General features: G+C 73.1%; 55 protein-coding genes (2 of these 55 only partly in view). 33 read left to right on the top strand and 22 right to left on the bottom strand.

Annotated elements, in window-relative coordinates; translation table 11 throughout:
* The 7 genes from typA to ACFYVJ_RS18465 form a co-directional block, all read left to right on the top strand.
* A protein-coding gene (gene typA / locus ACFYVJ_RS18495; RefSeq protein ID WP_388892592.1) for a translational GTPase TypA crosses the window boundary here: on the top strand, positions 1-1,281 show its 3' portion. 606 nt of this gene lie to the left of the window's left edge; the window shows 1,281 of its 1,887 coding nt (coding positions 607-1,887); its start codon lies off the left edge, out of view; it ends in the stop codon at positions 1,279-1,281.
* Positions 1,282-1,558: 277 nt separating this feature from the next.
* Positions 1,559-3,199 carry an ABC transporter substrate-binding protein gene (locus ACFYVJ_RS18490; RefSeq protein WP_388892590.1) on the top strand — a complete coding sequence of 547 codons (1,641 nt, stop codon included), beginning with the start codon at positions 1,559-1,561 and terminating at the stop codon, positions 3,197-3,199.
* A 67-nt stretch (positions 3,200-3,266) separates the two neighbouring features.
* The gene (locus ACFYVJ_RS18485) at positions 3,267-4,190 is read left to right on the top strand and encodes an ABC transporter permease (RefSeq protein ID WP_101421764.1); all 924 of its coding nucleotides are present in this window, start codon (positions 3,267-3,269) and stop codon (positions 4,188-4,190) included.
* Positions 4,183-5,145, top strand: coding sequence for an ABC transporter permease (locus ACFYVJ_RS18480; RefSeq protein WP_388892587.1), 963 nt, complete (start codon positions 4,183-4,185; stop codon positions 5,143-5,145). The genes ACFYVJ_RS18485 and ACFYVJ_RS18480 overlap by 8 nt, the downstream gene beginning before the upstream one ends.
* 7 nt (positions 5,146-5,152) lie before the next feature.
* Positions 5,153-6,160 carry an ABC transporter ATP-binding protein gene (locus ACFYVJ_RS18475; protein ID WP_388892585.1) on the top strand — a complete coding sequence of 336 codons (1,008 nt, stop codon included), beginning with the start codon at positions 5,153-5,155 and terminating at the stop codon, positions 6,158-6,160.
* A complete protein-coding gene (locus tag ACFYVJ_RS18470; protein ID WP_388892583.1) occupies positions 6,147-7,244 on the top strand; it encodes an ABC transporter ATP-binding protein in 1,098 nt (365 codons plus the stop codon). Before ACFYVJ_RS18475 ends, ACFYVJ_RS18470 begins: the two co-directional genes overlap by 14 nt.
* 126 nt (positions 7,245-7,370) lie before the next feature.
* Positions 7,371-8,240, top strand: a complete 870-nt coding sequence (locus ACFYVJ_RS18465) for an LPXTG cell wall anchor domain-containing protein (protein ID WP_388892581.1) — start codon at positions 7,371-7,373, stop codon at positions 8,238-8,240.
* Between the two features lie 79 nt (positions 8,241-8,319).
* Here ACFYVJ_RS18465 and ACFYVJ_RS18460 read toward each other — a convergent pair whose 3' ends face one another.
* From ACFYVJ_RS18460 to ACFYVJ_RS18440, 5 genes are all read right to left on the bottom strand, one after another.
* Positions 8,320-10,509, bottom strand: coding sequence for a hypothetical protein (locus tag ACFYVJ_RS18460; RefSeq protein ID WP_388892579.1), 2,190 nt, complete (start codon positions 10,507-10,509; stop codon positions 8,320-8,322).
* Positions 10,510-10,670: 161 nt separating this feature from the next.
* Positions 10,671-11,339, bottom strand: a complete 669-nt coding sequence (locus ACFYVJ_RS18455; protein WP_388892577.1) for a DUF6113 family protein — start codon at positions 11,337-11,339, stop codon at positions 10,671-10,673.
* Positions 11,336-12,232 carry an N-acetyl-1-D-myo-inositol-2-amino-2-deoxy-alpha-D-glucopyranoside deacetylase gene (gene mshB, locus ACFYVJ_RS18450; RefSeq protein ID WP_388892575.1) on the bottom strand — a complete coding sequence of 299 codons (897 nt, stop codon included), beginning with the start codon at positions 12,230-12,232 and terminating at the stop codon, positions 11,336-11,338. The genes ACFYVJ_RS18455 and mshB overlap by 4 nt, the downstream gene beginning before the upstream one ends.
* Before the next feature lie 38 nt (positions 12,233-12,270).
* Positions 12,271-12,465, bottom strand: a complete 195-nt coding sequence (locus tag ACFYVJ_RS18445; protein ID WP_101421759.1) for a hypothetical protein — start codon at positions 12,463-12,465, stop codon at positions 12,271-12,273.
* Between the two features lie 196 nt (positions 12,466-12,661).
* Entirely contained in the window at positions 12,662-13,630 is a 969-nt protein-coding gene (locus ACFYVJ_RS18440; protein WP_388892573.1) for a hypothetical protein, read from the bottom strand.
* 487 nt (positions 13,631-14,117) lie between these two features.
* Here ACFYVJ_RS18440 and ACFYVJ_RS18435 point away from each other — a divergent pair, with 487 nt between their 5' ends.
* From ACFYVJ_RS18435 to ACFYVJ_RS18415, 5 genes are all read left to right on the top strand, one after another.
* Positions 14,118-15,170 (top strand): ABC transporter permease, encoded by a 1,053-nt coding sequence (locus ACFYVJ_RS18435; protein WP_388892571.1) that lies wholly within the window; start codon positions 14,118-14,120, stop codon positions 15,168-15,170.
* A 124-nt stretch (positions 15,171-15,294) separates the two neighbouring features.
* Entirely contained in the window at positions 15,295-17,058 is a 1,764-nt protein-coding gene (locus tag ACFYVJ_RS18430) for an ABC transporter substrate-binding protein (protein WP_388892661.1), read from the top strand.
* Between the two features lie 101 nt (positions 17,059-17,159).
* Entirely contained in the window at positions 17,160-18,137 is a 978-nt protein-coding gene (locus tag ACFYVJ_RS18425) for an ABC transporter permease (protein WP_388892569.1), read from the top strand.
* Positions 18,138-18,147: 10 nt separating this feature from the next.
* On the top strand, positions 18,148-19,209 hold the full coding sequence (locus ACFYVJ_RS18420; protein WP_388892567.1) for an ABC transporter ATP-binding protein: 1,062 nt from the start codon (positions 18,148-18,150) through the stop codon (positions 19,207-19,209).
* Positions 19,210-19,223: 14 nt separating this feature from the next.
* Positions 19,224-20,360 (top strand): ABC transporter ATP-binding protein, encoded by a 1,137-nt coding sequence (locus ACFYVJ_RS18415; protein WP_388892565.1) that lies wholly within the window; start codon positions 19,224-19,226, stop codon positions 20,358-20,360.
* Positions 20,361-20,435: 75 nt separating this feature from the next.
* On the opposite strand, the gene ACFYVJ_RS18410 is transcribed toward ACFYVJ_RS18415, so the two are convergent.
* Both ACFYVJ_RS18410 and ACFYVJ_RS18405 read right to left on the bottom strand, forming a co-directional pair.
* Positions 20,436-21,305: a transglutaminase-like domain-containing protein gene (locus ACFYVJ_RS18410; RefSeq protein ID WP_388892563.1), complete on the bottom strand. Its 870-nt coding sequence runs from the start codon at positions 21,303-21,305 to the stop codon at positions 20,436-20,438.
* A gap of 441 nt (positions 21,306-21,746) precedes the next feature.
* A complete protein-coding gene (locus ACFYVJ_RS18405; protein ID WP_388892561.1) occupies positions 21,747-22,760 on the bottom strand; it encodes a GNAT family N-acetyltransferase in 1,014 nt (337 codons plus the stop codon).
* Between the two features lie 111 nt (positions 22,761-22,871).
* Here ACFYVJ_RS18405 and fdxA point away from each other — a divergent pair, with 111 nt between their 5' ends.
* The gene (gene fdxA / locus ACFYVJ_RS18400; protein ID WP_027754067.1) at positions 22,872-23,198 is read left to right on the top strand and encodes a ferredoxin; all 327 of its coding nucleotides are present in this window, start codon (positions 22,872-22,874) and stop codon (positions 23,196-23,198) included.
* Between the two features lie 102 nt (positions 23,199-23,300).
* Positions 23,301-24,407, top strand: a complete 1,107-nt coding sequence (gene dapC / locus ACFYVJ_RS18395; RefSeq protein ID WP_388892558.1) for a succinyldiaminopimelate transaminase — start codon at positions 23,301-23,303, stop codon at positions 24,405-24,407.
* 136 nt (positions 24,408-24,543) lie between these two features.
* On the opposite strand, the gene ACFYVJ_RS18390 is transcribed toward dapC, so the two are convergent.
* On the bottom strand, positions 24,544-24,912 hold the full coding sequence (locus tag ACFYVJ_RS18390; protein WP_388892556.1) for a hypothetical protein: 369 nt from the start codon (positions 24,910-24,912) through the stop codon (positions 24,544-24,546).
* A 284-nt stretch (positions 24,913-25,196) separates the two neighbouring features.
* The gene (locus ACFYVJ_RS18385; protein ID WP_388892554.1) at positions 25,197-26,156 is read right to left on the bottom strand and encodes a heavy metal transporter; all 960 of its coding nucleotides are present in this window, start codon (positions 26,154-26,156) and stop codon (positions 25,197-25,199) included.
* Between the two features lie 171 nt (positions 26,157-26,327).
* Here ACFYVJ_RS18385 and dapE point away from each other — a divergent pair, with 171 nt between their 5' ends.
* Positions 26,328-27,401 (top strand): succinyl-diaminopimelate desuccinylase, encoded by a 1,074-nt coding sequence (gene dapE, locus ACFYVJ_RS18380; protein ID WP_388892552.1) that lies wholly within the window; start codon positions 26,328-26,330, stop codon positions 27,399-27,401.
* Positions 27,402-27,564: 163 nt separating this feature from the next.
* A complete protein-coding gene (locus ACFYVJ_RS18375) occupies positions 27,565-28,305 on the top strand; it encodes a TIGR00730 family Rossman fold protein (RefSeq protein ID WP_388892550.1) in 741 nt (246 codons plus the stop codon).
* A gap of 51 nt (positions 28,306-28,356) precedes the next feature.
* On the opposite strand, the gene folP is transcribed toward ACFYVJ_RS18375, so the two are convergent.
* Positions 28,357-29,217, bottom strand: coding sequence for a dihydropteroate synthase (gene folP, locus ACFYVJ_RS18370; protein ID WP_388892548.1), 861 nt, complete (start codon positions 29,215-29,217; stop codon positions 28,357-28,359).
* Between the two features lie 239 nt (positions 29,218-29,456).
* Between folP and ACFYVJ_RS18365 the strand changes: the two genes are divergently transcribed.
* Positions 29,457-30,035 (top strand): DivIVA domain-containing protein, encoded by a 579-nt coding sequence (locus ACFYVJ_RS18365; protein WP_388892546.1) that lies wholly within the window; start codon positions 29,457-29,459, stop codon positions 30,033-30,035.
* A complete protein-coding gene (locus ACFYVJ_RS18360) occupies positions 30,032-30,613 on the top strand; it encodes a DNA-3-methyladenine glycosylase I (protein ID WP_388892544.1) in 582 nt (193 codons plus the stop codon). The genes ACFYVJ_RS18365 and ACFYVJ_RS18360 overlap by 4 nt, the downstream gene beginning before the upstream one ends.
* Before the next feature lie 45 nt (positions 30,614-30,658).
* Here ACFYVJ_RS18360 and ACFYVJ_RS18355 read toward each other — a convergent pair whose 3' ends face one another.
* Entirely contained in the window at positions 30,659-31,462 is an 804-nt protein-coding gene (locus tag ACFYVJ_RS18355; RefSeq protein ID WP_388892542.1) for an enoyl-CoA hydratase-related protein, read from the bottom strand.
* Between the two features lie 342 nt (positions 31,463-31,804).
* Between ACFYVJ_RS18355 and ACFYVJ_RS18350 the strand changes: the two genes are divergently transcribed.
* Positions 31,805-31,972 (top strand): DUF3117 domain-containing protein, encoded by a 168-nt coding sequence (locus ACFYVJ_RS18350; protein ID WP_018834979.1) that lies wholly within the window; start codon positions 31,805-31,807, stop codon positions 31,970-31,972.
* Between the two features lie 194 nt (positions 31,973-32,166).
* On the opposite strand, the gene ACFYVJ_RS18345 is transcribed toward ACFYVJ_RS18350, so the two are convergent.
* Positions 32,167-32,799, bottom strand: a complete 633-nt coding sequence (locus ACFYVJ_RS18345) for an O-methyltransferase (RefSeq protein WP_388892540.1) — start codon at positions 32,797-32,799, stop codon at positions 32,167-32,169.
* 297 nt (positions 32,800-33,096) lie between these two features.
* On the opposite strand from ACFYVJ_RS18345, the gene sigE reads away from it, so the two are divergent.
* From sigE to ACFYVJ_RS18320, 5 genes are all read left to right on the top strand, one after another.
* Positions 33,097-33,894 carry an RNA polymerase sigma factor SigE gene (gene sigE, locus ACFYVJ_RS18340; protein WP_388892538.1) on the top strand — a complete coding sequence of 266 codons (798 nt, stop codon included), beginning with the start codon at positions 33,097-33,099 and terminating at the stop codon, positions 33,892-33,894.
* Positions 33,891-34,706, top strand: coding sequence for an anti-sigma factor family protein (locus tag ACFYVJ_RS18335; protein ID WP_388892536.1), 816 nt, complete (start codon positions 33,891-33,893; stop codon positions 34,704-34,706). The genes sigE and ACFYVJ_RS18335 overlap by 4 nt, the downstream gene beginning before the upstream one ends.
* 151 nt (positions 34,707-34,857) lie before the next feature.
* Positions 34,858-37,830 (top strand): trypsin-like peptidase domain-containing protein, encoded by a 2,973-nt coding sequence (locus ACFYVJ_RS18330; RefSeq protein ID WP_388892534.1) that lies wholly within the window; start codon positions 34,858-34,860, stop codon positions 37,828-37,830.
* A 156-nt stretch (positions 37,831-37,986) separates the two neighbouring features.
* Positions 37,987-38,463 (top strand): sec-independent translocase, encoded by a 477-nt coding sequence (locus ACFYVJ_RS18325; RefSeq protein ID WP_388892659.1) that lies wholly within the window; start codon positions 37,987-37,989, stop codon positions 38,461-38,463.
* Between the two features lie 164 nt (positions 38,464-38,627).
* Positions 38,628-39,275 (top strand): hypothetical protein, encoded by a 648-nt coding sequence (locus tag ACFYVJ_RS18320; protein WP_101421737.1) that lies wholly within the window; start codon positions 38,628-38,630, stop codon positions 39,273-39,275.
* Between the two features lie 108 nt (positions 39,276-39,383).
* Here ACFYVJ_RS18320 and ACFYVJ_RS18315 read toward each other — a convergent pair whose 3' ends face one another.
* A complete protein-coding gene (locus ACFYVJ_RS18315) occupies positions 39,384-40,520 on the bottom strand; it encodes an Mrp/NBP35 family ATP-binding protein (RefSeq protein ID WP_388892532.1) in 1,137 nt (378 codons plus the stop codon).
* Between the two features lie 95 nt (positions 40,521-40,615).
* Here ACFYVJ_RS18315 and ACFYVJ_RS18310 point away from each other — a divergent pair, with 95 nt between their 5' ends.
* Positions 40,616-41,335 (top strand): hypothetical protein, encoded by a 720-nt coding sequence (locus ACFYVJ_RS18310; RefSeq protein ID WP_388892657.1) that lies wholly within the window; start codon positions 40,616-40,618, stop codon positions 41,333-41,335.
* Positions 41,336-41,490: 155 nt separating this feature from the next.
* Here ACFYVJ_RS18310 and ACFYVJ_RS18305 read toward each other — a convergent pair whose 3' ends face one another.
* The gene (locus ACFYVJ_RS18305) at positions 41,491-42,009 is read right to left on the bottom strand and encodes a hypothetical protein (RefSeq protein ID WP_388892530.1); all 519 of its coding nucleotides are present in this window, start codon (positions 42,007-42,009) and stop codon (positions 41,491-41,493) included.
* 38 nt (positions 42,010-42,047) lie between these two features.
* Positions 42,048-43,157, bottom strand: coding sequence for a magnesium and cobalt transport protein CorA (locus ACFYVJ_RS18300; RefSeq protein ID WP_388892528.1), 1,110 nt, complete (start codon positions 43,155-43,157; stop codon positions 42,048-42,050).
* A gap of 480 nt (positions 43,158-43,637) precedes the next feature.
* Here ACFYVJ_RS18300 and ACFYVJ_RS18295 point away from each other — a divergent pair, with 480 nt between their 5' ends.
* The 4 genes from ACFYVJ_RS18295 (at position 43,638) to ACFYVJ_RS18280 (ending at position 46,659) form a co-directional block, all read left to right on the top strand.
* Complete coding sequence (locus ACFYVJ_RS18295; RefSeq protein ID WP_388892526.1) at positions 43,638-44,246, top strand: suppressor of fused domain protein; 609 nt, start codon at positions 43,638-43,640, stop codon at positions 44,244-44,246.
* Positions 44,247-44,368: 122 nt separating this feature from the next.
* Positions 44,369-45,004, top strand: coding sequence for a DUF6758 family protein (locus ACFYVJ_RS18290; protein WP_101421731.1), 636 nt, complete (start codon positions 44,369-44,371; stop codon positions 45,002-45,004).
* A 112-nt stretch (positions 45,005-45,116) separates the two neighbouring features.
* Positions 45,117-45,962, top strand: coding sequence for a PHP domain-containing protein (locus ACFYVJ_RS18285; RefSeq protein WP_388892524.1), 846 nt, complete (start codon positions 45,117-45,119; stop codon positions 45,960-45,962).
* A gap of 91 nt (positions 45,963-46,053) precedes the next feature.
* Entirely contained in the window at positions 46,054-46,659 is a 606-nt protein-coding gene (locus ACFYVJ_RS18280) for a MarC family protein (protein WP_388892522.1), read from the top strand.
* Positions 46,660-46,674: 15 nt separating this feature from the next.
* Here the strand turns inward: ACFYVJ_RS18280 and soxR are convergent, their stop codons facing one another.
* From soxR to ACFYVJ_RS18265, 3 genes are all read right to left on the bottom strand, one after another.
* Positions 46,675-47,130, bottom strand: a complete 456-nt coding sequence (soxR, locus tag ACFYVJ_RS18275; protein ID WP_101421728.1) for a redox-sensitive transcriptional activator SoxR — start codon at positions 47,128-47,130, stop codon at positions 46,675-46,677.
* Positions 47,131-47,169: 39 nt separating this feature from the next.
* Positions 47,170-48,027 carry an alpha/beta fold hydrolase gene (locus ACFYVJ_RS18270; RefSeq protein WP_388892520.1) on the bottom strand — a complete coding sequence of 286 codons (858 nt, stop codon included), beginning with the start codon at positions 48,025-48,027 and terminating at the stop codon, positions 47,170-47,172.
* 343 nt (positions 48,028-48,370) lie between these two features.
* Positions 48,371-49,840 (bottom strand): DEAD/DEAH box helicase, encoded by a 1,470-nt coding sequence (locus tag ACFYVJ_RS18265; RefSeq protein ID WP_388892518.1) that lies wholly within the window; start codon positions 49,838-49,840, stop codon positions 48,371-48,373.
* 473 nt (positions 49,841-50,313) lie between these two features.
* Between ACFYVJ_RS18265 and ACFYVJ_RS18260 the strand changes: the two genes are divergently transcribed.
* Positions 50,314-51,096: a ferritin-like fold-containing protein gene (locus tag ACFYVJ_RS18260; protein ID WP_388892516.1), complete on the top strand. Its 783-nt coding sequence runs from the start codon at positions 50,314-50,316 to the stop codon at positions 51,094-51,096.
* 90 nt (positions 51,097-51,186) lie between these two features.
* Here the strand turns inward: ACFYVJ_RS18260 and ACFYVJ_RS18255 are convergent, their stop codons facing one another.
* The 4 genes from ACFYVJ_RS18255 to ACFYVJ_RS18240 all read right to left on the bottom strand — a co-directional run bounded on the left by ACFYVJ_RS18255 (position 51,187) and on the right by ACFYVJ_RS18240 (position 53,038).
* Complete coding sequence (locus tag ACFYVJ_RS18255) at positions 51,187-51,477, bottom strand: hypothetical protein (RefSeq protein WP_388892514.1); 291 nt, start codon at positions 51,475-51,477, stop codon at positions 51,187-51,189.
* A gap of 143 nt (positions 51,478-51,620) precedes the next feature.
* Complete coding sequence (locus tag ACFYVJ_RS18250) at positions 51,621-51,848, bottom strand: DUF3107 domain-containing protein (RefSeq protein ID WP_018834999.1); 228 nt, start codon at positions 51,846-51,848, stop codon at positions 51,621-51,623.
* 134 nt (positions 51,849-51,982) lie between these two features.
* On the bottom strand, positions 51,983-52,624 hold the full coding sequence (locus ACFYVJ_RS18245; RefSeq protein ID WP_388892511.1) for a TetR/AcrR family transcriptional regulator: 642 nt from the start codon (positions 52,622-52,624) through the stop codon (positions 51,983-51,985).
* Positions 52,625-52,786: 162 nt separating this feature from the next.
* Complete coding sequence (locus ACFYVJ_RS18240) at positions 52,787-53,038, bottom strand: hypothetical protein (RefSeq protein ID WP_388892509.1); 252 nt, start codon at positions 53,036-53,038, stop codon at positions 52,787-52,789.
* 170 nt (positions 53,039-53,208) lie between these two features.
* On the opposite strand from ACFYVJ_RS18240, the gene ACFYVJ_RS18235 reads away from it, so the two are divergent.
* The 3 genes from ACFYVJ_RS18235 to ACFYVJ_RS18225 form a co-directional block, all read left to right on the top strand.
* Entirely contained in the window at positions 53,209-54,216 is a 1,008-nt protein-coding gene (locus ACFYVJ_RS18235) for an alpha/beta fold hydrolase (RefSeq protein ID WP_388892507.1), read from the top strand.
* A gap of 377 nt (positions 54,217-54,593) precedes the next feature.
* Positions 54,594-56,057: a DUF3152 domain-containing protein gene (locus ACFYVJ_RS18230; RefSeq protein WP_388892655.1), complete on the top strand. Its 1,464-nt coding sequence runs from the start codon at positions 54,594-54,596 to the stop codon at positions 56,055-56,057.
* A 131-nt stretch (positions 56,058-56,188) separates the two neighbouring features.
* Positions 56,189-56,253 carry the 5' end (the start) of a DUF3492 domain-containing protein gene (locus tag ACFYVJ_RS18225; protein ID WP_388892505.1) on the top strand. 1,648 nt of this gene lie beyond the right edge of the window, so the window shows 65 of its 1,713 coding nt (coding positions 1-65); it begins with the start codon at positions 56,189-56,191; its stop codon lies off the right edge, out of view.

Here is a 56,253-nt window from a genome sequence, read left to right as displayed (position 1 = left end):
TCCACCATCCTGGACTACGTCCCGGCCCCGTCGTACGACGAGGGCGCGCCGCTCCAGGCGCACGTGACCAACCTCGACGCCGACAACTTCCTCGGCCGCATCGCGCTGCTGCGCGTGGAGCAGGGCGAGCTGAAGAAGGGGCAGACCGTCGCGTGGATCAAGCGCGACGGCACCGTGCAGAACGTGCGGATCACCGAGCTGATGATGACCGACGCCCTCACCCGCCGTCCCGCGCAGGCCGCCGGGCCCGGCGACATCTGCGCGGTCGCCGGCATCACCGAGATCATGATCGGCGAGACCCTCGCGGACCCGGAGAACCCGGTCGCGCTGCCGCTGATCACCGTCGACGAGCCGGCGATCTCCATGACCATCGGGACGAACAACTCCCCGCTCGTCGGCAAAGGAATCGGCGGCGGGAAGAGCAAGGGGCACAAGGTCACCGCCCGGCTGGTCAAGGACCGCCTCGACCGCGAGCTCGTCGGCAACGTGTCGCTGCGCGTGCTGACCACCGAGCGCCCCGACGCCTGGGAGGTGCAGGGCCGCGGTGAGCTGGCGCTGGCGATCCTGGTGGAGACGATGCGCCGGGAGGGCTTCGAGCTGACCGTCGGCAAGCCCGAGGTGGTCACCAAGGAGATCGACGGCAAGGTCCACGAGCCCGTCGAGCGGATGACGATCGACGCGCCCGAGGAGCACCTCGGCGCGATCACGCAGCTCCTCGCCGCCCGCAAGGGCCGGATGGAGACGATGACGAACCACGGGTCCGGCTGGGTCCGGATGGAGTTCGTCGTGCCCTCGCGCGGGCTGATCGGCTTCCGTACGGAGTTCCTGACGCAGACCCGCGGCACGGGCATCGCGCACTCGATCTTCGAGGGGCACGAGCCGTGGTTCGGCGAGCTGCGGACGCGCAGCAGCGGGTCGCTGGTCGCGGACCGGACGGGCGCGGTGACCGCGTTCGCGATGACGAACCTCCAGGAGCGCGGGACGCTCTTCGTCGAGCCGGGCACCGAGGTGTACGAGGGCATGATCGTCGGGGAGAACTCCCGCTCCGACGACATGGACGTCAACATCACCAAGGAGAAGAAGCTCAGCAACGTCCGGTCGTCCACGGCGGACATCGCCGAGTCGATCGTGCCGCCGCGGAAGCTGTCGCTCGAGCAGTCGCTGGAGTTCTGCCGCGACGGCGAGTGCGTCGAGGTCACGCCGGACACGGTGCGGATCCGCAAGGTGGTGCTCGACGGGCGCGAGCGCGCGCGGGCGGCCTCGCGGGCGAAGCACGCGTAACGCCGCCGGGCAGGCGGAGCCGGTACGCGCGGGGCGTACCGGCGGCACCTGACCCGCGGCAGGAACGCGCCGCACGCCACGCCCACGCCGCGCCCACGCCGCACCGCACGACGCGCGGCGCATACACCCCGAATCCCCTCACCCCCGGACCGGCGCGCCGTGCGCGCTCCATCCGGGGGGTTGTCCTCCCCCGATGGCGTGCCACCGGGAGCGCGGGCGTCCCTTATGGGGTCTTATGTCACTTAAGTGATACTAGGGACCCTTGGGAGGCACCCTCATGCGCCGAGCCACCCGCGCCTCATGGACCGCCTGCGTCGTGTGCGCCGCACTCGCCGCGACCGGCTGCGGCAGTGACAGCGGTGACGGCAGTTCGTCAGGCGGCGGCGGAGGCACCTTCACCGCGCAGTGGGGCGACCCGCAGAACCCGCTGGAGCCGGCGAACACCAACGAGGTCCAGGGCGGCAAGGTCCTCAAGCTGATCACCCGCGGGCTCGTCATCTACGACCCGAAGACCGCCGAGCCGAAGAACATGCTCGCGCAGTCCATCAAGAGCGACGACCAGAAGAACTGGACCGTCAAGCTCAAGAAGGGCTTCCGGTTCAGCAACGGCGAGCCGGTCACGGCCGCGTCCTTCGTGGACGCCTGGAACTACGCGGCCAACATCAAGAACCGCCAGGTCAACGCCACCTTCTTCCGGTACATCGACGGCTACGACAAGGTCCACCCGACCGCAGAGGGCTCCCAGCCGAGCGCCGCGAAGCTCTCCGGGCTGAAGGTCGTCAACGACCGGACGTTCACCGTCAAGCTGAAGCAGGAGTTCTCCATCTGGCCGGAGACCCTCGGCTACCCGGCCTTCGCGCCGCTGCCGAAGGCGTTCTTCGACAACCACGACGCGTGGCTCGACAAGCCCATCGGCAACGGCCCGTACAAGATCGAGTCGTTCTCCCGTGGCACCTCGATGAAGCTCGTCAAGGACGGCAAGTACAAGGGCGACGACGCGGCCAAGAACGACGGCGTCGAGCTGAAGGTCTACACCGACCAGAACACGGCCTTCACCGACCTCCAGGCCGGCAACCTCGACATCTCCGACGAGCTGCCCGCCGGCCAGCTCGCCAACGCCAAGAACGACCTCGGCGACCGCTTCATCAACCAGAAGGCCGGCATCATCCAGACCCTCGCCTTCCCGCTCTACGACGACGCCTGGGGCGGCGCCGACAACGTCGACCTGCGCCGCGGGATCTCCAAGGCGATCGACCGCGACCAGATCACCAAGCAGATCTACGACGACACCCGCATCCCCGCCAAGGACTGGACCTCCCCCGTCATCGGCGCGAAGGGCGGCTTCGACGACACGATCTGCGGCGACCTGTGCACGTTCGACCCCAAGCGGGCCAAGAAGCTCATCGACGACGCCGGCGGCCTCCCCGGCGGGAAGGTGACGATCTCCTCCAACGTCGACACCGGCTCCCACCGGGAGTGGATGGACGCGGTCTGCAACAGCATCAACAAGGCGCTCGGCAAGGAGAACGCCTGCGTCGTCAACCCCATCGGCACCTTCGCGGACTTCCGCACCCAGGTCGTGGACCGCAGCTTCAAGGGCCCGTTCCGCGCCGGCTGGCAGATGGACTACCCGCTGATCGAGAACTTCCTGTCGCCGACGTACGTCACCGGCGCCTCCTCCAACGACGCCGAGTACAGCAACAAGAAGTTCGACCGCCTCATCAACCAGGCCAACGCCGCCGAGAGCACCCCCGCGGCCGTCAAGAAGTACAAGGAGGCGGAGCGGCTGCTCGCCAAGGACGTGCCGTCGATCCCGCTCTGGTACCAGAACGGCATCGCCGGCCACTCCGAGCGCGTCACCGACGTCACCCTCGACCCCTTCAGCGTCCCGAACTACCCGGAAGTCAAGGTCAAGTAGTGCACGCGCGGCGGTCCGCCGCGTCCGGCCCGGGAGGAGCGGACACGCGAGGAGAGGAGGGGCGCCCATGGGCCGCTACGTGATCCGGCGGCTGCTGCAGATGATCCCCGTGTTCATCGGCACCACGTTCCTCATCTTCTTCATGGTCTACGCGCTCGGCGACCCGGTCGCCGCCATGTTCGGCGACCGGGCGCCCGACCCCGCGACCGCGGCGCAGATCCGCCGGGACCTCCACCTCGACAAGCCGCTCTGGCAGCAATACCTGCTCTACATGGGGAACATCTTCTCCGGCGACTTCGGCCAGGCGTTCAACGGCCAGCCGGTGCTGGACCTGATGCGCCGGGCCTGGCCGATCACCGTCCGGCTCGCCCTGCTCGCCGTCCTCTTCGAGATGCTCATCGGCGTCACCCTCGGCGTCATCTCCGGGCTGCGGCGCGGCCGGGCGGTGGACACCGGGGTGCTCTTCGCCACGCTGGTCGTCATCTCCATCCCGACGTTCGTCACCGGCTACGTGCTGCAGTACCTGCTCGGCGTCAAGTGGGGCTGGGTCAAGCCCGCGGTCTCCTCCGGGGCGCCGTGGAACGAGCTGGTGCTGCCCGCGGTGGTGCTGGCGCTGGTCTCGCTCGCGTACACCACGCGGCTGACCCGTACCTCCGTGGCCGAGAACGCCCGCGCCGACTACGTCCGCACCGCCGTCGCCAAGGGCCTGCCGCGCCGCCGCATCACGGTCCGCCACCTGCTGCGCAACTCCCTGATCCCGGTGGTGACCTTCCTCGGCATCGACATCGGCAACCTCATGGGCGGCGCGATCGTCACCGAGCGGATCTTCAACATCCAGGGCGTCGGCTTCCAGCTCTGGCAGGGCGTCCTGCGGCAGAACGCGCCCACGGTCGTCGGCTTCGTCACCGTCCTCGTCATCGTCTACCTGCTGGCGAACCTGGTGGTGGACGTGCTCTACGCGGTCCTCGACCCCCGGATCCGCTATGCCTGAGCGCTACGAGGAGAAGCAGCGGGCGGACATCGGCACCCAGGAGGCGGAGTCGCTGCCCGGCAGCGACGTCCTCCAGGCCGAGGCCGGCGGCGCCCCCGGGACGGACCAGCCGGCCCGCAGCCTGTGGTCCGACGCCTGGCAGGACCTGCGCCGCAACCCCGTCTTCGTCGTCGCCGGGCTGCTGATCCTCTTCCTGATCTTCGTCTCCCTGTGGCCCAGCGTGATCGCCACCGGCAGCCCGTACAACTGCGACATCGCCAAGCGCAACCTCGGCGCCGAATCGGGCCACCCCTTCGGCTTCGACAGCCAGGGCTGCGACGTCTACAACCGCACTGTCTACGGCGCCCGCGCCTCGCTGACCGTCTGCACCCTGGCCACCCTCGGCGCCGCCGTCCTCGGCACCGTACTCGGCGGCCTCGCCGGCTACTTCGGCGGCTGGGGCGACGCGGTGCTCTCCCGGATCACCGAGGTGTTCTTCGGCATCCCGATCCTGCTGGGCGGCCTGGTCTTCCTCTCCGTCATCAAGAGCGGGTCCGTCTGGCCGGTGATCGGGCTGATCGTGCTGCTGGGCTGGCCGCAGGTGGCGCGGATCGCGCGCGGCTCGGTGATCACGGCCAAGCAGAACGACTACGTCCAGGCCGCCCGCACCCTCGGCGCCTCCACCCGGCGCATCATGCTGCGGCACGTGCTGCCCAACGCCGTCGCGCCGATCATCGTCGTCGCCACCATCGCCCTCGGTACGTACGTGGCGCTGGAGGCGACCCTGTCGTTCCTCGGCGTCGGCCTGAAGCCGCCGACCATCTCCTGGGGCAGCGAGATCTCCACCGCCTCCACGCAGATCCGCAACGCGCCGCACTCCCTGCTGTGGCCTGCCGGGGCGCTGAGCCTGACGGTGCTGGCGTTCATCATGCTCGGCGACGCGGTGCGCGACGCGCTCGACCCGAAACTCAGGTGAGGTGTACGTGACCGCGCTGCTCGACGTCCGCGACCTGCAAGTGGAGTTCCGCACCCGGGAGGGGGTGGCGAAGGCCGTCAACGGCGTCTCGTACAGCGTGGCCCCGGGCGAGACGCTGGCGGTGCTCGGCGAGTCCGGCTCGGGCAAGTCCGTGACCGCGCAGGCCGTGATGGGCATCCTCGACTCGCCGCCGGGGTTCGTCACCGGCGGGCAGGTGCTCTTCCAGGGCGAGGACCTGCTGACGCTGGGCCGCGAGGCGCGCCGCAAGGTGCGCGGCGAGCGGATGGCGATGATCTTTCAGGACGCGCTGTCGTCGCTCAACCCCGTGCTCAGCGTGGGCTATCAGCTCGGCGAGATGTTCCGCGTGCACCGCGGCGCGAGCAGGTCGGAGGCAAAGGCCCGGTCGATCGAGCTGATGGAGCGGGTACGGATCCCGGCCGCCAGGGAGCGCGTCAACGACTACCCGCACCAGTTCTCCGGCGGCATGCGGCAGCGCATCATGATCGCGATGGCGCTGGCGCTCGGTCCCGAACTCATCATCGCGGACGAGCCGACGACGGCGCTGGACGTGACCGTGCAGGCGCAGGTAATGGACCTGCTGGCGGAGTTGCGCGAGGAGACGGGGATGGGGCTGATCCTCATCACCCACGACCTGGGCGTGGTCGCCGACGTGGCCGACAAGATCGCGGTGATGTACGCGGGCCGGATCATGGAGACGGCGCCCGTCCACGACCTGTACAAGGCACCGGCGCACCCGTACACCCGCGGGCTGCTGGACTCCATCCCGCGTCTCGACCAGAAGGGCCAGGAGCTGAGCGCCATCCGCGGCACGCCCCCCAGCCTGCTGGCCATCCCGCCGGGCTGCCCCTTCAACCCCCGCTGCCCGCGCGCCCAGGACGTCTGCGTGACGGACCGCCCGCCGCTCTACGAGGTGACGGACGACGACGGCCGCCCCCTGCCGGGGCGGGGGAGCGCCTGCCACTTCTGGAAGGACCAGCTTCATGACCAGCCCTGAGGTGGCCGAGGCGCCGGCGGAGGCGCGGGGCGAGGAGCCGATCCTCGAAGTGCGCGACCTGTTCAAGCACTTCCCGCTCACCCAGGGGATCGTCTTCCGCAGGCAGATCGGGGCCGTACAGGCCGTCGACGGCGTCTCGTTCGACCTCCAGCGCGGCGAAACCCTCGGCATCGTCGGGGAGTCCGGCTGCGGCAAGTCGACCATCGCCAAGATGCTGGTCAACCTGGAGCAGCCCACCTCCGGCGTGATCCGGTTCAAGGGCGAGGACATCACCCGGCTGTCGGGGCGCGCGCTGCGGGCCGTGCGGCGCAACATCCAGATGGTCTTCCAGGACCCGTACACCTCGCTCAACCCGCGGATGACCGTCGGCGACATCGTCGGCGAGCCGTACGACGTCCACCCCGAGGTGGCACCGAAGGGCAGCCGGCGGCAGAAGGTCCAGGAACTGCTCGACGTCGTCGGGCTCAACCCCGAGCACATCAACCGCTACCCGCACCAGTTCTCCGGCGGGCAGCGGCAGCGGATCGGGATCGCGCGCGGGCTCGCGCTGCGGCCGGAGATCATCGTCGCGGACGAGCCGGTCTCGGCGCTCGACGTCTCCGTGCAGGCGCAGGTGGTGAACCTGCTGGAGCGGCTGCAGAACGAGTTCCACCTGTCGTACATCTTCATCGCGCACGACCTGTCGGTGGTACGGCACATCTCGGACCGGGTCGGGGTGATGTACCTGGGCCGGATCGTGGAGTCCGGCACCGACGAGGCGATCTACGAGCACGCCACGCACCCGTACACGCAGGCGCTGCTCTCGGCGGTGCCGGTGCCGGACCCGGAGGGGCGGGAGAGCCGGGAGCGGGTCCTGCTCAGCGGCGACGTGCCGTCGCCGGCGAACCCGCCGTCGGGGTGCCGGTTCCGTACGCGGTGCTGGAAGGCGCAGCCGGTGTGCGCCGAGAAGGACCCGGCGCTGGACGTGCCGCCGTGGTTCCGGGACGCGGAGGGGGCGGTGGCGCACCCGTCGGCGTGCCACTTCGCGGCGGAGTGGGAGGACGAGGAGGGGCCGGGGCAGGCGGCACCCGGGGTCGGCGGGTAGGCCGACGGGGCGATCTGCCTCTGGTAAGTAAGTCGTGTTAGTCGGTTTTATCACGTATCGGTGTCATGGTGGGCGTCGGCAGCCGATGCCCCGTCACCGAGTAGAGGGACACCCACCATGAAGCGTTTGTCACGCCGTCGCGCCCACGTGCTGAGCGGGGCGCTGCTCGCCGCCGCGCTGGGCGCGGGGCCCGCCCTCGCGGGCGTCCTCCCGCAGGCCCACGCGACCGAGGGCCCGGTGGCCGGGGCGCACGGGCCGGAGGGCGGGGAGGAGGCGCCGGACACCGCGGAGGACATCGAGGCCGGGTTCGCGGGGGTGGAGGAGGAGCTTGAGGCCGAGGCGCAGGAGGCCGGGGCGTGGGGTCCCGACGACGACTGCGAGGAGCCGGAGACCGGCGGCGGCAGCGGAGAGCACGGTCCGGGTACGGAGCCGGTCGAGCCGGGCCACGACGGGGGTGAGGTGCCCGGGGGCGAGGCTCCGCCAGCGGAGGTTCCGGACGTCGAGACCCCGGCGCCGGAGGCCCCTCCGGCGGAGGTCCCCGACGCCGAACTCCCCGACACGGAAGCCCCGGACACCGAGGTCCCGGACACCGAGGTACCTGGCCCTGAAACGCCCGGCTCTGAGGCGCCGGATACGGAAGCACCCGGCGCCGAAGCCCCCGCGCCCGAGCCGCCCGCCGTCGAGCCGCCCGGCGCTCCCGAAGCCCCCGCGCCCGAACTCCCCGGCGCCGAGCCTCCGGCGTCCGACGTACCCGCGCCCCCCGCGCCGGACGAGGAGCAGCCCGCGCCCGGCGACGGCGCGGACGGGGAGGGCGACGGCTTCGAGCCGCCCGACAGCCACAACCCGCCCGCCGACGACGGCGCGGGCGAGAAGCCCGACGAACTGCCCCACACCGGCAATGACATCTGGCTGCCGCTCGCCTCCGGCATCGGCGGTCTCGCCGCGCTCGGCGCCGGCGCGGTCGTGGTGGCCCGCAAGCGGCGCGCCCACGCCTGAGACGACGTCCGCCCGCGCGACGACGGGCCCCGCGGCAGCGCCGCGGGGCCCGTTCCCGTACGTCGTCCGCCCGCGGCGGTCACGCGATGTCGATGACGCCTACCCGCTTCTCCGGGTCGGTCTCGCGCAGCGGGCCCATCATGGCGCTCGCCACGTCGTTCGGCGTGATCTCCGTCGTGCTGCCGTCGCCGCGCTGGACCATGAGCCCGGCGAACGTGCTGCCGTACAGCTCCTCCAGCTTCTCCAGGTCGAACTTCGGCGCCAGCTTGCCGTCCGGCGTCGCCTGCATCGTCAGGAACTCGGAGATCGAGCGCTCCGGGCTGAACTGGATGTAGGCGTCGCCCGCCTGCACCGTGACCATCCCGGACATCGCCGTCTCGGCGAAGCCGTTCATCGCCGTGTCGAACTCCGCCTGGCTGACGGCCGGCTCCTGCTGCGAGACCGGCAGCGTCACCGGCTTGTTCGCCCCGCCGGCCGCCCGCTCGTCGAACGCGTCCCGCACCGCGCTCATGGACTTCTCCACGTCCACCGCCTCGTGCGGCTCGCCCTTCACCGGCACGGCCTTGCCGTCGACGAAGCGGATCATGCCGTCCCTGCCGCCGCCGGCCTCGTCGGCGATCTCCTGCAACTGGGCCCGCAGCTTGTCGGTGTCGTCGACCATCGCCGGGTCCACCTCGCGGGAGCCGCCGAAGAGCGAGCCGATGACGGAGACCGGGTTGTAGTCGCTGCCCATCGCCGAGCGGACGCTCTCCGCGGTGTCGATGCCGAGACCGGCCGACTGCGGCGTCAGCTCCTGCTCCTGGTCGCCGACGCGGAGCACGATCGGCGCCTGCGTCCGCTTCTCGACGGCCGCGTCGAGCTTGGCCACCGCCTGGTCGCGGGAGCTGCCGCCGATGTCGACGCCGAGGACCGTCGTGCCCTTCGGCACGTCGTCGTTGTTGAGGACGAGCCCCGCGCCGTACGCGATGCAGAGCACCCCGAAGACGCCGGCGCCGGCCATGACGCCGAGCTTCTTGCGGTCGCCGCGGGCCCGGCCCGACGGGCTGCCGGAGCGGGAGCGGGCGGCCGAGGCCGGGGCGGGCGGCGGCACGGGCGGCCCGTCGCCGCCCGGCGCGGGTACGGGCCCGGGGGGCGGCATGGCGCCGGGAGGCGGCTGCCCGGCGGGGGTGAACCCCGGCACGGGCGCGGCCCCTTGCGGGTACTGCGAGCCGCCAGGGCCCGCTTGCGGGAGGCCGTGCGCCGGGGTGTGCCCGGGACCCGGGCCCTGCGGTCCCGCCTGCGGTACGCCGTGGGCCGGGGTGTGCCCGGGGCCCCGCGGCACACCGTGGGCGGGAGTGGGGTCCGGTCCCGACGGCACCGCGGGGATGCCGCCGACGGCGGTGTCGCCCATGCCGCCGGTGGGCGCATGCGGCGCGGCGGAGCCGCGCAGGGTGCGGCCGGCGGCCGGTCCCGCGGGCTTGAGCGGCATGCTGCCGGTGGCCGGGCCGGACGTCGGCCCCGAGGGCACGCCCCCGGGCGGGCCGCCGGGTGCGCCGAGGCCGCCGCGCGGAGTGCCGCCGGCCGGAGTGGGGCGTACGGGCAGGGCGTTGGCCGGGTCGTCCCCGGCGAAGCCGTGGCCGCTTTCGCTCACCGGTACGTCCACCGCGCCGGTGTCACCGGGCGCGGGGTGCGGCTGCGGGACGCCGGCAGGCGGGGTGTCCAGCGGCGGGCCGGCCTCGCCGGGCGGCGCGAACGCCGGGAACTGCATCCCGGCGCCGTCCGTGGTGCCCGTGGGGCCCGAGGGCGGCGTCATCGGGGGCTGCGCGGCCGGCGGTGCCGGCGCGGGCTCGGGTGCGCCCTGGGCGGGCACGGGGTCCTTCGGCGCCTTGCGGGGGGCGAACCAGTCGCTCGTCCGCGGCTTGGGGTTGCCGCCGGTGCCGTCCTGCCCGTTCGCGGCCGCCGCGGCGGCCTCCGCGGGGCCCGGGGCCTGTGCGGGGACGCCGGTGCCGGAGGTGTCCGGCTCCTCCGCCCCGGCTTCGAGGGGCTGGCGGACCACGACGGGCGGGATCGGCCGGGAGCCGGGGATGTTGATCCGGATCCGGGTCGTCAGCGTCGTCTCGGTCGCGGGAACGCCCGCGCCGCCGTCCCGGCCCGGCCCCGTGCCCGGAGCGGGCGCGGGGGGCGTGGCGGTCGGCGTGTCCGGTCCCGCGTACGGCGGGGTCCCCGACGGATACGCGGCGTCGCCGCGTCCCTCGGGACCGGATGGCGGACTGTCATTCTCTCGGCTCACGGCAGGTCTCCCGTAGTGCTCCGCCGCCCGTCATGGCACCCGCGGGCAGCTCGGCGGCGCGCACCACCATACTTGTCCGCTCCGACACTGAGGCCCGACAACCGCATTCGGCAACCCGCGCGAAGGCGTACTTGACAGCGTCCGATGCCCAACAGAGCACGTCACTCGGGGAGTCGGGACGGCGGTTCGGCAACTGCGAGGAGCTGCGGCAGGGTGGTGCAGATCACAGCGGTCAGCATCCCGCCGAAGAGGAAGAGCTGCGGCCCGAGTCCGGAGGTGAAGACGAAGTCGCCCTCGGGCCGGTTGAGGGAGACGGCGATCGCCGCGAGGAACCAGCCGCCGGCCGCGGTGAAGCCCACGGCGCGGCCCCCGGTGGCCACCCCGGCGCCGTAGCAGAGCCCGCCGATGGCGGCGAGGGAGAGCAGCAGGCCGCCCGGTGACCAGGCCCCCTGGACGAGTGAACCGGCGAGCCCGACGAGGGCACCGAGGAGCAGGGCGGCCAGATACGTGAGTACGCGCCCGAGGGTGACGGGCCGCGCGAGGGCGCTGCCGGGGCGTGGGGCCGCGGGGCGGCGCGCGGGGGAGCTCTTGGTGGTGGCGCCGGCCCGGCCGCGCTTCTCCGCGCCCCCGGCGCCCGCGCCGCCCGTGCTCCGGCCGCCGCCGCGCGCGCCCCTGTCGCCCGCGTTTCCGCTGCCGGTGCTTCCGCCGCGGCCCGTAGGCCCGTTGGCCGCGCCGCCGTCGCCCGCGCGTGCGCGGTCCGTGCCGTCGTTGCCCGGGTTCCCGCCGCTCGCCGCCGACTTGGGGCGTACGGACCGCTTCCTGGCGCTCACGCCGCCACCTCCGCGAACAAGTCGGTCTCCACGGCGCCCGGATCGCGCCGCGCGGCGTCCGCGCCGCCGGCGAGCCGGAACTGCTCGGTGGTCAGGATCGGCTGGCCCAGCCCGTTGGAGAGCGCGAAGGCGCCGCCGGCCACGGTGATCTGCGTCTCGTGCGCCGCCATCGCCCGCGCCTTCGCCGCCGCGTACGCGCCCCCCGCCACGGCCGCCGTGACCTCGCCGTCGTCCACCACACCCGGCAGGTCGGCGACGGTCGCCGTGCCGGGGAAGGGGTTGCCCGCCGCGGCCACTTCTGCGAGCCCCTTCTCCGCCGCGCCGCGCGCTACGCAGGTCCAGTAGATACGGGCCACCGCCCACGGCTCCGCGGGGTCCGCGCCGTACGACGCGGTCGCGGCCAGCTCCGCCGCGCGCGTGGCGACGCGGTGGGCCTGTACGTGGTCGGGGTGGCCGTAGCCGCCCCGCGGGTCGTAGGTGACCAGGACCTGCGGCCGTACCTCGCGGATCACCGGCACCAGCAGCCCCGCCGCCTCGTCGACACCGGCCGACCAGAACGTGCCGGGGCGGCCGTTCTGGTCGAGGCCCTGCATGCCCGAGTCGCGGAACCGCCCGGGGCCGCCCAGGAAGCGGTGGTCGGTGACGCCCAACGCCCGCATGGCCGCGGCGAGTTCGCCGGCCCGGTGGGCGCCGAGCGCGTCGTCGCGCCCGGGTGCCAGATGGGCGAGGGCGGGCGGAATGACCTCGCCCTCCTCGCCGCGGGTGCACGTCACCAGGGTGACGAGGGCCCCCTCGGCGGCGTACCGCGCCATGGTGGCGCCGGTGGTGATCGTCTCGTCGTCCGGATGCGCGTGTACCAGCAGCAACCTGCGCCTCGGAAGCTCCCTGCTCATGGAGGAAGCCTAGACGAGCGTACGGAAGGTCCCCCCGGTCAGAAATCGATGCTCTCGATCATCCCTGCCACGTTCTGTGTCACATCGTCGATCGTCGGCGCCATGGACGAGCTGGCGAGGTAGAAGCCCAGGAGGATGCACACGACAGCGTGCCCGCCCTTCAGGCCACTCTTCTTGATGAGCAAGTAGACGATGATCGCGAGCAGCAGCACTAGCGAGATCGACAGAGCCATTCGGCTCACCTCCCGGGACCTGCGGTCGGGTCATCTGACGGGCCACGTGATGCATGCCCGTCGCGCGCACGCATCATAACTATCGGTGCCCGTGCATCGTTCGGCGCACCGGCGCATGAAGGGGTCGCACGCGGGAGGCCGTCGGGAAGTGGTGGCCGGGAGGCCGGAGAGCGGTGGAACGGGTGTCGCCGGGAGGTCACCAGGGGGGCTGGGAGGAAGGTTCCTGCCAGCGGGAGAGGGGCTCCGCGACGGGGTCGCGCTCCCCGCGGCCCGCGAGCGCGAAGAGGATCACGAAGCCGGCGAGCAGCAGTCCGATCCCGGTGCTCGCCTGCAACTGGTGCTCCGTGCCGAGGGCGCCGAAGTTCTCGAAGACCTCGTCCCTCAGATACCGGGAGGTGTCGGCCGCGCCCCAGCCCAGCACGAACGCGCCGGCGGTCATGCCCAGCGGGCGGGCGAGCGGGGCGCGCCTGGCGGCGGCCACGGCGGCGACGCAGCACACCGCGGCGGTCGCCCACTTCCCGTACGCGAGCGGGGGCTGGAGCAGCGCCCAGGACGTGTACTCGCCGGTGAGCCGGTGGCCGTACGCGTCCCAGCCGGTGCGTGCCGCCTCCCGCAGCTCCCACGCCACGAACGCGACCGCGGCGACGGCGAGGAAGACCATGCCGGTGGCCGCGGCCCCGCGGGCGGGCCGGCGCGGCGGCTGCTCGTCGGGCAGCAGGTAGTCGGCGCCGGTGCCCTCCGAGGGGCGCCGGCCGGCGGCGACGGAGATCAGCAGCACCGCGCCGAGCGTGACGGCGACGCCGGTGGAGAGCAGCGCGCGGTTGCGCAGGTCCTGGTCGACGCCCTGCATCCAGTCGGCCGTCAGCGTCCACAGCGCGGGGGCGCGCAGCAGGATCGTGGCCGCGCCGGCCGTGGCCAGGGCGCCCCCGGCGGCGGTGGAGTGCAGCGCGGTGACCCCGGCGACGGCGTACACGCCGACGAGGACGGGGTCGTAGAGGGAGGTGCCCCAGTGGCGGTCGGGGGCGGCGTCGGGGGAGCCAGCCCAGGACCACCACAGGTCGGGCAGGCTCGCCGCCACGTCGACGTCGCGGCCGATCCACAGGAGCGAGAGCAGAGCGAGGAGCGCGCAGCACACGGCACCGAAGACGCGTGCGCCGCGCCCCAATATGTGTCCTTGATCCATCGCCGGAAGACCCCCGATACGCAACCGTGCGCCTTTTGGGCCCACACGGCACCCAGGTCTACACCTCTCGGCAGCCCCGGACAACACCCCCGGCAAGACCGGCCGGGCGGCGGCGTCCCGCGGCCCTGATCCCGGCCGGATCCGGCGCGCAGACCGGACCCGGCCGGGGGACGGCACCCGCACGGCCGTACGCTCCCCAGAGTGACGCGTTCGTATATCGGTGATGCGACAGACGGGTTGCCGACGTGTTAACGACCTTCGACGGGATATGTCGGATATGTCGGTCACTAAGGCGGCTTGTCAAGCACGTACGGACCTCAATCTGCAAAACATACGCTCAAGAAGCGATTCCGCACCTCAGCTTCCCCCGTCACCCCCTTGACTGGGGGATGAATCGGTTGCGAAAGTCCCGTCAACCACCGCAGCGTGCACGGGCGCTGCGGCACACCCGGTTCGGGAGCAATCACCTATGGACAGTCCGGTCCCGGCCACGGCGGAGGCGCCCAAAGGCGCACCGTACGACCCCGCAGGACTCGAGCGGGGTTCGGCCGGCCCTGGTGGGCAGAAGACTGCCGAATACATCGGCAAATCGCCCGGTCAGCTCATGTGGCAGCGCTTCAAGCGCGACCGCGCGGGGGTCATATCCGCGTATGTCGTCGGCTTCTTCGTGCTGATCGCGATCTTCGCTCCGCTGATCGCGAAGGCGTACGGGAAGTCGCCGTACACGCTGTACAACTCGGCCACCGGCAAGCCCGAGCTGTTCGACGCTCTCGGCTATCCGATCAAGCCCAACGGCGGCATCAGCGGCGAGTTCTGGTTCGGTCTGGAGCCCATCCTCGGCCGCGACGTCTTCACGCTGCTGATCTACAGCATCCGCACCTCGCTGGCCATCGCCATCGCGGTGACGATCCTCACCGTCGGCATCGGCGTGCTGCTGGGCGTGGCCGCCGGCTTCACCGGCGGTCGTACCGACACGCTGATCGGCCGGTTCACCGACCTGATGCTGGCCTTCCCGAGCCAGTTGTTCTTCGTGGCGTTCATGCCCGTCATCACCGCGATGTTCGTCGCTCCCGAGGACGCGACGCCGACCTGGCTGCGGATCGCGGTCCTCATCGGGGTGCTCGCGGCGCTGAACTGGATGCGCATGGCGCGCATCGTGCGCGGTGTCGCGCTGTCGATGCGCGAGCGCGAGTTCGTCGAGGCCGCCAAGGTGAGCGGGGCGTCGAACTGGCGAATCATCCGCAAGGAGATGCTGCCGAACCTCGTCACCCCCATCCTCGTGCAGGGAACCTTCGAGCTGCCGCTCGTCGTGACGAACGCCGCGGGACTGTCGTTCCTCGGCGTCGGCCTGGTGAACCCGACCCCCGACTGGGGGCTGATGTTCGCCCGGGCCGCGGACGTGTCCGAGACCGTTCCCACGTTCATGTTCTTCCCCGGCGTCGCCATCGTGATCTTCGTGGTCGCCTTCAACCTGCTGGGGGACTCCGTCCGCGACGCGTTCGATCCGAAGGCCGCGCGCTGACGTTCGTACCGCCGCCAGGGTGCGACCGCCGTGGCACGGGTGTGAACACGCACACAGCAAGTCAAGACCGACAGACAGGGTGGTAACAGTGAGTATCAGGGGTGTACGCAGATCGCACGCCGTGGTGGCGGCGCTCGCAGCCGGGGCCCTGGCCCTGAGCGGCTGCAGCAGTGGCTCGGAGAACACCGACTCGCAGCAGGACGACAAGAAGAAGGCGGCGGAGCAGCAGGCGCAGATCCCGTTCGGTGACGCCAAGGCGTCCACCGGGCCGGCTGCCGAGGTGAAGGGCGCCCAGGAGGGCGGCACGATCCCCGTCATGCAGCGCGACAGCTACGCGCACCTCGACCCGGGACAGATATACGTCTCGGACGAGGGCGCCCTGGCGCGGCTGATCCACCGTGGGCTGACCGGCTACAAGGCCGACTTCGACGGCAAGCAGACCCTTGTCGGCGACCTCGCCACGGACAGCGGCAAGCCCTCCGACGGCGGCCGCACCTGGACGTACACGCTCAAGGACAACATCAAGTGGGCCGACGGCACGGACATCACGTCCACCGACGTCCGGCACACCTTCGAGCGCCAGTTCGCCGAGTTCATCAACGACGGCCCGGTCTTCATCCAGCAGTGGCTGGCCAACGTGCCGGGCACCGAGTACCGCGAGCTGCTGCCCGACGGTCCGTACAAGGGTGACCACCTGCCGGACTCCATCCTGGAGACGCCGGACGACAAGACCATCGTCTTCAAGTTCAAGGACCCGAAGCCGGACCTCCCGTACGCCCTGGCGATGCCGGGCTACTCGATGGTCTCCGAGGCGAAGGACACCCAGGAGAAGTACGACAAGGACCCGATGACGGCGGGCCCGTACAAGATCGAGTCCTTCAAGACCGGCAAGTCGATGACGCTGGTCAAGAACGAGCACTGGGACCCGGCGACCGACTCGACGCGGAACGCCTACCCGGACAAGTACGAGATCTCGTTCAACATCCAGTTCGAGACCTCGGCCGAGCGGCTGATGGCCGACAAGGGCGTGAACAAGAACTCGATCAGCTTCACCAACAACGTGGACGCCGCCACGCTGCCGAAGCTGAACAAGGACGCCGAGGCCCAGAAGCGCTCGGTCAACGGCTACCAGCCGTACGTCGCCCAGATGGCCATCAACATGGACCGGGTCAAGAACAAGAAGGTCCGCGAGGCCATCGCGTACGCCCTGCCGATCCAGCCCTACCAGCAGGCATTCGGCGGCCCGCAGGGCATGGAGCTGGCCGGCGGTCTGATCAGCCCGACCGTCTCCGGCTACGAGGAGGGCTTCGACCCCTTCGGCAAGCTGAAGAAGCCGCTGGGTGACCCGGCCGCGGCCAAGAAGATCCTGGAAGAGGCCGGCGAGACCGGTTACAAGCTCACCTGGGGCTACATCAACACCCCCGAGGGCCAGAACTACTCGCCCACGATGGAGAAGACGCTCGAGGAAGCGGGCTTCGACGTCCAGCGCAAGGAGATCGCGGCCGAGACGTACTACGACCAGATCGGTCTCGTCGACAACGAGTTCGACATCTACGTGAGCGCGTGGGGCGCCGACTGGCCGTCCGCCAGCACCGTGGTTCCGCCGCTGTACGACGGCCGGCAGATCCAGGACGGTTCGTCGAACTACTCGCACACCAACGACGAGCACATCAACTCCGAGATCGACCGGATCCAGAAGATCTCGGACCCGGCCGAGGCGGCCAAGGAGTGGAACACGCTCTCCCAGTACGTGGTGGAGGACCTCATCTCCAACATCCCCATGACGTACTACAAGCAGATCCAGCTCTACGGTTCGAACATCGGCGGCGTGCAGTACGACGACGTCATCGGTGACATCGACCTGCGCAAGATCTACCTCAAGCAGTAGGCACCACTTCCGGTACGCGGGGGCCCGCCCGATCGGCGGGCCCCCGCGCACCACCCTTCAACCCACGTCGCCGCTTTGTCCTTCGAAAGCAGCCCACAGTCATGCTTCGTTTCCTGATTCGCCGGACAATCGGCGCATTGATCATCCTGCTGATCCTCAGCGCGGTCTGTTTCTTCCTTTTCTTCGCCATCCCGCGTGACCCCGCCCGCATCTCCTGCGGCGAGAAGTGCACTCCGGAGAACCTGGAGCTGATCCGCAGGGCCCTCGGCCTCGACGACCCCGTCCCCGTGCAGTACTGGAACTTCCTCTCCGGCATCTTCGCCGGCCGTTCCTTCCCGACGGGCGAATGCCCGGCGCCCTGCCTGGGCCGCTCGTTCGTGCACGACGAGAACGTCCTCACCCTTATCCAGGACCGCTTCCCCACCACGCTTTCGCTCACCATCGGCGCGGCCGTCGTCTTCCTCTTCTTCGGCGTCGGAGCCGGCATGGTCGCCGCCTGGCGGCGCGGCACGGTGCTCGACAAGTTCGTCAGCGGCAGCTCGCTGATCATCGGCTCGCTGCAGATCTACTTCATCGGCCCGCTCGTCCTGTGGGCGCTGGTGTACAGCACCGGACTCTTCGGCGACCCGGCCTACAACGAGTTCACAGAAAACCCATGGAAATGGGCGGTCGGACTGATCCTCCCCTGGGCGGTGCTCTCGACGATCTTCGCGTCGAACTACACCCGTATGGTGCGGTCCACGATGATCGAGCAATTGCAGGAAGAACACGTCAGAACGGCCAAGGCCAAGGGCATGTCCGGGGGTACGGTCTTCTTCCGCTACGCCTGGCGCGGTGCCCTGATCCCGGTCGTCACGATCTTCGGCATCGACCTCGGCTCGCTGCTGGGCGGCGCGATCATCACCGAGTTCACCTTCTCGCTGCCGGGTCTGGGCCAGCTCTCCATCGATTCCGTGTTCAAGGCGGACCTGCCGGTGCTCATGGGCATCCTGCTGTTCTCGTCCACCATGATCATCCTCATGAACGTCATCGTCGATGCGGCGTACGCCTTCATCGACCCGCGCATCCGTCTGTCCTAGGAGAAGAGCAGTGACCACCCTGACCAAGGAATCGGAAGGTTCCGCGCCGTCTGCGGGCGGTGCCTTCCTCTCGGTGCAGGACCTGCGCGTGCAGTTCACCACCGAGGACGGCGTCGTCAAGGCCGTCGACGGTCTCTCCTTCGACGTCGAGCGCGGCAAGACCCTGGGCATCGTCGGCGAGTCCGGCTCCGGCAAGTCGGTCACCAACCTGACCGTGCTGGGCCTGCACAACCAGATGTTCACCAACGTCGAGGGCTCCATCAGCCTCGACGGCGAGGAGCTGATCGGCGCGCCCGAGCGCAAGCTGGAGAAGCTGCGCGGCAACAAGATGGCGATGATCTTCCAGGATCCGCTGACCGCGCTCTCGCCGTTCTACACGGTCGGCCGGCAGATCGCCGAGCCGTACCGCAAGCACATGCGCGTCTCCAAGCGTGAGGCGCACGCGCGGGCCGTGGAGATGCTGGACAAGGTCGGCATCCCCAACGCCAAGCTGCGTGCGGACGACTACCCGCACCAGTTCTCCGGCGGCATGCGGCAGCGGGCCATGATCGCGATGGCGCTCGTCTGCAACCCCGACCTGCTGATCGCCGACGAGCCGACCACCGCGCTCGACGTGACCGTGCAGGCGCAGATCCTCGACCTGATCAGGGACCTCCAGGACGAGTTCGGCTCCGCGATCGTCTTCATCACCCACGACCTCGGCGTCATCGCGAACGTCGCGGACGACATCCTGGTGATGTACGCGGGGCGCGCCGTGGAGCGGGGCACCACCCGCGAGGTGCTGCGCAAGCCGCAGCACCCGTACACCTGGGGCCTGCTCAGCAGCATGCCGCGGCTGTCCTCGGACGTGAACACCCCGCTCACGCCGATCAAGGGCTCGCCGCCCAGCCTGCTGAGCCCGCCGCCGGGCTGCCCGTTCCACCCGCGGTGCGGCTTCGCCGGCGAGGTGGGCGGCACGGCCTGCAGTACGGACCGGCCGGCGCTGCCCGACGGTCGCGGGTCCGCCTGCCATCTGAGCGCCGGGCAGAAGCAGGACATCTTCATCGAGCAGATCAAGCCCCGGCTGGGCTAGGGAGACTGACCACCATGAGCAAAGAACTCACCCTCCCCGGCCCCCGGGACGACACCCCCACCACGGTCGGCGAGGAACTGCTCACCGCGGAGGGGCTCACCAAGCACTTCCCGATCATGGGCGGCTTCCCGATCAAGCGGCGGGTCGGCGCGGTGCAGGCGGTCGACGGCATCGACCTGGAGGTACGCGCGGCCGAGAGCCTCGGCCTGGTCGGCGAGTCGGGCTGCGGCAAGTCGACGACCGGGCGGCTGCTCACGCGGCTGCTGGAGCCGACCGGTGGCAAGATCACGTACCGCGGCCAGGACATCACGTACGCCAAGCGCAGGCAGTTGGCGCCGATCAGGTCCGAGATCCAGATGATCTTCCAGGACCCGTACTCGTCGCTGAACCCGCGGCAGACCGTCGGCACCATCATCAGCAGCCCGATGGAGGTCAACGGGATCAACCCGCCCGGCGGGCGGGAGAAGCGGGTCCGCGAGCTGCTGGAGACCGTCGGCCTCAACCCCGAGCACTACAACCGCTTCCCGCACGAGTTCTCCGGCGGCCAGCGGCAGCGCATCGGGGTCGCGCGGGCGCTGGCGCTGAAGCCGAAGCTGATCGTGGCGGACGAGCCGGTCTCGGCGCTGGACGTGTCGATCCAGGCGCAGGTCGTCAACCTGCTGCAGGAACTGCAGCGGGAGATGGGCATCGCGTTCCTCTTCATCGCGCACGACCTGGCGGTCGTGCGGCACTTCTCCCAGCGCGTCGCGGTGATGTACCTGGGGAAGGTCGTCGAGGTCGGTCCCCGGGACGACATCTACGCGCGGCCGCGGCACCCGTACACCCACGCCCTGCTCTCGGCCGTTCCGGAGGCGACCCTCTCGGAGGACGAGGAGGACACGCCGCGGGAGCGCATCCGGCTGGCGGGCGACGTGCCGTCGCCGATCAACCCGCCGTCCGGGTGCCGGTTCCGCACCCGGTGCTGGAAGGCGCAGGACGTGTGCGCGGAGAAGGAGCCGCCGCTGGTGCAGATCGGCGGCAACAACGCGGGGCACCTGACCGCGTGCCACTTCCCCGAGGAGCCGACGGTGGAGCGGGACGAAGAGGTCATCCTGGACAAGGCGCTGGCCGCGCTGGAGGAAGGTTCGAGCGCGGCTCCGGCGAAGGAGTAGCGCGCAGCTCGTCCCGCATGGAGGCTGGTGCCCTGGGCACCGGCCTCCATGCGTGTACGGGCGCGGTGCCGCGGGTCAGTTGAGGCGGGCGCGGGCGGCGCGGGCCTGGCGGCGCAGGTTCTCCGCGGCCTGCGGCTCCATGGCCGCGATCACCGAGGCGTACTCCTCCAGCTCCGCCGCCCCGGTGACGAAGTCGCCGCGGGCGATGAGGAGCTGGGCCCGCTCGTGGCGCAGCCGGGCGGGGTGGCTGGGGAGCAGCAGGGCCAGCTCGACGGCGGCGAGCTGCACGTCGGACTGCTCGGGGCGGCGGGCGGCCCAGGCGCGGATGTTGTTGAGGATGCGCAGCACGATGGCGAGCGGATCGGCCGGTACGAGCATCGCGGGTGACAGCGGCTCGCCGCCGGTGGCCTCGGCGACGAGCAGCTCGGCGTCGCCGGGGGACAGGAGCCGGCCGCCGTCGAAGGGATCGGCGAGGACGTGGCCGCCGGCGGCGGAACGGCCGGTGAGGGGCTGTCCTGCGGGGGCCGGGCCGAAGCCGACGACGAAGTGCCCGGGGAGGGCCACGCCGTACACCGGGGCGCCGGCGCGGCGGGCGACCTCCATCCAGATGACGGAGAGCATGATCGGCAGGCCGCGGCGGCGGCGCAGGACCTCGTGCAGTTGGGACGACTCCAGCCGCCGGTAGTCGCCGGGCGTGCCGTGGAACCCGTACCGCTCCCCGAGCAGCTCGGCGGCGGCCCGGGCCCACGCGCGGGGGCCGCCGGGCGCGTACGGCAACTGCCCGGCCAGCTCGTCCAGCTCGATCTGCACGGCGTCGATGCCGCGCTCGTCGAGCCCGGGATCGGTCTCGGCCCCGACGAGCAGACAGAGCAGCGCGAGATCGGGCCGCGGCACGCGAGCCTCCTCCGCGAACCGGGCCCGGTGATCGACTCCGGACGTACTCATGCCCCCATTGTGCGACGCAACAGGGAGCACGTCCCGCGCAAACGTGCGACCGATGTGAAGGAAGTTGGCGGTGGTACGCCGCTGGGGCTGCCGCGGGGCGGCCGGGCTGGTGGGGGACCGTTCGGCCGGTGGCGCGTGTCCGCGCGGGCGAGAGAGCCTGCGGGGCCTCGCCGCGCGGGCTGCCGCCACCGTGGCGCCGACCCCTGCGGCGTGCCGCCGGTCGGACTCCGTGCGGTCTGTCCGTGCGAGGGATACGTGTGCCCGAGCGGGTGCGCCCGGGGCGCAAACGCCCGCGGCGTGCCGCCGGGCGGTCCGCGCCGTCTGCCCCGCGGGGGCTCTCCGCCCGATTGCCGCTCGACCCGCGGACGCGCCCTCACCGCCCGGTCAGCCGCGGGCGCCCCGCTCGCTGCGTGCTCGTGTGCGAAGGTGCCCCCGCTTCTCCTACGGCGTGGGGTGGTGGCGGTAGTGGTAGCTGTGGTGGGTGGTGAAGCCCAGGGCGCCGTAGAGGGACAGGGCTGCGGCGTTGTCCGGTTCCACCTGGAGGTACGCCGCCGAGGCGCCCTCCTCCAGGGCGCGGGTGGCCAGGGCCGTCATCACCGCCGTGGCCAGGCCCCGGCGGCGGTGGGCCGGGGCGACCTCGACCGCCGCGAAGCCCGCCCAGCGGCCGTCGACCACGCAGCGGCCGATCGCCGCCGGGGTACCGGACGGGTCCGCGCCGGACGGGTCCCGGACCGTCGCGAACCACACCGAAGGGCCGCCCTCCAGCACCGTACGGGCCGCGGGCGTCGGCTCCGCCGCCCGGTTGTACAGCGAGAACCACTCCGCCGACGTCGTACGGGACAGCGAAACCCGCTCCGCGTCCCCCCGGTCGGCCACCGGCGCCAGCTCGCCGATCTGCATCAGCGCCGTCCGCCGCACCGTCCACCCCCGCGCGTCCAGCTCCGCCGCCAGCGGCTCCGCCGTGTCCGCCGCGCCCGTCGCGACCTGCACCAGCGCCGGCAGCCCCCGCTCCCCGTACCACCGCGTCACCCGCGCCAGCGCCGCGTCCAGCGGCAGCCCCGGGTCGCCCTGCGGCAGCACCGAGTTGGCCCGGCTCGTGAAGCCGGCCGAGGCCCGCAGCGTCCAGTCGCCCAGGTGTTCGCTCTCCACCGGCGGCCAGCCCCGCGCCGCCACCCGGGTCAGCTCCGCCGCCGTCGCGGCCGGGCCGCGCCGCCGCGCCGGTGCGGGCGGTACGACCTTCGCCGCCACCACCGCGGCCTCCGGAATCCGGACGACCTGGCCGTTCCGCCTGGTGAGACGCAGTTCGCCGGCGTCCCACGATGTGAGCACACCGACCGCGTCAGTGAACCGCGCGTCCCCCTCGCAGGCATCTGTCAGTCGCCGTACCGAAACGCGTTTTCCCACGTCAGCGTGGGTGATACGGATTTCGAGCCGCGCCCCAGTGGTGAATTCCACAGCTCTCCACGCCCCTCTTGTTCGCTCCGTGCCCGGGAACGGAGATACTAGGTGCGGGCATCGACACGCCGCGCTCCCGCGCCGCCAGCCTGATCGAGGAGGAACGACAGCGTGACCTACGTCATCGCAGAGCCTTGTGTGGACCTCAAGGACAAGGCCTGCATTGAGGAGTGCCCCGTCGACTGCATCTACGAGGGCCAGAGGTTCTTGTACATCCACCCGGACGAGTGCGTCGACTGCGGTGCTTGCGAGCCGGTCTGCCCCGTGGAGGCGATCTTCTACGAGGACGACACTCCGGAGGAGTGGAAGGACTACTACAAGGTGAACGTCGAGTTCTTCGACGACCTCGGTTCGCCCGGTGGCGCCTCGAAGCTCGGCCTCATCGAGCGGGACCACCCGATCGTCGCGGCCCTCCCGCCGCAGGAGCACGACGAGTAAGCACACGAGCAGGACCCAGAACCACGGCGATACGCATTGCCCCCGCCCCGTCGGCCCCGGGCTGATCGGCGGGGGCTGTTGCGTCGATTGAGGACAGAGAGAGTGCGACCCGTCACCTCCCGGCTGCCCGTCTTCCCCTGGGACCGGCTGGAGCCGTACAAGACCGCCGCCGCCGCCCATCCCGGCGGCATCGTCGACCTGTCCGTCGGCACCCCCGTCGACCCCGTCCCCGAGGTGATCAGGGCCGCGCTCGCGGACGCCGCCGACAGCCCCGGCTATCCGCTCGCCTGGGGCACCCCGGCACTGCGCGAGGCCATCGCCGGCTGGTTCGGCCGCCGGCTCGGGGCGGAGGCCGGGCCGGACGCGGTGCTGCCGGCGATCGGGACCAAGGAGCTGGTCGGCTGGCTGCCGACGCTGCTGGGGCTGGAGCCGGGCGACCAGGTCGCGTATCCGCGGCTCGCCTATCCGACGTACGAGATCGGGGCGCTGACGGCGCGGGCCGAGCCCGTGACGTACGCGGATCCGGTCACGGACCTCGACCCGGCGCGGGTGAAGCTGCTCTGGCTCAACACCCCGTCGAACCCCACCGGGCGCACCATGGACGCGGCCGAGCTGCGCCGCGCGGTGGTGTGGGCGCGGGCGCACGGGGTGCTGGTCGCCTCCGACGAGTGCTATCTGGAGCTGGGCTGGGAGACCGACCCGGTGTCCGTGCTGCACCCGTCGGTCAGCGAGGGCTCGTACGAGGGACTGCTCGCCGTCCACTCGCTGTCGAAGCGCTCCAACCTGGCCGGCTACCGCGCCGGGTTCGCCGGCGGCGACGCGGCGGTGGTGCGCGAGCTGGTCGCGGTGCGCAAGCACACGGGGATGATGGTGCCGAAGCCGGTGCAGCAGGCGATGATCGCCGCGCTGGGCGACGCGCGGCACGTGGCCGAGCAGCGCGAGCGCTACGCCCGGCGGCGGGCCGCGCTGCGCGAGGCGCTGACGGGGGCGGGCTTCCGGATCGAGCACAGCGAGGCGTCGCTGTATCTGTGGGCGACGCGGGACGAGCCGTGCTGGGACACGGTCGCCGAGCTGGCGAAGCTGGGGATCGCGGTGGCGCCCGGCGAGTTCTACGGGGCCGCGGGGGAGCGGTTCGTACGGGTGGCGTTCACGGCGACCGACGAGCGCGTGGCCGCGGCCGTGGAGCGGCTGGCGGCGCTGCGGAGCTGAGGCGCCGCAGCGCCGCCGCCGTCCCGGGTGATCCCGGGAGCGCCGACGGCACGACCCGCTGCGGCGCCGACGGGCCGCCGGGCCCGCGGAGGACGGCTCCGCGGGCCCGGCGGCCTCGTGGGTCAGCCGGGCGGGCTCAGAGGCCCAGGCCCGACGTGGGCAGCTCCGGGGTCAGGTTCGCGGCGGTGTCGCCGAGGGCGCCCTGGCCCTGCTCGACGGTCTTGCCAGTGGTGTCCTGGACCGCGCCGAGAGCCTTCTCGCTGGTCGGTCCTGCGTTCTCGCCGAGCTGCTTCGCAGTCTCGTTACCGGTGGTGAGCACCTCGCCGCCGGTCTGGGAGGCGGTCGCGGGCAGCGCGCTGGTGTCCAGCGCGCTGACCGGGTTCAGGCCGTTCGTGCTGGGCAGCTCGACGGCGCTTGCGGCACCCGCGGCGCCGACGACCGGGGCGGCACCCGCAGCGACGACGAGTGCGACCCGGGCGAGGTGGCGCTTCAGGGGGTGGGACATGGTGCTCCTTTTGCGGAGGGCTACTGATGGTCACGTCCGCCGTGCGGACGCTGTGACTACCGCGTGAGGAGCCGGAAGGTTGCGGTCGCTCTATGTAAAGAGTTGGTAATGCGTCGCATAATCTGCTTCGCCAGAAACCCGGGCAAAGCGGGTCGGTGCGAGCACCGTTCGACAGGTCGGGGACCCGCCCCACCGGGCAATTGTCGGATCGTGGAAAAGAACGCGGAATGGCGTCGCGCCGTCAGCCTGTGTTGACCGGCTTCCCCCGTACGGGTCTGCGCGCGCTACGGCTCGGTGACGATACGGACCGACGCCGCGCCCGCCTCCGCGTTCGCGCCCTCGACCTCGCGCCAGCCCGCCGACGACTCCTCGGCCCGCCATTCGCGGCCCGCGAAGGACACCTGCGCGACCCGCAGCCGCGGCGCCTGCGCCACCGCCCAGTGCGCCAGCTCCCAGCCGCGGCCCGCCGCGTCCGCGCCGCCGCCCGCGCCGTCCCCGGCGACCGGCAGCACCAGAACCTGCCCGCCGCCGGCCCCGTTCGCGCCCCCTGACCCCTCGCCCGAGCCGCCCGAGCCGCCCGAGCCGCCCGTGTCCGGCTCCGGCAGCACGCCGGCGCCGAACTCGCGCTTCAGTGCCTCGCGCAGCAGCGCGGGATCGCCGGAGCGGGTGTCGCCCTTGGCCGTCGTGCAGGAGAAGGCGCCGCCGTCGCGGCCCGTCAGTGCGGCGGCCAGCCGGGCGGCGGCCGGCTCGTGCTTCGCGTACGCCTGCGGGAAGCCGCTGCGCTGCACGCGCTGCGCGGCCTCGGTGAGCGGCAGCCGGGAGTAGCCGGGGATCTCCGCCAGGTGCTCGTAGAACTTGCCGGTGGAGTACACCGGATCGAGGATCTCCTCCTCCGTGCCCCAGCCCTGGGACGGGCGCTGCTGGAAGAGCCCGAGCGAATCGCGGTCGCCGTGCTCGATGTTGCGCAGCCCCGACTCCTGCATGGCGGTGGCGATCGCGATGGTCACCGCGCGCTCCGGCAGCCGCCGGGAGGACGCCACGGCGCTTATCGTCGCCGCGTTGGCGGCCTGCTCCGGATCCAGCTCGTACGGTTCGCCCTCGCCCTTGCCGCGCACCTCGCAGCGCGGCGCGGGGCCGCCGCCGGTGTTGAGGTGGACCAGCAGGTACGCGCCCACGCCGCCGAGCACCGCGAGCGCGACGAACGCGCGGAGGAGGCGGCGGCGGAAGACGTCGGAGGCTGGCACGGGCCCACCGTAGCGTTCGCGGCGGGCAACCGCGGCCGCCGGGAGCGCGGCGGGCGGCGTCCGCCGGTGCGCGTACGGGGTGCGTACGGCGTACGGCGGACGTGGGGGCGGTGGACGGGCGGCCTGCGGACCGCGCGAGGGCCCGGCGCACCGGGCCGTAGGGTCGTCGGCATGGACTTGACGCTCGATGCCGCACGGCTCACCGCCCAGCTCGTCGACACCGCCTCCGTCAGCGGCGACGAGAAGCACCTCGCCGACCTGGTCGAGACCGCGCTGCGCCGCCTGGGCCATCTGGAGGTGGACCGCGACGGCGACGCCGTCGTCGCCAGGACCCGGCTGGGCCGCGCCGAGCGCGTCGTGCTCGCCGGGCACCTCGACACCGTGCCCGTCGCGGGCAACCTGCCCTCGCGCCTCGACGGCACGTGGGAGGACGGCGTCCTGTGGGGCTGCGGCACCTCCGACATGAAGGCCGGCGTCGCCGTCCAACTGCGCATCGCCGCCACCGTGCCCGCGCCCAACCGCGACCTCACCTTCGTCTTCTACGACAACGAGGAGGTCGACGCCTCCCGCAACGGCCTGCGCCGTCTCGCCGAGCGCCACCCCGACTGGCTCACGGGCGACTTCGCCGTGCTGCTGGAGCCGTCCGACGGCGAGATCGAGGGCGGCTGCCAGGGCACGCTGCGCGCCGTCCTCCGTACGGAGGGCGAACGCGCCCACTCCGCGCGGAGCTGGCTCGGCACCAACGCCATCCACGCCGCCGCCCCCGCCCTGGCCCGGCTCGCGGCGTACGAGTCGCGGCGCGCCGTCATCGACGGCCTGGAGTACCGCGAGGGCCTCAACGCCGTCCGCGTCTCCGGCGGCGTGGCAGGCAACGTCGTGCCGGACGTCTGCGAGGTCACCGTCAACTTCCGCTACGCCCCCGACCGCTCGGAGGAGGAGGCGATCGCCTTCGTACGGGAGTACTTCGACGGCTGCGGCATCGCCGGGATCACCGTCGAGGACAGCTCCCCCGGCGCCCTGCCGGGTCTGGCCCACCCCGCGGCCGCCGCGTTCACCGCCGCGGTCGGCGGCACCCCGCGGCCGAAGTACGGCTGGACGGACGTCGCCCGCTTCACCGCCCTCGGCGTCCCCGCGGTGAACTACGGACCCGGCGACCCGAACTACGCGCACAAGCGCGACGAGCACGTGCACACGGCGCGTATCCACCACTGCGAGGAGCGGCTGCGCGCCTGGCTCACCGCCTGAGCGCGGGCCGCGTCACCGGCTGTTCCGCCGTGGTTTCTGCCGGGGTTCACATGGCTTCGGGCGGCTTCGCCTAGCCTGGGGCCCGGAGATCGCCGTACGCGCAGAGCCGTACGGGGGAGACTCGTAGCCGGACACGAGTCAGCACGAGGAAGGGAGCGCGCCCGTGGCGAACCGCGAGGAGTTCCAGGAGCAGCGGCTCGGCCCCGTCATCCGCCGCCGCAGCCGCATCCAGCGCGGGACGATGGACCAGCACCTGCTGGACACCCGGGAGCGCGCCGCGGAGTACGTGCACGAGGATCCGTGGCGGGTGCTGCGGATGCAGGCGGAGTTCGTCGAGGGGTTCGGCGCGCTCGCCGAGGTGGGGCCCGCGATCAGCGTCTTCGGCTCGGCCCGTACGGCGCCCGAGAGCGCGGAGTACGCGCGGGGCGTCGCGATCGGCAAGGGGCTGGTGGACGCCGGCTTCGGGGTGATCACCGGCGGCGGGCCCGGGGTGATGGAGGCGGCGAACAAGGGCGCGCTGGAGGCCGGCGGGCTGTCCGTGGGGCTGGGCATCGAGCTGCCCTTCGAGCAAGGGCTCAACAGGTACGTCGACCTCGGCGTGAACTTCCGCTACTTCTTCGTGCGCAAGACCTGTTTCGTGAAGTACTCCCAGGGGTTCGTGGTGCTGCCGGGCGGATTCGGCACGATGGACGAGCTGTTCGAGGCGCTGACCCTGGTGCAGACGAAGAAGGTCACGCGGTTCCCGATCGTCCTCTTCGGCAGCGAGTACTGGGGCGGGCTGGTCGACTGGCTGCGCAAGACCGTCGTGGACGGCGGCAAGGCGGCCGAGCGGGACCTCGACCTGTTCCACATCACGGACGACGTGACCGAGGCCGTGGGCCTGGTCACCAAGGAGACGCCGTAGGTCCGGTACGGGGGCCGCCAGGCGAGTCCGCGGCGATCCCGTACGGACCCGCTAGGCGAGCCCGCGGCGCGTGACCGCGGGCGGGCGGTGGCCCGCGATGGCGGCCACCATGTCCAGCACCTGCCGGGTCTCCGCCACCTCGTGCACCCGGTACACCTGCGCCCCCAGCCAGGCCGAGACCGCCGTGGTCGCGAGCGTGCCGACCAGCCGCTCCTTGACCGGCTTGTCCAGCGTCTCGCCGACGAAGTCCTTGTTCGACAGCGAGACCAGCACCGGCCAGCCCGCCGCCGTCATCTCGCCGAGCCTGCGGGTGACCTCCAGCGAGTGCCGGGTGTTCTTGCCGAAGTCGTGCCCGGGGTCGATCAGGATGCCGTCGCGGCGTACGCCCAGCTCCACGGCCCGCTCCGCGAGGCCGAGGGTGACCCGCAGGATGTCGGCCATCACGTCGTCGTACGCGACGCGGTGCGGCCGGGTGCGCGGCTGCACGCCGCCGGCGTGGGTGCACACGAGCCCCGCGCCGTGCCGCGCGGCGACCTCGGCGACTAGCGGGTCGACGCCGCCCCAGGCGTCGTTCAGCAGGTCCGCGCCGGCCGCGCAGGCGGCCTCGGCGACCTCGTGCCGCCAGGTGTCGACGCTGATCACGACGTCCGGGTGGCGGCGGCGCACCTCGGCGATGAAGCCCGCCGTGCGGCGCACCTCCTCCGCCGCCGACACCTCCTCGCCCGGGCCGGCCTTCACCCCGCCGACGTCGATGATCGCCGCGCCCTCGGCGACGGCCTGCTCGACGCGGGCGAGCGCGGGCTCGTCGCGGAACGTGGCGCCCTGGTCGTAGAAGGAGTCCGGGGTCCTGTTGACGATCGCCATGATCACCGGCTCGTGCGCGGCGAAAGTGCGCGACCCCAGTCGCAGCATGCTGCCTCCTCTGACGCCCTCCGGGGCGGCGGCCCCGGGCTCCTTCCAGCGACCTTAGCCCGCGGGCGCGGCGGGGCGGGGTGCGTCGGCCGGGGTGCCGGTGCGGTGCGGGCGCGGTGCCGGTACGGTCCGTGCGCCGGGCCGCGGGGGCTGTCACAGGGCCCGGCTATGGTGGGGCGCAGCCACCCGGCGTACCGGGCGCGGCCATCCGGCGCCCCGGCTGTCCACGGGGAGACATCGTGTTCTGGTTCATGCTCATCGCCATGGTCGCGGTCGTCGCCGCGGTCACCGTCGTGCTGGCGGGGAACGGCGAGGAGGAGCTCACCGAGCCGCAGCCGGACCGGCTCCACGACCCGCTGCCGCCCGACCGCCCGCTCGGCCGCGCCGACATCGACGCGCTGCGGCTGCCGGTCGCCCTGCGGGGGTACCGCATGGACGACGTGGACGACGCGCTGGACCGCGTCGCCGCGGAGCTGGCGGAGCGGGACGCGCGCATCGCGGAGCTGGAGGCGGCCCTGGCGGGCGCGCACGCGGTGGCGTACCGCGGAGGACGGCCGGGCGGGCAGGCATACGAGGACGCGCCGCCGGCCCCGGGCTTCGGTGGCGCGGGCGGGGGCGCGGACCCGGGCGGCCGGAGCAACGGCGGTACGGACCTGGGCACCTGGGACCTGGGCGGGCGCGGCAACGGCGGAGCGGCCCGGGTGGAGCGGGAGCCGGGCGGCCCGGGCAACGGCGGCACGGACCCGGGCGGCCGGGGTCCGCGCGGCCCGGAGCCGGGCGGTGCGGCCCCGCGCGACGGCCTGGACGGCCGGGCATGAGCGCCGAGGGCGGGGCCGTGGCCGGGCCCGACGGGCTGCTGCGCTGCCCCTGGGGGCTGTCCGCCGAGGACTACGTCGCGTACCACGACGAGGAGTGGGGCCGGCCCGTACACGGCGACGACGCGCTCTTCGAGCGGCTGTCGCTGGAGGCGTTCCAGTCCGGGCTGTCCTGGCTGACGATCCTGCGCCGCCGCGAGGGCTTCCGGGCGGCCTTCGCCGGCTTCGAGATCGCCGCCGTGGCGGAGTTCGGCCCGGAGGACGAGCAGCGGCTGCTCGCCGACCCGGGCATCATCCGCAACCGGCTGAAGGTGCAGGCCACGATCGCCAACGCCAAGACCCTCGCCGCCTGGACCCCCGGCGAACTCGACGCCCTGATCTGGTCGTACGCCCCGGACCCCGCCGGCCGCCCCGCGCCGCGCACGATCTCCGACGTCCCGGCCGTCACCCCGGAGTCGAAGGCGCTGGCCAAGGAGCTGAAGCGGCGCGGCGTGCGGTTCGTCGGCCCCACCACGGCGTACGCGCTGATGCAGGCGTGCGGCCTGGTCGACGACCACCTCGCGGACTGCCACGCGCGGTAGCCGCGGGCGGTCACGGCGGCGGGCAGCCCCCGCCGCCGTACCGGATCAGCGGCCCGTGAAGCGCGGCTCCTCCTTCGCCACGAACGCCTCCACCGCGATCCTGTGGTCCTCCGAGGCGCCCGCGCGGGACTGCAGCTCCGCCTCCTTCGCCAGCGTCTCCGCGAGCCCGTGGCCCGCCCCGTACGCCAGCGACTCCTTGATCGCCGCGTACGCCCCCGTCGGCCCCGCCGCGAGCCGGCGGGCCACCGCCGCCGCCTCGGCGGCCAGGTCCGCCGCCGGTACGACGACGTTCGCGATGCCCAGCGCCAGCGCCTCGGCCGCCGGGATCCGGCGCGGGAAGAGCAGCAGGTCGGCGGCGCGGCCGTGGCCGACGAGGCGGGGGAGGGTCCAGGAGACGCCGGAGTCCGCGGTCAGCGCGACGCCCGCGAAGGAGGTGTTGAACGACGCGGTGTCGGCCACCACCCGGTAGTCCGCCGCGAACGCGAAGCCCGCGCCGGCCCCGGCGGCGACCCCGTTGACGCCCGCGACCACCGGCTTCGGCATCCCGGCGAGGGTGGCGGCGATGGGGTTGTAGTGCTCGGTGACGGTGTCCATCGCGTGGTCCGTACGCTGCGCGGCGCGGGCCGCGGCGAGGGTGCCGATGTGCTCCTTGAGGTCCTGCCCGACGCAGAACGCCCGCCCCGCGCCGGTGAGCAGCACGGCCCGTACGGCGTCGTCCGCCGCGGCCTCCCGCAGGGTGTCGCGCAGGGCGTTCTTGGCCTCGGTGTCGAGGGCGTTCATCGCGTCCGGGCGGTTGAGGGTGACGGTCGCGAGCCCGTCGGCGACCTCGTACAGCACGGTGTCCGCCATGTTCTTCCCTTCGCTACGCCCCGGGGTCACCGGGGCTCTGCCGCGTCTCGTCCGGTGCCGTCAGCATGGCGGAGATCACAGCTTCGCGACATGTGACGTGCGTCAAATGGAAACGCGGCGCGCCCCGGCCGGGGAAGGGCGCAGTATCGCATCCCTCTGGCGGGAATTGGGAGGTTTTGCGGTCGCACGTCGTCGAGAGTATGCGGACCGATGTTGGTCATCAGGACCGGCAATGCGGGATAATGGGCGAGAAGCACTGTGTTCGATGCCGGTGGCGACGAGCCTGTCCACGGGCCGTCGAAGCTTCTCAACGAAGAGCTGGTTTCAGGAAGGGGAACGAGCATGGCGGCCATGAAGCCGCGGACGGGCGACGGCCCGCTCGAGGTGACCAAGGAGGGGCGGGGCATCGTCATGCGCGTTCCGCTCGAAGGCGGCGGGCGGCTCGTCGTCGAGCTGACCCCCGATGAAGCCGACGCGCTCGGCGACGCCCTGAAGAAGGTCGTCAGCTAGTCGGACCGAGGTCCGGAAGAACCCTGTATGCGCCCCGGCCACGCGGTGGCCGGGGCGGATCGTCCTTCAGGGCCCGGTTCCCCTCCCACGGGGCAGCGGCAGGACCGGTGCCGTCCGGGCACTCGGCCCGTACGCCCGTGACATCCGTCACGTCCGGCGGGTCTCCTGCCGGGCTGCCAGGTCCAGCGCGCCCGTCACACCTCGCGCTTGACGGCGCACAGCAGCCCGTCCCCCACCGGCAGCAGCGCGGGCATCAGCTCCCGGCTCTCCTTCACCGCGCGCAGCAGCTCGCGCACTTTCTGCACCTCGTCGGGCTGGGCAGCCGAGTCCACCGTGCGCCCGTCCGCGAAGACGCCCTCGAAGCACACGACGCCGCCGGGCCGCAGCAGGCGCAACGATTCGCCGAGATACTCCAGGCACTCCAGCGGGTCGCCGTCGCAGAACACCATGTCGTACGAGCCGTCCGCCAGCCGCGGCAGCACGTCCAGCGCCCGGCCGACGATGATCCGCGCCCGGTTCGCGGCGAACCCCGCCGCCCGGAACGCCTGGCGCGCGAACTGCTGCCGCTCCGGCTCCGGGTCCACGGTCGTCAGCACCCCGCCGGGGCGCATGCCCTGGAGCAGATGGATGCCGGAGACGCCGGTGCCGGTGCCGATCTCGACCACGGCCTTGGCGCCCGCCGTCGCGGCCAGCAGCCGCAGCGCGGCCCCGGCGCCCGCGGACACCTGGCGCAGCCCCGCCTCCAGGGCCCGCTGCCGCGCCCAGTGCAGCGCCGCCGTCGCCGAGCCCTGCGCACGCGTCGCAGCCGCCGGGTCGCCCGGGGTCACCCCGGCCCGGCCGCTGTCGGCGTCCGCGGCACCGTCCGTGCCGTACGCCTCCGCGAACGACCAGCTCGCCAGCCGGTTGCCGGTAATCGCCTTCTCCTGTTCCCCGTTGGCACCTGCACCTGCATCCGTCGCAAGCGTGACTGTATCCGCTGCCCCTGGGAACCTGCTGGCCGGACCGTGCGTTGGGGGAGACGGAAGTGATACGGACGAGGTAAGGATGCCGGCGGGGATGCTTCCGCTGAATGCGGGAAAATACCGGTCGGATGAGCTTATCCGGAGCTAACGGGCGAGGTGGATATGGTAGGGGGCCTACTGGACACCACCAGAGCCACCAGGGGAGGTGCGGCCGCGTCCGGCGAAGGGGGCACCCTTCGGCGCTTCCGCCGAGGGTCCCGGGCACCGGATGAGCCGAAATCCGTGACCGACAATGCTGACGACCGCAGCCACGCCACCGACACCGTGACCGTTGCCGGATTCTCCGCGTTCCCGGCCGACGACGCGTCCAAGGGGTGGACTCCGCCTTCGTGGGAGGAGATCGTCAGCACCCACAGCGGTCGCGTCTACCGTCTCGCCTATCGCCTCACCGGGAACCGGCACGACGCCGAGGACCTCACGCAAGAGGTCTTCATCCGCGTCTTCCGGTCGCTGTCTACGTACACCCCGGGGACGTTCGAGGGCTGGCTGCACCGCATCACCACGAATCTCTTCCTCGACCAGGTGCGGCGCAAGCAGCGCATCCGGTTCGACGCGCTCGGGGACGACGCCGCGGAGCGGCTGCCGAGCCGCGAGCCGTCGCCGCAGCAGCACTTCAACGACACGCACTTCGACGCCGACGTCCAGCAGGCGCTGGACACCCTCGCGCCCGAGTTCCGGGCAGCGGTGGTGCTGTGCGACATCGAGGGCCTGTCGTACGAGGAGATCGCCGCCACCCTGGGCGTCAAGCTGGGCACGGTCCGCAGCCGGATCCACCGCGGCCGTTCCCACCTGCGCAAGGCGCTCAAGCACCGCTCCCCGGAGGCGAGGGCCGAGCAGCGCTCGCTCGCCGGGGCGGGGCAGGGCGCCTACGGCTCGGACGAGGAGGGCGGAACGCTGTGAGCAGCGTGGGCGGGCTGTCGCCCGCCGAGCAGCACCTGGGCGAGGCGCTGGCGGCGCTGGTCGACGGGGAGCTGCCCCACGACTCGCGGGACCGCGTGCTCGCGCATCTGGCGACGTGTCCCCGGTGCAAGGCAGAGGCTGACGAGCAGCGTCGGCTCAAGAGCGTGTTCTCCGCCGCTGCCCCGCCGGCGCCCTCGGACGGGCTCCTGGCCCGGCTGGAGAACCTGCCGGGTGTCGATCTCGACGACGCCGCCGGCCGGTCGCCCTTCGCGGGCGGAGCCGGCGGCAGCGCGCGTACGGGCGGCAGGACCGGCGGCGCCCGCCCGGCCAGGAACGGCGGCTTCGGCGGCGGCATGCTCGGCGGCGCTGTGCTCGACGGCGGCCGCGGGTTCCCGATCCACGAGGTCGAGCGGCCCTCCGTCGCCCGCGGGCGGCGCTTCGCGTTCGCCGCCGCAGGCGCGGTCTCCTTCGCCGCCCTCGCCCTCGGCGGCGCGCTGCCCATCGAGTCGGCCGTCGACCCCTCCGGCGGCTCCCCGGCCGTCACCCCCGGCGACCGCGGCGAGCCCGCGCGCTATTCGTACGACCCCCAGCTCTCCACCTCCGGCGGCGCACAGGACGCGGGCCCGGTCCAGCCGTACGGCACGCAGAGCGGCCCGCTGCAGATGGCCGCCTCCGCGACGGCGGCCACGACCGCGACGCCGCAGCCGCCGCTGCTCTCCGTCTTCGCGGTGACCGAGCCGCCGTCGTCCGCGCCGCCCGCGTCCGCGCCTCAGACCGCACTGAGCGGGATGAACACCCCGTCGCCGCAGTGACCGCCCGCGGGGACGGCGGGACGTCGGCCCCGGGGCGATGCGCCGGACCGCATGCACCTGATTGAATCGCTAGGGCCTGCCCGGCGGGTGAGCAACTACTGCGGGCCGCGACGGTCCGCGCCCAGTCGCATGCGGAACGTGTGGGGAGAACATGGACCAGGGGAAGCCGAGTTGGTGGAGGCAGGAGCCCGGCGAGCCTCCGCGCGAGGCCGAGTCGGACACCGCCGGACCGCCCACCGACTCCGACGCCTACGCGCCACCGGCGAACCCGCCGGCCGACGCGGGCCCGCCACCGGGATACGACCCGGAGGTCGACCAGTTGCGCCGGGTCCGGGAGGCGCTGCGGGAGTGGCGCGACGGGGAGGACGACTACCACAGGGACCGGAGCCGCTCCTCCACGGTGAGTGCGGCGGACGGCGGCCGCGCGGACGCTCCTGCGCCCCCGGCGGACGCCTCTACGCTCCCGGCGGAGGGCGCGGAGACTCCGGCCGGCGGCTCGGCGATCACTGCGGGGGGCGGCAGTAGCCAGGAACCGGCCCAGGACAAGGGTGCGGACAGCGCGGTGGAGCAGGGTGCAGACGGGCGGGACGTGACGGCGGCGAACGGAACCCCGGCGGGCAGCACAGGGGCAGACGTCACGTCGGTGCCGGAGCAGGCAGAGGCCGCCGGGGCGAGTGAGCCGGCTGGAACGCCGCCCGCGGACGAGTCGGCCGTTGGCGGCGCGGACGCTGCCGCCGACTCGGTCACGGCCGTGGACCTTCCCGCCGCGCGGGTCGCGGAGACCGGCGGCCCGGCCGCGGACGCACTCCCGACGCGCCCCCGGGCGGGGGATGCGCCGGACCCCGCGGCAGCCGCGGACCGGGCCCAGGAGACCGTCGCGTCGGGCACGGAGCCGGGCGCGCTCCCGGCCGCGACCGGCACCGCCGATGCGGAAAGCCCGGCGGCGGAGCCCGCTTCGTCCGCTGCGCGGCGGGACCAGGACGGTGCCGCGACGGACGCCGGCGATGCGGAGGAACGGCCCTGGGAGGTCGGCGTACGGCCGTACCCCGGTGCTACGGAGGCCGGGGTCGACGGCTCGCCGGGCGGCAGAGGCATACCCGCCGCGGTCTCCGCCGTGGCGGGCGCACGCGCCGGCAGAGCGGCCCTGCCGCAGCACGACGAACGGGACACCCCCGGGACACCGGCGGAGCCCGCAGACGCCCCGCAGAACGCCGCGGAGCCCCCGCAGCCGGCCACCACCCCGGCCGGTGACCGCGCGGCCGCCTCCCCCCGCGAGGACACCGCGAAGACACCGGAAGGCGCCGCGGCGCCGGCGGGCTCCGCCGGCAGGTCCGACGGCACCGCCGCGTTGCCGGCGGGCGCTGCCGGGCGGTCCGGCGACGCGGGCGGGTACGGCCCCGCGCCGTCGGACGAGTCGCACCGCGAGGTGGCCGACCGGCCGCCCGCCGCCGGCGGACCGCTTGGCGGCGTAGAGGACGACGACACCACGCAGCTCGCCGTCGTCTCCGACTCCGTCGCCGGGCACTCCGGTGATGTCCCGGGCCCGCGCCCCCCGGCCGACGCGCCCGCGACGCCCGCCGCCGCGGCGGCCGACCGCGCCGCCGACGCCCCGCGGCGGCCCGCGCCCGCCGACACCCGCCACCCCGGCCCGCAGGCCGGCCATCCCGGCCACCCCGGTGCGCCCGGCGCCCCCGGGCCGCAGCCCCGGCCCCGCGCGCCGTACGGGCCCGGCGCCCAGGCCCCCGTACCCGGTGCGACACCACCTGGCGGCGTGCCCCCGGGCGAGTACGGGCCGCAGGGCTCCGGGCGGCCCCCCGGCGCCCACCCGCCCGCGGCGTCCGGCATGCCAGGACCCGGCGGCGCCCCCGGGCTCGAAGGCCCCGGGCGGCACCCCGGCGGGCCCGGCGCGCCCGCGCCGTACGGCGCCCACCCCCAGGGCGGCCAGTGGCAGCGCTACGACCCCTGGGCGCCCGCGCACGCGGCACACGCGCCCGAGCGGCGCAAGGGGCGCACGGCGAATCTCGTCGGCGCGCTCCTCATCGCCCTGGCCGCCGGCGGCATCGGCGGCGCCATCGGCAGCTACATCGAGCGCAACGGCACCCCCGGCCAGCTCGAACTCGACCAGTCCTCCGCCGCCGACGACGGCGGCAAGCGCCCGCCCGGCAGCGTCGCCGGGATCGCCAGGTCCGCGCTGCCCGGGGTCGTGACGCTGCGCGTCAGCGGCGTCGCCGAGCAGAGCACCGGCACCGGCTTCGTCCTCGACAAGCGCGGGCACATCCTCACCAACAACCACGTCGTGCAGCCCGCCGAGGAGGGCGGCGACATAACGGTGACGTTCAGCGGCGGCGAGTCCAAGTCCGCCGAGGTCGTCGGCGGCGACGCCGGCTACGACCTGGCCGTCGTACGGGTCAAGGGTGTTTCCGGGCTGAAGCCGCTGCCCCTCGGCAACTCACGCTCCGTCGCGGTCGGGGACCCCGTCGTCGCCATCGGAGCCCCGTACGACCTGCCCAACACCGTCACCTCCGGGATCATCAGCGCCAAGGAGCGCCCCATCACCGCGGGCGGCGAGCAGGGCGACGGCAGCGACATCTCGTACGTCAACGCCCTGCAGACCGACGCCCCGATCAACCCCGGCAACTCCGGCGGCCCGCTGCTCGACCTCGAAGGCCGCGTGATCGGCATCAACAGCGCCATCCGCGCCGCCGACAACGGCAGCGGCGAGCCGCAGACCGAGCAGGGCGGCAGCATCGGCCTCGGCTTCGCCATACCGGTCAACAAGGGCAAGGACGTCGCCGAGGAGCTGATCAACACCGGCAAGGCCACCCACCCCGTCATCGGCGTGACGCTCAACATGCAGTACACCGGCGACGGTGCCCAGGTCGGCATCTCCGCGGAGGAAGGCGGCACCGAGCCGGTCACCCCCGGCGGCCCCGCCGACAGCGCGGGCATCGAGCCGGGGGACGTCATCACCGGCGTCGACGGCGAAGCCGTGCACAACGGCGAGGAGTTGATCGTCAAGATCCGCAGCCGCAGCCCCGGCGAGGACCTGAGCCTGACCGTCGAGCGCGACGGCGAGGAGCTGACCGTCGACGTCACCCTCGGCGAGGGCGACTCCTCCGACTGACCCTGCCAAACGACCCCAAACACCCGCATCGGCCGCGGTGGACCAGTCCACCGCGGCCGATGCGGTACTCCCGGGGAGGCGGGGTCGCCAGGTACCGTGAGAGTCGCCCGGACCTGCCGGCAGCGGGCCGACGGACAGGACAGCAAGGAGTGCCAGGTGTTCTTCGACATAGGACCCCTCGAGCTGATCGCTCTCATCATCCTGGCCACGATCGTCTTCGGCCCCGACAAGCTGCCCAAGGTCATCCAGGACACCATGCGGTTCATCCGCAAGGTCCGGGAGTTCTCCGACACGGCCAAGGAGGACATCCGCAAGGAGTTGGGCCCGGAGTTCAAGGACTTCGAGTTCGAGGACCTGAACCCGAAGAACTTCGCCAAGAAGCACCTCCTCGACAACGACGACCTGGGTCTGAAGGAGATCCGCAACGGCTTCGACCTCAAGAAGGAGGTCGCCGAGGTCGGCGAGGCGGCGCGCACCGTGGGGGACATCGACGACGACGGTGCCAAGGGCGGCAAGCGGCTGAGCCTGACGAAGGACGGCGGTGGCGGCGCCGACGCCAAGGGTGACACCGCAGGTGAGGCCAAGGGCACGGCCACCGCGGAGCGCCCGCCGTACGACGCGGACGCCACCTGATCGGCTCACATATCAGACCACCTGCCTGTCCTAGCGTATGCAGGTGGATATCCTCCCGTGTGTCTGGGTGAGCGCCCGGCATGCGGTGTGCCAGGCGGGGCGTGCGCCCCGGCGGGGGGCGACCGCCGACTGACAGGTCCAGGCCACGAGGAGGCACCACGCTGATGGAGATGACGAGCGAGGCGGAGCCCGGGGGGACGGTTCAGGAGTCCGAGCCACGCCTGGTGGACAGTTTTCTGCGGGCGTCCTTCCCCTGGTACGGGCTGGACGACGCGTTTTCGGGCCCGCGCTGGCTGCAGTCGACCGGGGGCGGCGACGGCGCGGTCGACCACGGCACGGTGGGCCACGGGGACATGCCCTCGTACCTCGCCGAGGCCGGGATGCGCGAGCACCGCTTCGCGGTGGTCGTGACCGTCGCGAGCCGCCCCGTCCGGCGCAGCGCGGACGGTACCGGGGTGCTGGAGGCGACGTCCGTGTCGTCCGCGGCCTGGCTGGCGGGCTCCGGGCTGCTGTCGTGCACCTGGCCGACGCAGATGGAGCGCCAGATCCGCGAGGAGTGGCTGGACCAGCAGACGTCGGTGGCCTGGGAGCTGGCCGACGACCTGGAGGGGTCCGGCTGGTCGGCGCTGTCGCTGCCGGTCGACGGTGAGGGGACGCAGTTCCACTACCGCGAGTCCGAGTTCGGCTGGGTGCTGGCGGGGACGACGCAGAACCAGGTGCACCTGGGCGCGTACGGCCGCGGCATGAGCGCCTACGGGCTCGCGTTCTCGGTGATCAAGGACATCACGACGTACGAAGACCGCCGCGGATAGCTTCCCGCGGCGGTCCGGGGCGCGGATCGCCTACGAACCGCGCCCCCCTGCTCCGTAGCGCCGGGGACGTACGCCCCTGCCCGCGCCCGGCGGCCGGGGGCGTACCCCTCAGAACTTGTTGCGCGGCGTGACGCCCAGCGACATCCCCGCGAGCCCCCGCGGCCGCCCGCCGAGCTGCGCCGCGATGTCGCGCAGCGCCGCGCCCGCCGGGGACTCCGGGTCGGTGAGGACGACCGGCTTGCCCTCGTCGCCGCCGGCCCGCAGCGTCACGTCGATCGGGATGGCGCCCAGGACCGGCACCTCCGCGCCCGTCGTGCGCGTCAGCCCCTCGGCGACCTGCTTGCCGCCGCCGGTGCCGAAGACGTCGACCATCTCGCCGCAGTGCGGGCACGGCAGGCCCGACATGTTCTCCACCACGCCGACGATCTTCTGGTGCGTCTGCACGGCGATCGCCCCGGCCCGCTCGGCGACCTCGGCCGCGGCCTGCTGCGGCGTGGTGACGACGAGGATCTCGGCGTTCGGCATCAACTGCGCGACGGAGATCGCGATGTCGCCGGTGCCCGGGGGGAGGTCGAGGAGCAGCACGTCGAGGTCGCCCCAGAAGACGTCCGCGAGGAACTGCTGGAGCGCGCGGTGCAGCATCGGGCCGCGCCAGACGACCGGCGCGTTGCCCGGCGTGAACATCCCGATGGAGATGACCTTCACATCATGCGCCGTCGGGGGCATGATCATGTCCTCGACCTGGGTGGGCACCGCGTCCGTGCCGAGCATGCGGGGTACGGAGTGGCCGTAGATGTCGGCGTCGACGACCCCGACCTTCAGCCCGTCCGCGGCCATCGCCGCCGCCAGGTTGACCGTCACGGACGACTTGCCGACGCCGCCCTTGCCGGACGCCACCGCGTACACCCGGGTCAGCGAGCCGGGCTGGGCGAAGGGGATCTCGCGCTCCGCCTTGCCGTCGCGCAGCGACGCGGCGAGCGCCTTGCGCTGCTCGTCGCTCATCACGTCCAACTCGACCGTGACGGACGTCACACCCGCGACCTTCTCGACCGCGTCGGTGACCCGCGAGGTGATCGTGTCCCGCATCGGACAGCCGGCGATGGTGAGGAAGACCCCGACGGCCACCGAGCCGTCTGTCCTGATCTCGACCGACTTGACCATGCCGAGGTCGGTGATCGGCCGGTGGATCTCCGGGTCGTTCACCGTCGCGAGCGCGGCGCGCACCGCCTCTTCTGTGACAGCCATGCCACAAGCGTACGGCCGAGGGCCACGGGCGGGGAAAGCCAGGGCCCCGGGCGCCCGGTACGCTGCCGCACGTGATGAGGAGATCGGCGTTCCGCATGGTGGCGTTCGCCGTCTCCGCGACCGTTCTGGCGGGCTGTGCCGAGGACGGTCCGGAGGCCGGCGAGAACGGCGTCGGAGAGCTCTCTCCCGAGAGCATCAGGGCCAAGGCGGAGAAGGCCGCGTCGGGTGCGAGTTCGGTGCGGCTGGCGGGCACGCTGGTGAGCAACGGCCAGCCGGTGAAGCTCGACATGCGGCTGTCGGCGGCCGGCGGGATAGGCGAAGTGTCCACGGGCGGCATGACGTTCTCGCTGCTGCGCGCGGAGGAGGACCTCTTCCTGAAGGCCGGCGACGAGTTCTGGCTGCACCAGGACGACGGCGAGGACGGCGACGGCAAGCCGTCGGAGTCCGACATGGCGGCGGCGCGGAAGCTCGACGGCAAGTACGTGAAGGTGCCGCCGGAGGACACCGCGTACAAGCAGCTCAGCGGCTTCACGGAGATGAAGGTGCTGCTCGACGGGCTGCTGAAGCTCGACGGCGAGCTGGCCGCGGAGAACAACGGCGAGGTCGACGGCTTCACCACGATCCGGGTGACGGCCGACGAAGGCGCGGGCGGGGCGCTGGAGGTGGCCCTGGAGGGGCGGCCGTACCCGCTGCTGCTGGAGCGCGCGGGGGACGCGGGCGAGCTGCGACTCCTGAACTGGGACGAGGAGTTCGAAGTCAACGCCCCGCGCAAGGAAGAGGTCGTGGACTACGGGAAGCAGATCTCGGCGAGCTGAACAGGCCCCGCTTGCGCGCCGCTTGAGGCTGTCGTACGAGTCCCGCCCCGCCCCGGGTACGTACCGCACTCCGGTCGTTCCCGCCGTACGGCTGTCCCTTCGCGCTGTTCCGCCCCTTCCTGCTGTACGGCCCTTCTTCGTGCCGTACGCCCCCTTCAGCCGCGCCGCCGCCGGAACAGCAGCCGCGGCAGCGCCGCCGGTGCCGGCCGCCGCGTCGTCGCCGGGGTGGCCGGCGGCGGAGCGGTAAGCGAACCGGACGGCAGCCCGTCCCCGGCGACCGCCGCCCCGTCCCGCGTCAGCCGCAGCACCCGGCTCTCCCGGGCCCAGCGCCCCGCGACGTGGTCGGCGTCCACCGCGTTGAGCCGCTTCCCCTTCAGCTCCTCCACGGCCGCCCGCCACGCCTCGCCCTCCGGCGCCAGCTCGGCCACCCGCGCCGGCCACGCGACCAGCCGCCCGCCCTTGTCCTTGCTGCGCGCGTGCACGGTCACCACCGCCCCGTCGGCGAGCCCGAGCCCGTCGAGCGGCTGCTCGGCGGGCCCGTCGCCGACGAGGACGACGCCGCCGTCGTGCCAGACGTGCCACAGCGCGCGCTGGGTGCCGTCGGGGCCCTCGATCCACACGAGCCCGGACTTCCTTGCGGCCTCTTCTGCGAGGGCGGCGGCGATCGGCTCCATGGGGCACGAGCGTAGCCGCCGGGCCCCGGGCCGTACCCCTACAGCCAGCCGTTGCGGCGGAAGCCGCGGTGCATCGCCAGGCAGATGCCGAGGATCAGGGTGAGCACCATGGGATAGCCGAACTCCCACTTGGTCTCGGGCATGTGGTCGAAGTTCATGCCGTAGACCCCGGCGATCATCGTGGGCACCGCGAAGATCGCCGCCCAGGACGTGATCTTCCGCATGTCCTCGTTCTGCGCCACCGTGGCCTGGGCCAGATTGGCCTGGAGGATGGAGTTGAGCAGCTCGTCGAAGTTGACCACCTGCTCGTGCACCCGCGCCACGTGGTCCGCGACGTCCCGGAAGTACTTCTGGATCTCCGGGTCGACGAACCGCATCGGCCGCTCCGACAGCAACTGCATCGGCCGCAGCAGCGGCGCCACCGCCCGCTTGAACTCCAGCACCTCGCGCTTGAGCTGGTACACCCGCCCGGCGTCGCTGCCGCGCCCGCTGCGGCCGTCGCTCGGCGAGAAGACGTCGATCTCGACCTCGTCGATGTCCTCCTGGACCGCGTCGGCGACGACGATGTAACTGTCGACGATCTGGTCGGCGATGGCGTGCAGCACCGCGGACGGGCCGGTCGCCAGCAGCTCCTGGTCCTGCTCCAGCCGGGCGCGCAGCGCGCGCAGCGAGCCCTGGCCGCCGTGCCGGACGGTGATGATGAAGTCCTGGCCGGTGAAGCACATCACCTCGCCGGTCTCCACCACCTCGCTGGAGGCGGTGAGTTCGGCGTGCTCCACGTAGTGGAGGGTCTTGAAGACGGTGAACAGCGAGTCCTCGTACGGCTCCAGCTTCGGCCGCTGGTGCGCGTCGATCGCGTCCTCCACGGCCAGCGGGTGCAGCCCGAACTCCTGGGCGATGCCGGCGAACTCGCGCTCCGTCGGCTCGTGCAGCCCGATCCAGGCGAAGCCGCCCCCGGCGCGCACCCGGCGCATCGCCTGGGCGGGGGAGAGTCGTTCGCTGACGCGCCGGCCGCCCCGGTAGACGGCGCAGTCGACGACGGCGCTGACGGAGGCCGGGTCGCGGGTGGGGTCGTAGGTGTGCGCGGACTGGCCGCGGCGCTTGCGGGCGGGACGGACGACGGCTCGCAGGTCACGGATCATCGACATGGGCGAACTCCTTCACGCTCCTGCCGGGCACGGGCCAACGCTGCCGGGAATGGGGATCTACGCAGAGGTACACCCACAAAGCGGGCACCGCTGAGCGCGCCGAGGCACGTCAGTGGATTACGACGGAAAAGTGCGTGCTCAGCCGCCGGGCGCCGAACGGCGCGGCCGGAAGTCGACCTGGAGATCCCCGCATCGTCGCGGGGGAGGACCGGCGAGGGTCAGCGAACGCCGGGCCGGGCGGGAGAGCTGTCGGTACTGCAAGGTCGGCTGGGATCCACCGCAGTCCCCACCTCCTCCGGCCGGGCCCTGTCGAAGGGCGAGTGTGTCGAAGCCGTTCGCGTGCTGCTCGTGCGCCTGTGCGTCGGGGATGCGCCCGCGCCGTGTGTACGACGCGCATCAAGCCGACACGCAAGGTTAGCAGCCGCCGGTGAACCGGCCGTCCCGCGTTGACGGTTCCCTGGCGCCCGTAGGCTGAGGCGCATGGCGTACGACGACGTGCTCGCGCAGGTGGAACGGCGGCTGACCGGGGCCTTCGGCGAGCCCGACGCGCGGGCGTCGGTGACCTTCATCGGCACCGACCGCATCGAGGTGGCGCGTTTCACGTCGGCCACCGCCGAGGGCGAGCCGCTGCTGCGCTACGCCACCCTCGGCATGTCCGCGCAGCCCATGACCGACCCCGCGCAGGCGCTGGCCGACCCGCTGCGCGGCCCGCGCGCCGAACTGCTGCTGACCGTACGGGCCGGCCTCGCCGACACCGACAAGGTGCTGCGCCCGCTCGCCGTGCTCGCCGCGTCGCCCCAGGTGGAGGGCGTCGTCGTGGCGCCGGGGGCGTCGCTGGAGGTGGGCGGGCCGCTGTGGCCCGGCGCGCCGTTCCGCGCGGTGCTGGTCGCGGAGCCGGGCGGGCTCGTCGACGACGTGGCGCTGCCGGAGCCGCGGGAGCCGGTGCGGTTCCTGCCGCTGCTGCCGATGACCCCGAACGAGGCCGCGTGGAAGCGGGTGCACGGCGCGGCGGCGCTGAGCGAGCGCTGGCTCGCGGCGGGCACGGACCTGCGCGACCCGCTGCGGCGCGGGGTGGAGCTGGGCGCATAGCGCCGCCTCCCGGCGTGCGTCGTACGGGACGGGGCTGCGGCGGGCGCGGGGGCGGCAGCGCGGGGCCCCGGACGGGTGATCGTCCTTGACGACGCGGCGGCCGGAGAGGACCGTAAGTTCCTATGAGGGGCGAACCCAGTTGCCCGAAGTGCGGCGGGCGGGTCCGGGCGCCCGGTCTCTTCACCGACTCCTGGCAGTGCGAGCGGCACGGACCCGTGCAGCCATTGCAGCCCGTCATACCGCCCAGCGTCGAGGCGCTCGGGGTGGTGGTGCACCGGGCCCAGGTGCCGGTCTGGATGCCGTGGCCGCTGCCTCTGGGCTGGCTGTTCACCGGCGTCGCCAACGCGGGCGACGACCGCAGCGGCGGCCGGGCCACCGCCGTCGCCTGCTCAGGACCCGGGCCGCTGGGCGGTCCCGGCGAGCTGATCCTCGTCGCGGAGGAGCTGGGCGTCGGCCTCGGCGCGCGCTTCGCCGGCGTGCAGGGGCCCGACCCCGGGCCGGGGATGTGCACCGACAAGCCGCCGGACGCCAAGGTCATCGCCGCCGGCCGGCCCACCCCGCTGTGGCACGTCGGCGGCGTGCCCGCGGACCGGGCCGTCTTCGCCGGGGAGGCACGCGGGCTGTGGCTGTGGGCGGTGGTCTGGCCGGAGCAGTCGGGGCTGCTGCTCTACGACGAGCTGGTGCTCACCGACCTGCGCGACGCCGGCGCCGAGATCGAGCTGCTGCCCTGCGGGGCCCTGTCGCCGCGGCTCCTCTGAGCGGGGCCGCGCGACGGGCCTCCGCGAAGCCGCACCTTCTCGGTTGGACAGCCGCCCGGGACCGTAAGCTGGGTGCCTTCCAGCGACCCCGAGCCCGTGCGAGGTACCGTCCGTGCGCATCGACCTGCATACCCACTCCGCCGATTCGGACGGTACGGACACCCCCGCCGAGCTGGTGCGCAAGGCGGCGGCCGAGGGTCTGGACGTCGTCGCGCTCACCGACCACGACGGCGTCGGCGGCCACGCCGAGGCGATCGAGGCGCTGCCCGCCGGGCTGACCCTCGTCCCCGGCATGGAGCTGTCCTGCGACCTCGGCGGCATCAGCCTGCACATGCTCGCGTACCTCTTCGACCCCGAGGAGCCGGAGCTGACCCGCGAGCGCGACGCCGTGCGCAACGACCGGGTGCGCCGGGCCCGGCTGATGACCGAGCGGCTGATCGAGCTGGGCGTGCCCATCACCTGGCAGCGCGTCCAGGAGATCGCCGGCGAGGGCGCCATCGCCCGGCCGCACGTGGCCAGCGCGATGATCGAGGCCGGCGTCGTCGACTCGGTGCAGGACGCGTTCACCGACGAGTGGATCGGCTCCGGCGGCCGGGCGTACGTGGAGAAGCACGAGCTGGACCCCTTCGACGCCATCCGGCTGATCAAGGGCGCCGGCGGCGTCACGGTCTTCGCGCACCCGCTGGCGGTCAAGCGCGGCGTGTGCCTGCCGGAGAGCGCGGTCGCGGAGCTGGCCGCCGCCGGCCTCGACGGCATCGAGGTGGACCACATGGACCACGACGAGGAGACCCGCGCCCGGCTCCGCGGCACGGCCGCCGACCTGGGCCTGCTCGCCACCGGCTCCAGCGACTACCACGGCGCGCGCAAGACCTGCCGCCTGGGCGAGTTCACGACGGCCCCGGAGGTCTACGAGCAGATCGTGGACCGCGCCACGGGCGCGACCCCGGTCAAGGGCTAGCCGGGCGCCGGGCCGTTCGGGCCGGCGGGCGGCGGGGATACGACGCCGCCCGCCGGGGCCCCTTTCGCAGGGGACGCCTTAAGCTCCTGGCGTGTTCGATCTCGCCCTCTTCGGCTCGGTCTTCGTCACGCTGTTCGTGATCATGGATCCGCCCGGCACCACGCCGATCTTCCTCGCGCTCACCTCGGGCCGCCCGCTGAAGCTGCAGCGCAAGATGGCCATGCAGGCGGCGGCCGTCGCCTTCGGGGTGATCGCGGTGTTCGCCATCGGCGGCCAGCAGATCCTGGACTACCTGCACGTCTCCGTGCCGGCGCTGATGGTCGCGGGCGGGCTGCTGCTCCTGCTGATCTCCCTCGACCTGCTCACCGGCAAGGCCGAGGAGCCCACCCAGACCAAGGACGTCAACGCCGCCCTCGTCCCGCTGGGCATGCCGCTGCTCGCCGGGCCCGGGGCGATCGTGACCGTGATCCTGGCGGTGCAGGACGCGCACGGGGTGCGCCAGGAGCTGGCGGTATGGGCGGCGATCGTCGCGATCCACCTCGTGCTGTGGGTGACGATGCGCTACTCGCTGCTGATCATCCGGGTCATCAAGGAGGGCGGCGTCGTGCTGGTCTCGCGGCTGGCCGGGATGCTGCTGGCGACGATCGCGGTGCAGCAGATCGCCAACGGCGTCACGGAGTTCATCCAGCAGGCGTGAGTGCGTCGCCCCTCGTCACACACCGAGGCCGCGGGCGCCGGGGCCGCGCTCGCCCAGCCGGTCGTCGGTGTTGGCCAGCGCGCACTTGTCGAGCGACAGGCAGCCGCAGCCGATGCACTCGGTGAGGTTGTCGCGCAGCCGCTCCAGCCGGCGGATGTGGGTGTTGAGGTCCTTGCGCCAGCCCTCCGACAACTGCGCCCAGTCGGCGCGCGTGGGCGTACGGCCCTCGGGCAGCACCGCGAGCGCCTCGCGGATGGCCGCCAGCGGGATCCCCACGCGCTGCGAGGCGCGGATGAACGCGACCCGGCGCAGGGTGTCCCGGGAGAAGCGGCGCTGGTTGCCGGTGGTGCGGCGGCTGCTGATCAGGCCCTGGCGCTCGTAGAAGCGCAGCGCGGACTGGGGGACTCCGCTGCGGTCGGACAGCTCGCCGATGGTGGCTTCCCTGGCCCGCGGGGAGAGGTGGTGCGTCATGTCCGCCAGCGTAACTTGACCTCAACCACGGTTGAGGTTCTATGCGCCACTACCGGTCGCCGACCAGAACGCGGCGAGCGCGGCCGCGGTCTCGGCCGGGCGGTCGACGTTGGGGGAGTGGTCGGCGCCCTCGACGACGGTGCGGTGGGCACCGAGCCGCCGCGCCATGTCGTCCATCTCCGTGACCGGCCAGACGTAGTCGGTCTGCCCGGTGAGCACGTGTACGCGTACCGGCAGCGCGGCCAGTTCATCGGTTCTGTCCGGCTCCTCGCACAGTTGCCGGCCGGTGGCGACGAGCTGGCCCGGGCTGGTGCCGAGCCAGCGGCGGTGCAGGAAGTCGTCCACGTCGGGACGGACGGGGGCGTCCGGCGGGTCGAAGGCGCGCATGGCCTGCCAGACGGTCTCCATGTCGTACGTGCCGAGGGCGTCGCCGAGGAGCTTGGCGCGGGACTGCTGCTCGGTGCAGACGACGCCAGGACCGCTGCTCATGAGGGTGAGCGAGGCGAACGCGCCGGGGGCGCGGAGGGCCGCGGCGCGGGCGATCTGACCGCCGAGCGAGTGCCCGAGGACGTGCGGCGGGCCGTCCGCTGCGCCGAGTGCGGCGGCGAGCGCGAGGACGTCCTGGGCGAGTTCGTCCTGGACGTACGCGGCCTCGTCGGCGGGGCCGTCGGTCTCGTACTGCCCTCGGCCGTCGACCGCGACCACGCGGAAGCCCGCGGCGGCCAGCGGTTCGAGGAGGGCGATGAAGTCTTCCTTGCTGCCCGTGTAGCCGGGCAGCAGGAGCGCGGTCCCGTGTTCGGGCTCTCCGGCCCGTAGTGCCGCGAAGGTTCCGCGGGGGGTCTCGACCGGCACGGCCTCGGCCCCGGCCGGCAGCGCGACGAACGGCGGCTTGCTCATCCCCCGACCCTAGCCGCGGCCGCACCGGCGCCGCCCCGCGGGGGGAGCGTGCGGCCGGGCCGTGGCGTCGTCCGGGGCCGGGCCTCCTGCGGCCGTCGGCAGGGACCCGGCGCTCGCGGAGGGATCCCGGCGGTGCCTGGAAGCGCCGTTCCGGCGGACCGCCCGGCCCAGGGCTGCTCGGGCCGAGCCCCGGCGGTCGGCGGCGGGGCGCCGGCGTCGTGGCGGCGGCCGCTCCCGCCGGCCGCGGCCCTGTGGGGCGTAGCGCCGCCGCCCGCGGGCAGACCGCGGGCCCGGGGTGTACGTCGTGACGTACGTCCCGGGCCCGAAGGGTGCTGCTGTCGTACTACTCCGCCGCGGGCGCGCCCGCGTTGCCGCTGCGGGTGCGGCGACGGCGGCGGCGCGGCTTGCGGGCCGCGGCGTCAGCCGCGGCCGCGGCCGGCTCCGCCGCGGTCTCCCGCGGCTCGGCGGCGGCCCCGGCGCCCTCCACGGCGTCGGCCGCCACCGGGCGGCCGCTGCGCGTGCGGCGGCGCTGCCGCTGCGTACGGGTCCGCTTCGGCCGCTCCTCGGTGGCCGCTCCCCGCGAGCCGGAACCGCGCGAGCCGGCGCCGCGGCGGCCGCCGCCCGTCTCGCCCAGGTCCTCCAGCTCCTCGGCGCCGAGCCCCGCGCGGGTGCGCTCGGCGCGCGGCAGCACGCCCTTCGTACCCTCCGGGATGCGCAGCGCCTCGTACAGGTGCGGAGAGGTGGAGTACGTCTCCTCGGGGTTCTCCAGGTCGAGCTCCAGCGCCTTGTTGATCAGGTGCCAGCGCGTGATCTCGTCCCAGTCGACCAGCGTGACCGCCGTGCCGGACGCGCCCGCGCGGGCGGTGCGGCCGATGCGGTGCAGGTACGTTTTCTCGTCTTCCGGCGTCTGGTAGTTGATCACGTGCGTGATGCCGGCGACGTCGATGCCGCGCGCCGCCACGTCCGTGCAGACCAGCACGTCGACCTTGCCGTTGCGGAACGCCCGCAGCGCCTGCTCGCGCGCGCCCTGGCCCAGGTCGCCGTGGACCGATCCGGCGGCGAACCCGCGCCGGGTCAACTGCTCCGCGACGTCCGCACAGGTGCGCTTCGTACGGCAGAAGATCATGGTCAGGCCGCGGCCCTCGGCCTGGAGGATGCGCGCCAGCATCTCGGGCTTGTCCATGGAGTGCGCCCGGAATGCGTGCTGCTCGACGGCGGCGACGGTCGCGCCCTCGTCGTCGGGCGCGGTGGCGCGGATATGGGTGGGCTGCGACATGTAGCGCCGGGCGAGGCCGATGACCTGCCCCGGCATGGTGGCCGAGAACAGCATCGTCTGCCGCTTGGCGGGCAACTGCTGGATGATCTTCTCGACGTCCGGCAGGAAGCCGAGGTCCAGCATCTCGTCGGCCTCGTCGAGCACCAGCACCTTGATCTTCGACAGGTCCAGCTTGCGCTGCCCTGCGAGGTCGAGGAGGCGGCCGGGGGTGCCGACGACGACGTCGACGCCCTTCTTCAGCGCCTCTAGCTGGGGCTCGTACGCCCGGCCGCCGTAGATCGACAGCGCGCGGACGTTACGGACCTTGCCGGCGGTCAGCAGGTCGTTGGTGACCTGGACGCACAGCTCGCGGGTGGGGACGACGACGAGCGCCTGCGGGGCGTTCGTCAGGGCGCCGGTGTCGGCGCGACCGTTCTCGACGTCGGCGGGGACGACGACCTTCTCCAGGAGGGGAAGGCCGAAGCCGAGCGTCTTACCGGTACCGGTCTTGGCCTGGCCGATCACGTCGGTGCCGGCGAGGGCCACGGGAAGGGTCATCTCCTGAATGGGGAAAGGAGTGGTGATTCCCACGGCCTCCAGGGCCTCAGCAGTCTCGGGGAGGATCCCCAGGTCTCGAAACGTGGACAGGATGCTTGCCTCTTCTGTCGGTCGCGGCGAGCGGCGGGGGACGGGGGTCGTACCGCGCGGGTGGCGCGGGACCACTTCTTCCGTCACTCGCGCGCTCAAGCCGCGAGAATTCCCTCCGGCGGTGTGCGTACGGCGGGACAGGCCGCACGGGCTCCGCTGAGAGCGGTCGGGGTCGGAGCCGATCGGGCCACCGACCGGGCATCCTTCAGTACATGCTTCCCATACGCCTCCGGGCTCACGCCCGCGGCATGGGGGACCCGCCGTGACCGGCGAGTGCTATACCACTCTACCTAAAATCGTGCAGCCGTGTTGTGCGATGTCTCATAGTCCGCGGGCTGACCAGCCTCTTCCCAGGTCCCCGCGGGCCGCTATATTCCGCTCCTATGGAGACTCCCCCTGCCGACGAGGCCGCCCCCCAGGACACCGGCGACACCAGCGGAACCGGCGCCGCGGGCGACACCGCCGCCGCATCCGGCGTAGCCGCCGAGGACTGGGCGCAGGCCGCCGCCGACCCGCAGTACCGGGCCGCGGTCGTGGACCTGCTCGGCGCCCTCGCCTACGGCGAGCTGGCGGCCTTCGAGCGGCTGGCGGAGGACGCGAAGCTGGCGCCCGGCGTGGAGGACAAGGCGGAGCTGGCGGCGATGGCCGCGGCCGAGTTCCACCACTTCGAGCGGCTGCGGGACCGGCTGGCCGAGATCGACGAGGACCCGGCGCGGGCGATGGAGCCGTTCGCCGCCGCACTGAACGAGTTCCACCGCCAGACGGCACCGTCCGACTGGCTGGAGGGGCTGGTCAAGGCGTACGTAGGCGACTCGATCGCCAGCGACTTCTACCGCGAGGTCGCGGTCCGGCTGGACTCCGACACCCGCGGCCTGGTGCTGAGCGTGCTGGACGACACCGGGCACGCGACCTTTGCCGTCGGGAAGGTCCGCAGCGCGATCGAGGCCGACCCCCGGCTGGGCGGCCGGCTGGCGCTCTGGGCACGGCGGCTGATGGGCGAGGCGCTGAGCCAGGCGCAGCGGGTGGTGGCGGAGCGGGACGCGCTGTCGATGATGCTCGTCGGCGGGGTGGCCGACGGGTTCGACCTGGCCGAGGTGGGGCGGATGTTCTCGCGTATCACCGAGGCGCACACCAAGCGGATGGCGGCGCTGGGCCTGTCCGCATAGCGCGGCGCCCGGGCGGGATGCCCGGGCGCGCGTGCGTCTTCCTGGTTCCAGGTGTCTGTACGGGTCAGGGGGCTGTCCGGGTACGGCCGTTCAGCGCACCGGGCGGCCCGCCAGGTACGCCGCCGCGGGGCGGCTCCGCTCCCGGTTCTTGACCAGCAGCGACAGCATCGCCGCCGCGAAGGCGCCGGCGACCGGCAGGACGATCGGGAGGTTCCCGGCGCCCAGCACCGTGTGGGCCAGGGCGGCGCCGAGCACGGCGGCCCCGGGGCCTGTGGCCAGCGTCAGGTTCCGGTGCCGGAACCGATCCGGATAGCGGGAGAGTGCGGCCAGCGCAATCGCCAGGCCGATGACTGCGGAAAGTACGGCTGCCAGGATCATCATCTCGCGCCCGCCCTTCGTTGGGCCCCATTGCTGGGGTGAACCGGACGCTCCGGATCTACCCGCATGGATCCGCGGGCAAACGACGGCCCCCCGGTGTCGGACACCGGGGGGCCGGACGAACTGCGCGAGCGGGGGATCCGCCCTCAGAGGGCGCCGAAGCCCACCTTGCGCGCGGTGGGCGCGCCGATCTCCACGTAGGCGATGCGGCCCGACGGCACGAGGATCTTCCGGCCGCGGTCGTCGACCAGGGTCAGCACCTCCGACTTGCCGCCGAGCGCGTCCGCCACCGCGCTCTCGATCTCTTCGGCGGACTGCCCGCTCTCCAGGCTGATCTCTCGGGGGGCGTGCTGCACGCCGATCTTGACCTCCACGGCCTGATCCCTTTCGGTCAGTTGGATGTACGTGTGCACACTAACCCGGCGTGCACACCCCGCGGGACCGATGCCTGCACGCCCGCAGCGAACACCGCTGCGGGACCTGCCCGCGGGCCGCGCCCGGAGCGGAGCTACGGCTGGTCCGGGCCGCCGTGCAGCGGGAAGCCGGCGATGCCGCGCCAGGAGAGCGAGGCGATCAGGCGGGCGGCGTCGTCGCGCGGGATGGACCGGCCGGAGCCCAGCCAGTAACGCGCGGTGATCTGCGCCATGCCGCACAGCCCCACCGCGAGCAGCATCGCCTGCTCGACCGGCAGGTCGGTGTCCTCGGCGATGACCTCGCTGACCGCCTGCGCGCAGTCCAGGCTGACCCGGTCGACGCGCTCGCGCACCGCGGGCTCGTTGGTCAGGTCGGACTCGAAGACCAGCCGGAAGGCGCCGCCCTCGTCCTCGACGAAGGCGTAGTACGCGTCCATCGTGGCGGCGACACGCTGCTTGTTGTCCGACGTGGACGCGAGCGCCGCGCGCACCGCCTTGAGCAGCGCGTCGCAGTGCTGGTCGAGCAGGGCGAGGTACAGCTCCAGCTTGCCGGGGAAGTGCTGGTAGAGCACCGGCTTGCTGACGCCGGCGCGGTCCGCGATGTCGTCCATGGCGGCGGAGTGGTACCCCTGGGCGACGAAGACCTCCTGGGCCGCACCGAGGAGCTGGTTGCGGCGCGCGCGGCGGGGGAGCCTCGTACTGCGTGGACGCGTCTCGGCCTGCTCCATGGCTGTCACTGCGCCTCCTGGTTCCTGAGATGATCGCCCCCGGGACGCCGGGCCTGTCCGGCGGGCCGACCGCAGGTGCCATCGTACGTGCGGGTAATCGTCCGGCGCTCCGTCGCTGCGCGAAATTTCATCGGCCCTGACCCGGGGCGAACCGGGGCAATGCAGAGCAGGTCACCGGTATTCGTCCTCGCCCTGTTCCACGACGCGGGCCTGCTCGGCGGCGTCCGCGGGGTCCACGTCCTCGCCGTGGCGCTCGCCCGGCGTGACGCCCTCGTCGCCCTGCTCCACCTCGGCACGCTGCTCCGCGACGTCCGCCTCCGGGGTCTCGGGGTCCCGTTCCGCGGGGGCGTCCGCGCTCCCGTCCTGCCCCGCACGGCGGGCGGGCTCGTCGAAGGTGTCCGAATCCTGCGGGTCGACAGCCATGGCGTCGTCTCCTGTCCGCGTCGTTCGTCACCCGGACTTCGGGCACAGTTTCGGGTGATGTCCTCCATACGTCCTCCATACGAGCGTAAGAGAGGGTGCTTTCGGCCGCGAGGCGGTTTGTGAGCGCGAACACATGAACCACTGCGTGACTGTCTCGTAACATTGCCCCCATGCCGTCGACAGAGCGCTCTCTGGCGGGCGACGAAGCATTCCCGGCGCACGGCTCGCCCGGGACCGTGCCGCCCCTTCCTCCCGAAGGCCGGGGCGGCGTCGAGCGACGGCAGGTGACGCTCCCCGGACTCACCGTCGCCGTGAGCGGCCACCCGCCGGCAGGCGCCGGACTGCCGCCCGCGGTGTACGTGCACGGGCTCGGCGGCTCCGCGCTGAACTGGGGCGGACTCGGCCCCCTGCTCGCCGCCCGGGTCGACGGCGACGCCGTCGACCTCCCCGGCTTCGGCGCCTCACCGCCCCCCGACGACGGCGACTACTCCCTCTCCGGCCACGCCCGCGCCGTCATCCGCTATCTCGACGCGGCCGGCCGCGGCCCCGTACACCTCTTCGGCAACTCGCTGGGCGGCACCATCGTCACCCGCGTCGCGGCCCTCCGCCCCGACCTGGTGCGCACCCTCACCCTCGTCTCCCCGGCGCTGCCCGAACTGCCCCCGCAGCGCACCGCGATGCCCACCGCGCTGCTCGCCGTGCCCGGCGTCGGCGCGCTCTTCGCCCGGCTGACCCGGGACTGGAGCGCGGAGCAGCGCACCCGTGCGGTGCTGGGCCTCTGCTACGGCGACCCGGGCCGGGTCAGCCCGGAGGGCTTCGCGGAGCACGCGCGCGAGTACGCCAAGCGCATGCGGCTGCCTTACCACTGGGACGCGCTGGAGCGGTCGGCGCGCGGGGTCGTCGGCGCGTACACCCTGGGCGGGCAGCATTCGCTGTGGCGGCTCGCGGAGCGGGTGCTGGCCCCTACGCTGCTCATCTACGGCGGGCGCGACCAACTCGTGTCGTTCAGGATGGCGCGGCGGGCGAAGGCCGCGTTCCGCAACTCACGGTTGCTGGCCCTGCCTGCGGCCGGGCACGTGGCCATGATGGAGTACCCGGAAGTGGTGGCCAGGGCGTTCACCGAGATGTTGGACGAGTACGAGACAGGGATCGCAGACGCGAGCCCCGGCAGGAGCTGACACACACGGTGGGCAGGCACAGCGCGTCCGGCAAGGGCAAGAAGCAGACGCGGGACGGCGGCGGGACCCGGTCGGGGTCCGGGCCGGCGTCCGGGCCGGGGCCGCGGCCGCCGCTGCCGCGGCGCGGCGACACGGGGCCGATCCCGCGGATCAGCGACACGGGCCCGATTCCGCGGGTGACGGACACGGGTCCGGTGCGGCGGGTCTCCGACACGGGTCCCGTGCCGCGGGTGCCGGGGGACGGGCGCACGGTCTCGGGCACGGGCGCGATGCCGCGGTTCGGCGACACGGGTCCGGTGCCGCGGGCCTCCGGTACGGGGCCGATGCCGCGGGCCGGCGGGACGGGGCCGATTCCCCGGGTCTCCGGGACCGGCCCGATTCCGCGGGTCTCCGATACGGGCCCCATGCCGCGCGCCGCCGGGACCGGGCCGATTCCGCGGGTCTCCGGGACGGGGCCGATTCCCCGCGTCTCGGACACCGGGCCCACGCCGCGGGTCTCCGACACCGGGTCCATGCGGCCGTTCGGCGACACGGGCGGCGTACCGCGGGTCGGCGACACCGGATCGATGCGGCGCGTCGCCGGGCCCGGGGGCCCGCCGCCCGTGCACGGGATGCCGGGGCCGCCCCGTGGCCGCACGGCCCCCATGGACGACACCGGCGAGCGCCCCTTCGGTCATCCCGAGCACCGTGAGCCCGGCGGCGGTTGGGGCGCCCCGCCGTACGAGCAGCCCGGGCGCGGGCTCGGCGCCGCCACCGTCGCCGCCACGCCCACGCCCGTACGGCAGGACTACCTCGACGCCTTCGACGGGCCGGGGCCGGGCCACGCCGCGGAGCCCGCCGCGCGCCGCGCCGGTGACGTGCCGGGTCCCGCCCCCGCCGCCGACGACCTCGGCTGGCCGCCGCCCGGCGACGACGGACCGCCCGACGGCGCCGCGACCGCGCTGCACTCCACGGGCGGCGGGCACCGCCGCCGCCGGCAGCGCCCCGCCAACCGCGGCCGGGTCGCGACCGGTGTCGCCGCCGCCGTCGTGACGTGCGCGCTCGCCGCCGCCATCGCAGGACAGGTCTCCGACGGCCGCGCCAAGCGCGCCGACGCCGCCGCGTCCGACGAGCGCAAGCAGCGCGCCGGCGCCGACGACGCCGCCTCCCGCTCCGGCGACCGCGACGACCCGGCGGGCGCGGACGACGCGGACGGCGCGGGCGGCCCGGACGCCGGCGAGGACGCGCGGGCCGTGCCCGCCACGTACACCGAGAAGATGGCGGCCACGTACCCCCTCAGCCGCAATCTCACCGGCTCCGGCAAGCTCACCACCGTCCCCGGCCGCGACAAGGCGCCCGGCCGCGGCGAGGTCGTCACCTACCGGGTGGACGTCGAGGAGGGACTGCCGCTCGACGGCGAGCTGTTCGCGGCCGCCGTGCACAAGACGCTCAACGACGAGCGCAGTTGGGGCGGCCGGGGCGACCGCACCTTCGAGCGGGTGGGCCGGGACGACGAGTCCGTGTTCGTCATCACCCTGGCCAGCCCGGGGACCACCGACGAGTGGTGCGCCAAGTCGGGGCTCGACACCAGCGACGAGGACGTGTCCTGCGACTCCGCCGCCACCGAGCGCGTGATGATCAACGCCTTCCGGTGGGCGCAGGGTTCGAAGACCTACGGCGACGACATCCACGCGTACCGGCAGATGCTCATCAACCACGAGGTCGGCCACCGGCTCGGGAACGGGCATGTCGGCTGCGAGCAGGACGGCGCGCTGGCGCCGGTGATGATGCAGCAGACGAAGTACCTGTCGACGGACGGCGCCACCTGCAAGCCCAACCCCTGGCCGTTCCCGCGCGACTGACCCCGGCGGGTGACGGGAGCGGGCAAAACGCCCCACACCCCGAATAGTCACGGGTATTCACCCCTTCCGGTGGTGCGACGGACAACCGTCCATCGCGCGGCACCGCCGCGTGCGTACGGTCCTCCCACCGGATGGAGCCACAGCAGTTCTCGGGGGTGTTCTCGTTGCGCATCGGCCTTCTCGCGGAGGGCGGATT

Source organism: Streptomyces sp. NPDC004134 (assembly GCF_042874195.1).
Taxonomy (GTDB): Bacteria; Actinomycetota; Actinomycetes; order Streptomycetales; family Streptomycetaceae; genus Streptomyces.
Note: the sequence above shows the minus strand (reverse complement) of the source record. Positions and strands in the feature narration are given on the sequence as shown.

Bases quoted from the DNA above. Each gene is read 5' to 3' on its own strand.
- ACFYVJ_RS18490 (WP_388892590.1), top strand. From the start codon at position 1,559: ATGCGCCGAGCCACCCGCGCCTCATGGACCGCCTGCGTCGTGTGCGCC.
- ACFYVJ_RS18485 (WP_101421764.1), top strand. From the start codon at position 3,267: ATGGGCCGCTACGTGATCCGGCGGCTGCTGCAGATGATCCCCGTGTTC.
- ACFYVJ_RS18480 (WP_388892587.1), top strand. From the start codon at position 4,183: ATGCCTGAGCGCTACGAGGAGAAGCAGCGGGCGGACATCGGCACCCAG.
- ACFYVJ_RS18470 (WP_388892583.1), top strand. From the start codon at position 6,147: ATGACCAGCCCTGAGGTGGCCGAGGCGCCGGCGGAGGCGCGGGGCGAG.
- mshB (WP_388892575.1), bottom strand. From the start codon at position 12,232: ATGAGCAGGGAGCTTCCGAGGCGCAGGTTGCTGCTGGTACACGCGCAT.
- ACFYVJ_RS18445 (WP_101421759.1), bottom strand. From the start codon at position 12,465: ATGGCTCTGTCGATCTCGCTAGTGCTGCTGCTCGCGATCATCGTCTAC.
- ACFYVJ_RS18435 (WP_388892571.1), top strand. From the start codon at position 14,118: ATGGACAGTCCGGTCCCGGCCACGGCGGAGGCGCCCAAAGGCGCACCG.
- ACFYVJ_RS18425 (WP_388892569.1), top strand. From the start codon at position 17,160: ATGCTTCGTTTCCTGATTCGCCGGACAATCGGCGCATTGATCATCCTG.
- ACFYVJ_RS18415 (WP_388892565.1), top strand. From the start codon at position 19,224: ATGAGCAAAGAACTCACCCTCCCCGGCCCCCGGGACGACACCCCCACC.
- ACFYVJ_RS18410 (WP_388892563.1), bottom strand. From the start codon at position 21,305: ATGAGTACGTCCGGAGTCGATCACCGGGCCCGGTTCGCGGAGGAGGCT.
- ACFYVJ_RS18390 (WP_388892556.1), bottom strand. From the start codon at position 24,912: ATGTCCCACCCCCTGAAGCGCCACCTCGCCCGGGTCGCACTCGTCGTC.
- dapE (WP_388892552.1), top strand. From the start codon at position 26,328: ATGGACTTGACGCTCGATGCCGCACGGCTCACCGCCCAGCTCGTCGAC.
- folP (WP_388892548.1), bottom strand. From the start codon at position 29,217: ATGCTGCGACTGGGGTCGCGCACTTTCGCCGCGCACGAGCCGGTGATC.
- ACFYVJ_RS18360 (WP_388892544.1), top strand. From the start codon at position 30,032: ATGAGCGCCGAGGGCGGGGCCGTGGCCGGGCCCGACGGGCTGCTGCGC.
- ACFYVJ_RS18355 (WP_388892542.1), bottom strand. From the start codon at position 31,462: ATGGCGGACACCGTGCTGTACGAGGTCGCCGACGGGCTCGCGACCGTC.
- ACFYVJ_RS18350 (WP_018834979.1), top strand. From the start codon at position 31,805: ATGGCGGCCATGAAGCCGCGGACGGGCGACGGCCCGCTCGAGGTGACC.
- sigE (WP_388892538.1), top strand. From the start codon at position 33,097: ATGGTAGGGGGCCTACTGGACACCACCAGAGCCACCAGGGGAGGTGCG.
- ACFYVJ_RS18330 (WP_388892534.1), top strand. From the start codon at position 34,858: ATGGACCAGGGGAAGCCGAGTTGGTGGAGGCAGGAGCCCGGCGAGCCT.
- ACFYVJ_RS18320 (WP_101421737.1), top strand. From the start codon at position 38,628: ATGGAGATGACGAGCGAGGCGGAGCCCGGGGGGACGGTTCAGGAGTCC.
- ACFYVJ_RS18315 (WP_388892532.1), bottom strand. From the start codon at position 40,520: ATGGCTGTCACAGAAGAGGCGGTGCGCGCCGCGCTCGCGACGGTGAAC.
- ACFYVJ_RS18310 (WP_388892657.1), top strand. From the start codon at position 40,616: ATGGTGGCGTTCGCCGTCTCCGCGACCGTTCTGGCGGGCTGTGCCGAG.
- ACFYVJ_RS18305 (WP_388892530.1), bottom strand. From the start codon at position 42,009: ATGGAGCCGATCGCCGCCGCCCTCGCAGAAGAGGCCGCAAGGAAGTCC.
- ACFYVJ_RS18300 (WP_388892528.1), bottom strand. From the start codon at position 43,157: ATGTCGATGATCCGTGACCTGCGAGCCGTCGTCCGTCCCGCCCGCAAG.
- ACFYVJ_RS18295 (WP_388892526.1), top strand. From the start codon at position 43,638: ATGGCGTACGACGACGTGCTCGCGCAGGTGGAACGGCGGCTGACCGGG.
- ACFYVJ_RS18290 (WP_101421731.1), top strand. From the start codon at position 44,369: ATGAGGGGCGAACCCAGTTGCCCGAAGTGCGGCGGGCGGGTCCGGGCG.
- soxR (WP_101421728.1), bottom strand. From the start codon at position 47,130: ATGACGCACCACCTCTCCCCGCGGGCCAGGGAAGCCACCATCGGCGAG.
- ACFYVJ_RS18270 (WP_388892520.1), bottom strand. From the start codon at position 48,027: ATGAGCAAGCCGCCGTTCGTCGCGCTGCCGGCCGGGGCCGAGGCCGTG.
- ACFYVJ_RS18265 (WP_388892518.1), bottom strand. From the start codon at position 49,840: ATGACCCTTCCCGTGGCCCTCGCCGGCACCGACGTGATCGGCCAGGCC.
- ACFYVJ_RS18260 (WP_388892516.1), top strand. From the start codon at position 50,314: ATGGAGACTCCCCCTGCCGACGAGGCCGCCCCCCAGGACACCGGCGAC.
- ACFYVJ_RS18255 (WP_388892514.1), bottom strand. From the start codon at position 51,477: ATGATGATCCTGGCAGCCGTACTTTCCGCAGTCATCGGCCTGGCGATT.
- ACFYVJ_RS18240 (WP_388892509.1), bottom strand. From the start codon at position 53,038: ATGGCTGTCGACCCGCAGGATTCGGACACCTTCGACGAGCCCGCCCGC.
- ACFYVJ_RS18235 (WP_388892507.1), top strand. From the start codon at position 53,209: ATGCCGTCGACAGAGCGCTCTCTGGCGGGCGACGAAGCATTCCCGGCG.